The sequence below is a fragment of the Pseudogracilibacillus auburnensis genome, assembly GCF_003201975.1.
Taxonomy (GTDB): Bacteria; Bacillota; Bacilli; order Bacillales; family Amphibacillaceae; genus Pseudogracilibacillus; species Pseudogracilibacillus auburnensis.
In genome coordinates this window covers 1-41247 of sequence record NZ_QJJQ01000026.1, presented here as the reverse complement: position 1 = coordinate 41247, position 41247 = coordinate 1, and the positions used below count along the sequence as shown (strand labels likewise).

The 41247-nt window shown below is 34.3% G+C and carries 30 protein-coding genes and 1 riboswitch; of the genes, 7 read left to right on the top strand and 23 right to left on the bottom strand.

The window, feature by feature from the left end; translation table 11 throughout:
• Positions 1-1128: 1128 nt before the first annotated feature.
• The 20 genes from DFR56_RS23180 to DFR56_RS21725 all read right to left on the bottom strand — a co-directional run bounded on the left by DFR56_RS23180 (position 1129) and on the right by DFR56_RS21725 (position 27142).
• On the bottom strand, positions 1129-1305 hold the full coding sequence (locus tag DFR56_RS23180) for a hypothetical protein (protein WP_158525768.1): 177 nt from the start codon (positions 1303-1305) through the stop codon (positions 1129-1131).
• A gap of 37 nt (positions 1306-1342) precedes the next feature.
• Positions 1343-1549, bottom strand: coding sequence for a hypothetical protein (locus tag DFR56_RS21810; protein ID WP_110397576.1), 207 nt, complete (start codon positions 1547-1549; stop codon positions 1343-1345).
• A 164-nt stretch (positions 1550-1713) separates the two neighbouring features.
• Positions 1714-2034, bottom strand: coding sequence for a DUF4282 domain-containing protein (locus DFR56_RS21805; protein WP_158525767.1), 321 nt, complete (start codon positions 2032-2034; stop codon positions 1714-1716).
• A 97-nt stretch (positions 2035-2131) separates the two neighbouring features.
• Positions 2132-3106 carry a hypothetical protein gene (locus DFR56_RS21800; RefSeq protein ID WP_110397574.1) on the bottom strand — a complete coding sequence of 325 codons (975 nt, stop codon included), beginning with the start codon at positions 3104-3106 and terminating at the stop codon, positions 2132-2134.
• Positions 3107-3136: 30 nt separating this feature from the next.
• Positions 3137-3736, bottom strand: coding sequence for a hypothetical protein (locus tag DFR56_RS21795; RefSeq protein WP_110397573.1), 600 nt, complete (start codon positions 3734-3736; stop codon positions 3137-3139).
• A 162-nt stretch (positions 3737-3898) separates the two neighbouring features.
• Positions 3899-7450, bottom strand: a complete 3552-nt coding sequence (locus DFR56_RS21790; RefSeq protein WP_110397572.1) for a leucine-rich repeat protein — start codon at positions 7448-7450, stop codon at positions 3899-3901.
• 988 nt (positions 7451-8438) lie between these two features.
• Positions 8439-9455, bottom strand: coding sequence for a GDP-mannose 4,6-dehydratase (locus tag DFR56_RS21785; RefSeq protein ID WP_110397571.1), 1017 nt, complete (start codon positions 9453-9455; stop codon positions 8439-8441).
• Between the two features lie 14 nt (positions 9456-9469).
• On the bottom strand, positions 9470-9646 hold the full coding sequence (locus DFR56_RS23175) for a hypothetical protein (protein WP_158525766.1): 177 nt from the start codon (positions 9644-9646) through the stop codon (positions 9470-9472).
• 46 nt (positions 9647-9692) lie between these two features.
• Positions 9693-10889: a glycosyltransferase family 4 protein gene (locus DFR56_RS21780; RefSeq protein ID WP_110397570.1), complete on the bottom strand. Its 1197-nt coding sequence runs from the start codon at positions 10887-10889 to the stop codon at positions 9693-9695.
• A gap of 51 nt (positions 10890-10940) precedes the next feature.
• Entirely contained in the window at positions 10941-12059 is a 1119-nt protein-coding gene (locus DFR56_RS21775; protein ID WP_110397569.1) for a glycosyltransferase, read from the bottom strand.
• A 42-nt stretch (positions 12060-12101) separates the two neighbouring features.
• Entirely contained in the window at positions 12102-13181 is a 1080-nt protein-coding gene (locus DFR56_RS21770) for a glycosyltransferase (RefSeq protein WP_110397568.1), read from the bottom strand.
• Between the two features lie 51 nt (positions 13182-13232).
• Positions 13233-14189, bottom strand: coding sequence for an EpsG family protein (locus DFR56_RS21765; protein ID WP_110397567.1), 957 nt, complete (start codon positions 14187-14189; stop codon positions 13233-13235).
• 88 nt (positions 14190-14277) lie between these two features.
• Entirely contained in the window at positions 14278-15276 is a 999-nt protein-coding gene (locus tag DFR56_RS21760) for an ATP-grasp domain-containing protein (RefSeq protein WP_110397566.1), read from the bottom strand.
• Between the two features lie 146 nt (positions 15277-15422).
• A complete protein-coding gene (locus DFR56_RS21755; protein ID WP_110397565.1) occupies positions 15423-16697 on the bottom strand; it encodes a lipopolysaccharide biosynthesis protein in 1275 nt (424 codons plus the stop codon).
• Positions 16698-16821: 124 nt separating this feature from the next.
• The gene (gene galE, locus DFR56_RS21750) at positions 16822-17865 is read right to left on the bottom strand and encodes a UDP-glucose 4-epimerase GalE (RefSeq protein ID WP_110397564.1); all 1044 of its coding nucleotides are present in this window, start codon (positions 17863-17865) and stop codon (positions 16822-16824) included.
• Between the two features lie 22 nt (positions 17866-17887).
• Positions 17888-18556: a sugar transferase gene (locus DFR56_RS21745; protein WP_110397563.1), complete on the bottom strand. Its 669-nt coding sequence runs from the start codon at positions 18554-18556 to the stop codon at positions 17888-17890.
• A gap of 450 nt (positions 18557-19006) precedes the next feature.
• Positions 19007-19414: a DUF4870 domain-containing protein gene (locus tag DFR56_RS21740; protein ID WP_158525765.1), complete on the bottom strand. Its 408-nt coding sequence runs from the start codon at positions 19412-19414 to the stop codon at positions 19007-19009.
• Between the two features lie 274 nt (positions 19415-19688).
• The gene (locus DFR56_RS21735; RefSeq protein ID WP_110397562.1) at positions 19689-22967 is read right to left on the bottom strand and encodes an ATP-binding protein; all 3279 of its coding nucleotides are present in this window, start codon (positions 22965-22967) and stop codon (positions 19689-19691) included.
• Positions 22968-23148: 181 nt separating this feature from the next.
• Entirely contained in the window at positions 23149-26427 is a 3279-nt protein-coding gene (locus DFR56_RS21730) for an ATP-binding protein (protein ID WP_110397561.1), read from the bottom strand.
• A gap of 25 nt (positions 26428-26452) precedes the next feature.
• Complete coding sequence (locus tag DFR56_RS21725; RefSeq protein ID WP_110397560.1) at positions 26453-27142, bottom strand: response regulator transcription factor; 690 nt, start codon at positions 27140-27142, stop codon at positions 26453-26455.
• Positions 27143-27764: 622 nt separating this feature from the next.
• On the opposite strand from DFR56_RS21725, the gene DFR56_RS21720 reads away from it, so the two are divergent.
• Positions 27765-28517 (top strand): VCBS repeat-containing protein, encoded by a 753-nt coding sequence (locus DFR56_RS21720; RefSeq protein WP_110397559.1) that lies wholly within the window; start codon positions 27765-27767, stop codon positions 28515-28517.
• Positions 28518-29084: 567 nt separating this feature from the next.
• Here the strand turns inward: DFR56_RS21720 and leuS are convergent.
• Entirely contained in the window at positions 29085-31496 is a 2412-nt protein-coding gene (gene leuS / locus DFR56_RS21715; protein WP_110397558.1) for a leucine--tRNA ligase, read from the bottom strand.
• A 381-nt stretch (positions 31497-31877) separates the two neighbouring features.
• Between leuS and mnmM the strand changes: the two genes are divergently transcribed.
• The 3 genes from mnmM (at position 31878) to DFR56_RS21700 (ending at position 33959) form a co-directional block, all read left to right on the top strand.
• Positions 31878-32444, top strand: a complete 567-nt coding sequence (gene mnmM / locus DFR56_RS21710) for a tRNA 5-(aminomethyl)-2-thiouridylate-methyltransferase MnmM (RefSeq protein ID WP_110397557.1) — start codon at positions 31878-31880, stop codon at positions 32442-32444.
• Positions 32445-32517: 73 nt separating this feature from the next.
• Entirely contained in the window at positions 32518-33048 is a 531-nt protein-coding gene (locus DFR56_RS21705) for a gamma carbonic anhydrase (protein ID WP_110397556.1), read from the top strand.
• Positions 33049-33092: 44 nt separating this feature from the next.
• A complete protein-coding gene (locus DFR56_RS21700) occupies positions 33093-33959 on the top strand; it encodes a C39 family peptidase (RefSeq protein ID WP_244916611.1) in 867 nt (288 codons plus the stop codon).
• A 17-nt stretch (positions 33960-33976) separates the two neighbouring features.
• Here the strand turns inward: DFR56_RS21700 and metK are convergent, their stop codons facing one another.
• Positions 33977-35185, bottom strand: coding sequence for a methionine adenosyltransferase (gene metK / locus DFR56_RS21695; RefSeq protein WP_110397555.1), 1209 nt, complete (start codon positions 35183-35185; stop codon positions 33977-33979).
• A 222-nt stretch (positions 35186-35407) separates the two neighbouring features.
• A riboswitch (SAM riboswitch) is annotated at positions 35408-35513 on the bottom strand.
• Between the two features lie 311 nt (positions 35514-35824).
• Positions 35825-37183: a sodium-dependent transporter gene (locus DFR56_RS21690; protein ID WP_110397554.1), complete on the bottom strand. Its 1359-nt coding sequence runs from the start codon at positions 37181-37183 to the stop codon at positions 35825-35827.
• Between the two features lie 589 nt (positions 37184-37772).
• On the opposite strand from DFR56_RS21690, the gene DFR56_RS21685 reads away from it, so the two are divergent.
• From DFR56_RS21685 to DFR56_RS21675, 3 genes are all read left to right on the top strand, one after another.
• Positions 37773-39011, top strand: coding sequence for a CdaR family transcriptional regulator (locus DFR56_RS21685; protein WP_110397553.1), 1239 nt, complete (start codon positions 37773-37775; stop codon positions 39009-39011).
• A gap of 135 nt (positions 39012-39146) precedes the next feature.
• The gene (locus DFR56_RS21680; RefSeq protein ID WP_110397552.1) at positions 39147-40319 is read left to right on the top strand and encodes an NAD(P)/FAD-dependent oxidoreductase; all 1173 of its coding nucleotides are present in this window, start codon (positions 39147-39149) and stop codon (positions 40317-40319) included.
• Between the two features lie 808 nt (positions 40320-41127).
• On the top strand, positions 41128-41247 hold a 120-nt coding region (locus DFR56_RS21675; RefSeq protein WP_158525763.1), incomplete at its 3' end, for a helix-turn-helix domain-containing protein.

The following is a 41247-nucleotide window of genomic DNA, read 5'->3' as shown; positions in this document are numbered from 1 at the left end:
CCAGCGTTCGTCCTGAGCCAAGATCAAACTCTCCATAAAAAGTTTGGTTATCATGTTTTCACCGAAAACATGTCTTAGCTTCAAAAATTATCTTAATTTAGACGAGGTTAAAAGTATATAGAATATACATTCAACTTCTCTTGACATTTATGTTGTGTCTGTTCAGTTTTCAAGGAGCAAATATATCGTCTTCCAAAATGGCGACTTAACTAATATAACATGTCGAAAAAATTAAGTCAAGCCCTTCTTCGGAAGGAATTTTATTATATCATGGTGTGAACTTTTTGTCAACACCGAAAACTGTTATTTAAAACAGTAATAACAATAATACATTGGTAAAAAATAAAAGTCAAGCTTTTTTTTAGTTTGCCCATTTTTCTAAAACTATGGCTACATTTAAAAAGGGTTTAGAAAAATCGCAAAGAATGGTTTTTTCCATATAATCTATTGTAACAACATCCTATCGTGCTTTCTGTGTGATAAAAAAAATCGGAAGTTGATATTCACTATTAGATGCTGTTCAAAAAGGACAATAAAAACGACATATCAATTTTCTGTGTTGGCTTGAGCTTCTTGGCTCTTTTTTATCAGCCTTTTTGAACACGACTTTTATGGAAGTGCCATTCGGAAAATAAATAGGCTAGGCACATTTATTAATATCACAAACCTCTGCTCGACAACCTTTTTCATTAGGGTATCGCTTGAACAAAATAATCATCTAAGGGCATTGAGACTTTTTACAGATCATTCACAAGTGCTTCTTGCTAAATATAGTTTAAATATAAAAGGTTGAAAAGCCACCTTAATTAAACCACGTTTAACAACTAAAACGTGTTCTACTCTACCTTTTTGTTAGCAAAAAATGGGCATGTTCTTAATAAATATGCATTCTACCTTCATCAGTAGCAACCTCACTTCCAGCGTTTATTTGCGCCACAACCCAACATCTTCTCTATCACATTATCACTACACGCAAATACATTACCCATCGTGAAATAAAAAATAAACAGGTAATGCTTGTAGTAAAATCTCCCCTTTCCTATTTAAAATCAATTTCCAAAAATACTTTTCCACATGTTGTTCCATATTCATCAACAAAATAAACAATATCACCTTGTACGATTTCATTCACATCTTCGAAATGATATTTGGTGGAATGTTATTGTCACTCTCAACCGTAATAGGCTCACTCACTATATCCATTCCCATAGCCTGTAAATTACTTTCTGTCTTTGTAATCGTATCGTCTAATTGAGTTTCAAAACAGAAAACACCTTCCCAAGGGTCATTATTTATTTCCTGCACGAACACCCAATCTAATATTTGGGGAATCCGCAGTCCGTTAGGTGGGTCTATTTTTGTGTAACCCGCTTTTTGTAAACGCTCGTTGAATGTACAACATTGGGTCAGCCTCATTTTCATGGCCGTCACTCATTTCATCCGCAATATCGTCTATTTCATCGATATTTGCTTTGTTGGCATCTGAATCATTCGCAACCTTATCTGCCATACTTTCATTCTCTCCATCAACAGCATCTTCAGTTGTCATTTCTTCCGATTCAGTTTCTTCTAAATTGCTGATCCAATATTTTATTTACTTTTCCAACTATTTCTTCTATTTCATTACAACCAGATAGGATTAATATCCCAATCCTAGTGTGAATAGGGATAACCATTTTTTCTTCATTTTTAAGATTCTCCTTTCACTAAAGTCTAATCTGTACCTTTGTACGGTTCACGATTAGTTAATTGATTATTTTTATGTTCTATTAAAAAGTAGTCAAGGATTTGCACTACTGATTCTTGCATTTTAAAAATTATAATTAATATTTCACAATACACGCGAATAATGATTGGTCCTAAAAACAGACTGATTAGCCCGAAAATTATTGGTGTATAACTACTATTTTTGGAAACTATCCCAAAACCAATCATGAAAAATTCTGATAAAACAGCAACTAAAATACCTATCCAGAACAAAATCTTTATCATAATTGGTGTTATCATCTTATCAAAATTGAAAATCCTCCCCATTGTCATCTCCCCATTCAGTGATCAATGTAAAAAACAAAAGGAGAACCTGGCAAAAGTTCTCCTTCCTCTCTTTGAATTTTTTGTAAAAGTAATTTAATTAGACAGCCGAGTTTTCTTCTTGCTTACTCTTGTTTACTAAGTTTTTAAATTTCGATGAAACACCTAAGAGTTTTTGCTGTAAATCCATGGCAGGTTCTAGACTGCGAATATTTATTTGATAAGAACGAATCATCGCAATTGTTACAAGCGGATCTATCAAAGCACGTTTTAATAATGTTGTTAGTACGTATGCACCTATCAATGCTAAAGCCCCGAATAAAAAACCTGCATCAGGTGTATTAGAAGTTACCATTTTTGAAAGAAACATAAGTGGAAAGGCAAATATAAGAAATACAACAATATTAAACAGATAAATAAAAATGACAGAACCAACTGATGTTTTTAAAATACCTTTCCAACTTTGGGCATAGAGAACAACACCGTCAGAAGCAGATTTCCAAACCGTTTCATCGCGCCCTTCACTTTTTCGAACAAAAATATAACTGACAATGGCTTCATCAATATAATTTAGTGCTATTGACATAATTGCATTAATTATTCCGATCACATTTTTCGAACCTGGAATAAAGCTGAACATATCTCCTACCCGCATGATCCATCGCTGAATTTGTCTTACTGCTGCATGAACCATACTATCAAGTACAAAGGCGACATTTGCTGTTCCAAAATTTGTCGTAACTTGTTCTTTCCCATAAGCAACTTGGCCTTTTCCTTCTGGGATTTTCCCTGTTCGTAATAGTTCAACGATCACTGATACATGACCTATTTTTATCATATACAATACATATCGCTCCACAAACCGTAAAGCTCCATAAACGACCCCAAAAGCAATCAACATAACAATCAGAAACGCGCCAGAACTTTCACCAAACATCTTTACAACTAAAAATCCAATGGCAACCATTATTCCAAGAAAAATGAGAGCAGCCAGACCAAAAATTCCATAAATAAAAATTCTCGTAATAAAAAATGGCATCGTTTTTGTAAATAATTTCATAATAGACATATCCATACATATTGCCTCCTTCCACTATTATTCCTTTTAAGGAAACTGTTGAATTATTCTTATTTGTACAAATTCCTCTTTTTGCGTAAGTTCTATGACCGTGTAAATATTTGCAGTTTTATCTTGAAAAGCCTTCAAACGTGCTGTTCCAGATGCTGGGCTTTGGCTTTCTTCATCGATAGAACTCCCAAAAAACGTTTGGTAATCGGTAAAAATATCTTGCCAATCACCTTCAGCAGTAAGATAAGCTTGTAATTCTAGCTCGTTTTTCGTTACACTTTCTATAAGGGCACAGTCAGGAATAAAAAATCCTTCTTGTAAATCATTCATGATCGCAGAATAATCCTGTTCCTCACATTGTTGTGGAGTATTATCTGAATCTGTTTCCGTATTCTCTTCCTCTGTTTCATGTGTGGCGTCATTCACGGTCTCTTCGATTTCACCGTCTGGTTCTCCCACTTCTTCCTGTGCTTCTGTTACTTCTTCTTCCTCAAGTTCATTCTTCTCTTCATTAACAAATTCAACCCCATCCGTTGAAATTTTCAAGACATCGTCTCCAAACGGGATGGAAATACAACCAACCAATATAATGCTCATACTTAAAATAGTAAGTAGATGGATGAGTTTCTTCATCATACAATCTCTCCTTTTTGTAAATTGTCCTGACACTTCAAATACATACTAACTAGCTAAGGTTAAAATGAAGTTAAGAAATTCTGTTTTAAATTTTTTTTGCAATGAATGGGGCTCCATATCGTTTAACTGATAAGAGCCCCAAGTTTACATTAATTCTGTTTTTTACTCTGCCTGTTTCCTTCTTCTAATAATATAAGTTGTTCCACTTAAGACGATTAACATGAAGCCAACTAGTATAAATGTATAGTAGGCTGTCGCTGTTTTAGGGAGAGTCTTTCCATCATTCGTAGCATCAATTTTTACAGAAGTACCTTTTGATTCCCGTTTATCAACGGTTACGATCAGATCTTCAGAGTCAGCCCCACCCACAGGGTCTTTAGAATCTTTTGGACTTTCTGAACGATCCCCTCCATCATCAGGGGTTTTGCCACTTTCCTCTGGCCTACTTACTTTATCGCTGTCTATTACATTAACCCAATATTCTATTTTGTGTGATAGCGGATTTGTAATTCCATCTTTTAGTACTAGTTCACCATAAAATGTATAGGTGCCGACTAAATTCTTGTTATACGATGGTTTACTATCCTTTGACCAATTCACATAAAGTTCAGTTAAACTGCCATCCCCTAATTCTACTTCTACTTTAGATGGGAACAGTTCTTGAACTTCTGATAATTTTTTTGATCCAACCTCAATTGCCGTTCCAATGATAGGAATATTTGTAACTTCATTATCAGTTGGCTCTTTGTCTCTTGGTGTTTCTGGTTCCTCCGGTGTTTCTTTTGAATCTTTACGATAAATATAGGTAACTGTTATACTAAAATATTGAAATTCCCCTAATGCATTTGTTGGCGTTTCCGTTAAGATATAGCCATCAATTTCTTTTGGCTTTGTGATATACTCATCATGCATTTTACCTGTTAAAATTTCTTCAGGTGCTAATTCTTTCCCTGCTTCATCGACATGTTTAACGATCGCTACAGCATCTGATAATCGGAACATATATTTTGGTTGATGTTCATATGGATTAGCAATTCCGTCGATCAGTTTAAATTCCCCACTAAATAGATAATCTCCAGCAACATCTCGGTCATAGATAGGTTCACTGTCTACATGCCAATCTACTTCAAGTTCTACCTTACCCCCATCATTTAAGGTCACTTTAACTGAATCTGGCAAAGGCAACATACCTTGCTTATAATGCCCTGTTTTTAACGGTGTCCATGCATAATATGATCCAGTAATTATTTTATCCGTGTCAGGATCTTTATCTTCATTAGGTTGTTCCTCTACAATGATCTTAATTTTTGCGACAAGATTATTAGGGTTTGTTACGCTATCCTTTAATTCCAAAGTGCCTGATAGTGTATATGTTCCAGGCTCATGGCCATTATAAGATGACATATCCCATTCGACATCCAAGAACAATACTTTATTACCTTCTGAAGTAGCTGTTACCATCTTTGGTAGATGAATATCAGAAAGCTCTGTCCCATACGCTACCTCAATATCTATCAATGTTTGTATGTCAATAATCTCATATATTTTTTCTTGTACCCTCACCGTAACTTCTATGTTCAAGTTCGCAGGGTTGGAAATGTATGCCGGTAGATCAAGCTGTCCCGTAATTAAATAATCACCAGACACCTCACCATCAAATGGCAGGGGATCCTCCCAAATTACTGGGATTTGTAATGTACGACCATCTGCTAGTTCTATATCAACCCTTGTTGGTAATGGAATAGCTGTTGCGGTTGTTCCAACATCTACTTCAATATCCTCCATTTCGTTAACAGAATGTACAGTTGAAAAAGCAATAAAAGTATGATCATACTTTTCGGCATGCTCTTCGGCTTTAGAACCAGCGTGTCCATAAATAATTAGATTATCTGGATTATCTTCAAATGCCATTCCACTTACGATCGCAGTGTCTTTGCCGTAAATATACACTTCTTTTAAATTATTATTATTAAAAGATCCATCCAAAATAGTTTCAACACTTTCTGGAATGATTACTTCTTCTAATTTGTTTGAATCAAATGCCGAAGTCCCAATATATTCGAGTTTATCTGAAAAAGTAATGGATGTTAATTGATTTTCAGCAAATGCTTTCATCCCGATTGTTGTAAGTTGATCTGGCATTTTTGCGGATGATAATTTATTCTTTCTAAATGCATCATCACCGATATAAATTAATCCAGTACCAAATTCCACTCTATCTAACTTATTGCTATCGAAAGCACCAACATTTATACGTGTAACTGAATTTGGAATAACCATTTTCTCCAAAACATTACTGGCAAATGAATATGCACCAATAGTGAGGAGATGATCTGGCAAATCAATTGCTGTTAATCGGTTACTCTGGAAAGCAAAATCTCCAATTGTTGTAATTGTATCTGGGAAAATGACACTAGTTAACCCTTTGTCACTAAAAGCATGTTCTCCAATAATTGTTACTGTTTTCCCATTAATTTCACTCGGAATTTCGATATCAGTGTCTATTCCGTTGTAGCCGGTAATGGTTAATGTCCCATCATTATTTTTAGTAGTTTCATACTTTGGTAAAATTGCTTGAAATGAATATCCATGGGCAGACGCATACTCTTTTGCTGTGGATGGATCATGCCCATTTATGATTAAGTTTGCTGGATTGCTTTGATTATCAAGAAATATTTGATTACCTTCAAATATCGTAGCAGGACTTTTGACGGTAACTTCGCTTAGTTCATTCACTCTGAACGCATCATCACCAATTTTTTCGACACTTGCTGGAATCGATACATTCGTTAATTTATTAAATGCAAGTGCATAACTACCGATTTCCTTTACCGTTTCTGGTATGACAATTGTCTCTAAATTATTACTTAAAAAGGCTTGGTTATCGATTTTAGTGATATGATTTGGAAGCGTAATCTGTCTTAAATTATTACCCCTAAGAACGCCATAGCTTATCTCTGTTAACCCGCTACCAAGTGTCACATTTTCGAGCTCATTATAGGCAAACGCATACTGGTTCATCTTTTGAACGGTTTGCGGGATGGTAAGTACGGTTAATTTATTGTCCCGGAAGGCATTGCTTTCAATATTCATAACCGTATTTGGTAAAATGACACTTGTTAAACCTTTATCTCTAAAGGCACTTTGCCCAATTACCGTTACTCTTTTCCCATCAATCTCACTTGGAATCGTAATATCTGTGTCTGTCCCGCTATACGCTGTAATCTTCACTGTTCCATCACTGTTATCTATTGTTTCGAAATCAGATTGATCCGCAAGGGGTTGAATATCCCCATTTAATTGCAGCATATTTCTCGCTTCTATTTCAACATCTTTCTCCTCAGCGTCTACGATCTCTGGGGCGGCTATGCCATCGCTAGATGATTCCGTTTCATTTTCTGGTTCTTCTTTTTCCTCTCCCTCATCCTTAGTCGGAACACTTACCTCCATATCAAATTCAGCTTCTTCTCCAACCTCTGTTTTTTTTAAAAAATCCCCTTCCCCGGATTCCTTACCTGAAGATACACCTTCCACATCTTTTCCGACCTGTTCAGTAATGATCCTCTCTTCCTCTGCTTGAACATACCTGGCTGAATAATTGAATGTTGTCCCAAAAGGACTAAGCAGCAATAGAAAACAAAATACGATAAGAAAACTTCTTCTTATTTTTAAGTGCTTTCTTATGCCTTTCAAACTATTACCCCTACTACTCATTTTCACCCTCCTTATTTATTTGTAGGAATTATCAAATTCCTACATTGGTTCAATCCTAACAGTGCTAGGTTAAGGGTGCGTTAAGCAATCAAAATAAAAAACAATATAGTAGGAATCCACTCAGTAGTCAGATATTGAAGACTTTATTCAGATCCATTTCAGGATAATATTATCGACAAATAAACCATCTAAACCTGTATGCAGTTAAGTTTTATACAAAATTCATTAAATTTATTTGAATTTTTTATCTATAGGAAATCTGCTTGGATTGTTCATTGATTAGTACAACCTATGTTAAAATTACGTAAAGAGACGTTCAATAAATGAATTCCTTTGCAAGCGATATTTCATCGTCACATTTTATTACAGACAAAGCGAGGAAAACCTTTATGTTTCGATATAATCCTCTGCTGTTTTTATTTTCCGCTACAAAAACAATTTCATTTATTCAACTATTTTTCCCACCATGTTACCGACATTCGCCAATTTAGATCGTTCCCCTTGATTCGCTTTTCACACCATAAACAACCATAAAAGTGCGTGTCAAAAAGGTCGATTAAGGAAGACCTGAGAAGTTCCATTGGCTAAAAACGCCCCGTCCTGGGACTGCGAGTACTCGTCCCACCGTAAAGATTTGTGGTAACGTCTGTACTAGAACATCCTACTCCTGCGATTTACTCATCGCAATAAACATTGTTCGCCTGAGGTAGTGTGGCTCCATAAAGGAATAAGTTCAATTGCTCGCTCAGCATTCTCCACCTGTTACTCAAATAATTGGTTACGCTTTGGAGTCTACGCAATAAGTTGTATTAAACACTATATAGCGAGGATCCTTTTTAATCTACATAAAATCCGATCAACATGTTCACACTTAAATTAAAATCACGCAAAAAGGGATCCAACATATGGTTCCCTTTTTACATGTTATCGTTAAATATTTATCTCTTAACCATCTATGAAAACCCCAATTTTATACCCCATCCCTCACTCACTTCACACCATAATAATCTACATACCAATCAACGAATTTTTGTAGCCCGACTTTAATAGATGTGCCCGGCTTAAAACCGATCGTCTTTTGTAATAAATCTGTCGAGGCATACGTTACTGGTACATCCCCAGGTTTAATAGGTTCATACACTTTATTAAATTCTATCACTCTTCCAGCGGCCTTACTTAATGCATTTTCCAACGTTTCAATAAACGTCATTAATTTCTCTGGACTATTATTACCGATATTAAATATTTTATGGGATGTTGTCGCATCAGAAGGCGGGTTATTTAACAGTCGCTCAATACCCATTATAATATCATCAATATAAGTAAAGTCTCGATAGAGATCATTATTCATATCTCCGTTATTAAAAATTTTAATAGGCTCCCCTTTAAAGTATTGATCAACAAAACTAAAATATGCCATATCCGGGCGTCCAAGCGGTCCATAAACGGTAAAAAATCGCAGTCCTGTAGCTGGAATATGATAAAGATGGCTATACGTATGGGCCATCAGCTCATTTGCCTTCTTTGTTGCTGCATATAAAGAGACTGGATCATCAACAAAATCAGTCTCTACAAAGGGAATCTTTTTATTGTTCCCATAAACAGAACTAGAAGATGCATATACTAAATGATCAACAGCGTAATTTCTGCATGCCTCTAAAATATTGTAAAAGCCAATAATATTAGTTTGAACATAAACATCTGGGTTGATAATCGAATAGCGTACTCCAGCTTGTGCTGCTAAATTTACAACGATCCTCGGTTTAAACTTGGCAAAAATATCAAATAGTTGCGCTTTGTTTGCAATATCTTCTTTAATAAAAGTGAATGTCTCATACTCCTTTAATTGTTCTAAACGAGTATGTTTTAAATATACGTCATAATAATCATTTAAATTATCTACCCCGATCACTTTATAACCTTGCATTAATAGTTTTTGGGACAAAAAAAACCCAATAAATCCCGCAGCCCCAGTTATTAAAATTTCTTTGCTTTTATCCAGCATATAAGATCTCCTCTTTATTCCAACTGATCTTCAAACAATTTCTTTGTCCATCTTCCAATTTTATTTATCTTATTATCAGAAAATTCTTTCTGCCACCCAGATAAAGGATGTGCAAAAAGCTCACCAAAAATGATGTATCGAATTTCTGCGTTGGCAGTTAAGAAAAGAATAAATCCTTTCTTAACTCTCATAAAACACACACTAATAAACTATTACTGATAAACCCCATAGATTGAATTAAAGCACCTTTTTATTCATATGCTTCTTTGCAAATTTTTCAGCCATAATTTGTTGATAAAAATGATGAATACGTTTAGCGACAACTTGTTCAGTAAAATGTTCTTCAATTCGTTTTCTTCCATGATGACCGTATTGTTTTAGGGTTTCTGTATATGTTTTAGATGACCATTTATCCATTATTTCAGCTAGTTTGTAATGATCATTGAGCTCAACTAATTCCCCTGTTTTATGATGGACAACCAACTCATTTGTTCCTAACACATCTGTTGCTAAAACAGGCTTTTTACACGCCATTGCTTCCATTAAAATCCTTGGAACACCCTCTTTTTCAGACGTTAAAATGATGGCATCAGCAATTTGCATAAAGCGTAATAAATCTTTTCTATATCCTAAAAAGACAACTTTATCTGTTAGTCTTTCCCTTTCAGCAAATTGCTTTATCTCTTTTTCCAAGGAACCTTGACCAGCCAATAACACTTTTACATGATTGTTTGCTATCTGAGTTAAACTCTTTAATAGCATGTAATGATTTTTTACTGGTTCAAACCGTGCACCCATTAAAAAGATAAAATCTTCTTGATCTATCCCCAATTCTTGCTTATTGTTTTCAACCTGTTCTTTTGTGATTCGCCCAAATGCATCTAATTTAGATAGATCAATGCCATTACCTTCATATCCCGTGATCACCCTTTTAGGAACAAAGCTTTCTATCTTTTTTAAATCTTCTTTATTTTGGGAAAAATAACCGTCACTAAAATAGCTGGAAAATTTCTCGGCCAATTTATAAAAGAGGTTTTTTACCTTCGATTGACCTTCATAGAAAGGCAAACCATGACTTGTGTGAACGATGACCGGTTGCTTCGCCAATCGTGCGGCTATTCGCCCAATGACTCCTGCTTTTGCTGTATGTGTATGAACAATATCGTAAGGATGATTTTCCAAAAACCTTTTTATCTTCAACATACTTTTTATATCTTTCCATGGGCTTATCGCTTCATTAATTGGAATCAAGTGATGGGTAAACCCTGCCTGTTTAATAAGATTTATGTGTACTGATCCCCCTGCTTCCACATATTTAATATCTGACATCAGTTCAATATCATAGCCGTACTTTTTTAATTCCTTCATTTTATCAATAATCACTTCTTCAAGAGTGACATCAACTGTCGTTATATGCAAAACTTTCTCTCTCATATAACCTCTCCAAATCACGTATTTTCCTATCTAACCTACTATTTAGGATCCTTAACCTTTTAAAGGAGCTTTTTCAGTTAGTAATCGGTCATATAATCTTTCGGTTTTTTTTACCGTCTCGTTAATATCAAATTCTTTTTCTACTCTCTCACGTGCCTTTTTGCCCATTTCTTTTCTTTTCTTTTCCCTCATTTCGATTACCTTTTTTATCGCCGAATATAATTGCTGCTTATCGTAAGGGGGAATTATTATCCCCGTCTCCTCTCGTATTATTTCTGCTGTTCCACCAACATCTGTCGCAATTACTAGTTTTGAGGATGCCATTGCTTCTAATACTGCAACAGACATTCCCTCACAATTGGATGGCAACACAAATAAATCAGAATTGGCTAATAATTGGGGGATATCAAAACGCCTGCCTAATAGAAATACATGGTCCTGTAGTCCTCGCTCTTTTACTAACCGATTAAGAGTCTCTTCTTCCTCACCATCCCCTGCAATCAAACATTTCAGTGTAGGATATGTGCTAATTAAGTCCTCAACCACCTCAATTAAAAGTGAAAAGTTCTTTTCTTTATGCAATCTACCTACAGATAAAATTTGAATTTCGTCTGTAAAACCATTGATAACTTTCCGATTAGTCACCTGAAATTCATCTACATTTATTCCATTAAAAATAACTTCGGTTTTTTTTCTATTAATCACACGGGAGCTAATTAATTTTGTTGCAATCGTTTGGCATACAACCGTTATGTAATCTGTTAATCGATCAGTTAATAATAACAATAATTCCCTGTTCCTACCTCCGATATCCTCGCTATGAATCGTTCCAATCATTACCGGTACCCTGGCAACCTTTCCAACAATTCTAGAGAGAAAATCAGCGTGAAACAGATGGGCATGAATAATATGTGGGTTAAATTCTTTTATTATTTTGTAATATCGACACACTCCCATAATGATACTTCTTATTCCTTTTTCTATATGTAAGGAATAGACAGGAATACCTTCCTCTTCAATCCAGGTTGAAATCACTCCTTTTGGTGTAAGTGAAACAACGATTGGCTCATATTTTCGGCGATCGATTAATGTAACGTTTTTATATAACATCATTTCTGCACCACCGGTTGTTAATCCAGTAATGACATATAATACTTTGATTCTATTCAACCCTTAAATCACTCCCCGCTGAATTTCCCTTGGTTCATCCAATTAGCTAAAACTATCTATAATAGATTCATATTGTGCCACTATTTTTTCAACAGCAAAGTTTTCAATTATGAGCTCTTTTCCAACCGCCATATCCCTTTCAAAAAAGATCCTATCAAACTTCACTTTCTGTACATATCGATGATCTTGATGTGTCATCATCATTATTTCCTTAGTTCCACCTGGATGTTCACTGACTAAAACGGGGCATTCACAAGCAATTGCTTCTAACAACACGTTTGGTAATCCCTCATATTTCGAAGATAAAACAAACAAGTCAGCATGTTTTAACCATACATATGGATTTTGTTGAAAGCCGACAAAGTGAATAGAAGGAGAGAGTTGTAGATTTGATACTAAGCTTTTTAATTCCATTTCTAATTCACCTTCTCCTAATATCCAAAGTTTCGCATCTGGTTTTCTTTTTACGAATAACGAAAAGGATTTAATTAACGAGAAAAGTCCTTTTTGTTCTGCCAACCTTCCTATCGCAACGATATTTACACCATTTTCTGCTGTCACAAATGGAGATTGACTTTCCTTACTTCTTTTTTCTATTAACTCCACATCGACTGGATTATAAATTTGTGCCGTCTTGTCGCTTGGTATATGGAAGTTATCTATAAGATCCTGCTTCATCACATTCGATTGACAAATAATTTTATTTGCTTTTTTATAAAGGAATCGATATAAAAATTGCCACATTTTAGGGGAACCTCTATGTTTAATTTCTTCTGACACGGTATTTGATTCGCGAACGATTATTTTCGTTCTTTTCGGCATGAGCCATTTGATTGAAAGCAATAATATATTTAAATGTCCAAGTGTCGATAAAATTACATGCGGCTTAATTTTCCATACTAATTTTATGATAGGTAGCCATACACTTCGAACTCTCAAGACATCAAAATGATGAATAACAATATCGGGTGGAAGTTCCGATACATAAGTACCTTGACTGGAATTAAGACCCAAGTGAAGAACGAAATGGTCTCTATTAAAATGTTTTAATAGAGTCGATATCACACGTTCACTCCCCCCGCCCTTAAGCGAAGGAATGATAAAAAGAATTTTCACTTTCATGTAATCCACCACCTTTGTAATCACACGTGTGCAAGGTAAATTAAGCAAATATTAAAAGGAGAATCCATCCCATGAATACCAAGTAATCCCCCCGTATATTATTAAAACGAATACCAAAATAACTTTTGATTCTTTATTTGACATCAAGATAGCAGCGACAATGATTGGAATATAATTTTCAAAAAGTCTTGCACCAAAATCAATAAAAAAGTAAGTAAGGACGTATAAAATGATGGCATATCTGCCTATAATTCCCGTCTCGTTTTTTTTCACTAACAAAAAAAATAACAATCCCATCAACAACCACAATAGAAAACCATAATAACTTCCAGCTTCATAACCTGCATACAGCTTGATCCTTCTATCACCCGATAATTCCATCAGAAACGGAATAGTAAAAACAAAACTAAAAGCTGAAACGATAAAGATGACTAATCTTGCAGAAAGGGTAAAAAAATTTTTCGTCCATTTTTCAAAAACTTCGATAAATAATACAAACCAAAAGCTGGTATGAATAAAAGGGGTGATGAAACGTAACAAAATCCCCTTTTTACCTTCTCTCGTAAATCCTAATAAAAAAATTCCAACAGCGAGTCCCTGGCGTAAATGTAATATATGATTCTTAATGATTTGTACTAAGAACAAAAAGAAAAATATCGTCAAGAAAGAATAGTTCGTTATTTTACCCAAAGCATAAAGGACACTAACGGCGGAAAAGAATATAAATATTCTTATGACCGTTTCTGGTTCGAAAATAAGATTAAAACAATTATTCAAAAGTAACCATATCGGCTCGTTGACTAAAATAAATAAGGGATTATGAAGTGCTTTATCAACGGTATTGGAAAATAACAAATGACTATACGTAACATAGTTTAAATAATTCTGATCATCGGTTGCCCATGGTATTTTTCTTAACGCTAAAATTAGGCCAACAACAAAGGTAAATAAATAGTAAAACCGCTTTCGATATTTATTAGCAACCGGCACTTTATTCGTATCCTCCATTATGAATTACCTTTCTTTTATGATGGCTTTAAAGTTAGCTTTCATTTGAAAACTATTTTTGGTAATTCCTTTGATCACTTGATACAGTTCATGAACATTCCTTCCATTGTTTTATCGCATCACGCACTCGTAAATCATAGCAACCATTCGTGTTAAATATCCCTTCTTCAAAAACCCATTTCGCGTTCGCGCATTTATGAATATAGCGTCCAGGTTTCCCATCGACATACATTTGTGACGGATGATTGCTGCCAAATAGAGACTGTAATTCATTGACATAATAATTTCCTTCATCATCTTCAAAAATATCTACATTCATTGAACTGAAATTACCAATATCACAAATATGTTTCGTTAAATTTAGTAATGCTTCTGGCGGGTCTGCCCATCCCATCTTACCGCCACCACTATGGAAGCCATCTTGAATCAATTTATGATGACCAAAATAAGAACCTCCAACATTGATCATTCTCCACTCATGTTTTACGTTTAATTTTTCTTGAAAAAGGATGAAATTATATTGCTTATCATCCATCAAAGGGTACGATAATTTATACTTCGTTTTATACCAATTCGTATACCCCCGGTTAAAAAACTTCCATTTCGTAAACACTTGATTCAGAAGACGGAATGCCTCCCTTTTATTTCTTATATAACGTACACCTAAGGCGGAACTGCCAAAGCTCGTTTTAAACACGATTGGATAATCTTCATATGCGTGTAAAAACTCTTTTGCTTCATCCTTATCATAAAAAATCCATGTGTTGGGATGGACAATTTTATGTAGCTTTAACCAATAGTTCATATTTTTCTTATTTTCGTATAGCAATATTTCTTCATATGAAGGATAAATTCGCTTCTTCATCACTTTGTTCAAGAAATATAACCTTTCATCATACATCCGCTTCCAGACATCTTTTTTATAAGATGGACGGACTAAATAAATATCACATGCCGATTTTTCGATATTTTCAATCCAATCATTTGAAATAAAGTTAATTACTTCATAATCGACATCCAAGTCCTTACATGCCTGGATGTATTGTTGTTCATTTTGAAGAAATTCATTTAAAATCCCTATCTTCATTCATTAACACCCCACTGCTTTTTAGAGACATGTATTATTCTTTCATAGTTGCGAATTGCTTTACGCGTAAGTAGAACAAAATTGGTGACAAAAAAACTGAATGCATATGTTATGGCAAGATCAGCTTGTAATCGTCATTACAATTTTTATTCCATTTTTTCCTTATTCATTGTATAAATAATAACTGATAAAACGAGCATGGCATTAAAAACAGCACCTATCACACTATAGGCAGCTATACTTATAACAGATGAGTAGTTGAATGCAACGAGTATCATTGCCAAAACCCTGCAAATAAACAATGTTACTTCATACAACAATAAAATTCTTTGCTTTAAAAGTACTTGAATTACTGCAATGGACGGTTGATTGATAAAACTAAAAAACAACCAGATAACGAGTAAGCTTGAGTACTGTCCAGCCTCATACCAATTTTCTCCTAAAAAGATACAAAATAAAATTGGTGCGAAAAACAATAAAATAATTGAAGGAATGATCGCTGTCAATCCTAAATACAAAGTCATCTTGATTAGCGAATTGCTTAATCGCTTCCCTTCATTATGCAAACTGGAAACCTTCTGAAAAAACACTTGTCGAACCGATTCAGAGACAATACTCGCTGGAAGGCTAATGAGTTTTAAGGCAATCGCATAGTAACCAACTACTGTTGAACCATAAAAAAAACCTAGAATAAAAGGTGCTGCATTTTGTGAAATTGAATTAACTAAAGATTGCGAACAACTAAACAATGGAAAGTCACGGTACCTCTTCATTACATCCATCATACTTCTTCGTTCAAATGAGCGGACAATTTCCATTTTGCTTTCTTTCCATGTCATATACATCAAAAAGCATGATGATATAAACTGTCCTGCCATTTGTCCAATAATCAGCCCAGTTGCACCAAAACGTCCAATACCGCCACTGATTTGCATCGTTGTCACACTAACAGATCTAAGTACTTTAGAAGATGTAATATGACTATATGCTTTATTTCTAGTAGACCAAAACTCGAATGTATTATTTAACCCTACTAATAAGGCACTAATAGGCATAAACCATAACCACTTAATTAAGTCAGTAGCTCCAAATATTTTGGAAATATAAGAACCTGAAATCGATATAATCATTAAAATGAATAGTGCAATGATTGTGGTAATCATCATCGACAAGAGTAATAAATTTGATGCATCACGATCAGATTTTGGAAGCACAATTGCCGTTTCATACTTTAATGTCATCATTACCGTTAAAACACTTAAAATAGATGTATAGTATGCAAACACCCCAAAATCTTCAGGTACATACAACCTCGTTAACAATGGTGCCGAGAGAATGTTCAACACTTGTGCGAATACTGTTCCAGACATCATGATCGTAATATTTTTTATAAATGTATTTTCTTTTATACGACGTCGCACCTTATAATCCCCTACTCATTCATTTGTCGTTTAAGATGAACTTTTATTTAGTTAGATCCGAAGACATAGCTTTTCATATGTACCATTTGCCGTATCAATTTTTTCATAACAAATACCATGCCCTTTATTTCATAGCATTTATACTGCTAACCTTCATTAATTCCGGTAAACGATTCTGCTTTATTTCCCACCTGAGAACGTCTGTACACATATCAACCAACGTTTTTTCCGTCTTCCAATTAAGCTTTTCATTCGCCTTTGTTGGATCTGAATAAGATATTGCTATATCACCTGGCCTTCGTTCCTTAATTTGATATGGTATTTTTCGACCTAAAACTCTCTCAAATGTTTTTATCACTTCCAGAACACTATAGCCATGCCCTGTTCCAAGATTAAATGTTTCCACTTGATCTAAATCATCTATTTTTTTCAATGCTGCAATATGCCCCTTTGCTAAATCATCAACATGAATATAATCACGAATACAAGTACCGTCTTTTGTCTCATAGTCACCTCCAAATACCTTAAAATATTTCAATTCTCCTGTTAATACCTGAAAGATAGCAGCAATTAGACTGTGTTGCTTCCCATTTTGAAACTCACCAATTTTTCCACTCGGATGTGCACCGACAGGATTAAAGTAACGAAATAACAACACTTTCCACTTATGGTTAGAATTTGAGACATCTTTTAATATTTCCTCGATGAATAACTTTGTTTTGCCATATGGATTGATTGCTTTCACAGAAGATTCCTCTGTTAATGGTAATTTTGTTTGTGCACCATAAACAGTTGCTGAAGAACTAAAGACTAAATGATACACCTTAAATTCATCCATCACTTGACATAAATTTAATGTCCCAACAATATTATTAATATAGTATTTTAATGGTTGTCCAACGGATTCCCCAACGGCTTTATAACCAGCAAAGTGGATAACCGACTCTATATGATGCCTCATAAATATCTGTTTCAATGCGGCTTTCTCTAACAAGTCAATGTAGTATGTTTTTACCTGCTTCTTTGTTATTGTTTCGATTTTATTTTTTATCTCTTTTGAACTATTACTTAAATTATCTATAATGACAACGTCATAGCCAGCTTCCAGCAGTTCAATTGTCGTGTGGCTTCCAATAAAACCTAGTCCCCCTGTAACGAGAATACTCATCTTCAACCTCTCCTTGAAAAAATCATCTAGCACCATCGCCAGTTACAACTACCTTCATTGTTTTTAACATTATTTTCATATCTAATAAAGCACTCTTATTTTGAATATAATAGAAGTCCAAGTTCATTTTCTCATCCGGTGAAAGTTCATATCCTCCATTCACCTGTGCCCAGCCAGTAATTCCTGGTTTAACAATTAGCCTTTTAATAAAACCTGGATATTTTTGTTCAAACTTTGCTGTTAGTAGCGGCTGTTCTGGTCTTGGTCCAATGATACTCATCTCACCTTTTAATACATTAAATATTTGAGGTAACTCATCTATCCTCGTCTTTCTAATGAATTTACCTATTCTCGTGATTCGTGGATCATCTTTTTTTGTCCATACTGTTTCATTTGCTTCCTCGTTCATAAACATAGAACGCAATTTTATCACCTTAAAATATTCACCATTCCGTCCAACTCGTTCTTGAAGAAAAAGCACAGGACCAGGTGATTCAATTTTAATCAGAATGGAAAACAGTAATATGACAACGAGCACTTTTGGCAATAATAAAATAGAAATAAATAGATCTATAAACCTTTTGCCAACCATATAATAAGTGTTATGGTGGGCATCTTTTAATTTTGGCATTTCCACTATATATATATATTCTTCATACAAATTCTTTTCATTAGCTTTTATTTGCCGCATTAAACCCTTCCTCCAATCACTTTTCCCCCCTCGTTGATATTTACATGTAGGAATTTTGAAGCTTTGACATTTAAATAGAATCATAGATAGCGAAAGTTAATTACAGGTAAACTTCATAAAATAAATTTTCTAATTGATCAATTTTTACTAATAAAAATCATTTTAAAATCCGGTTCAACCTTATCTTTAACTGTAAATAAATAGCTATAAACCTGTATCTGGTTTAGATTTAAACGCATTCTTTAAATTCGGATAAAACATTTGCAATCGTATTTTTTCCAGTTTTTTTTATTCCATTTATAGAGAGTCAAATTGTACTTTTATCGGATGGTAAAACCTAAGGTTAAGATTACGTTAAAAAAGATTTCACCTACTTACAGCATTTATTTATCATATTTAACAAAATCCCCCTTTAAATTAAATCGTTGATATTTCTAGTGAATAGAGCGCTTATTTACTTATCTGTTTTTCTGCCATCTCACCGGTGATTGGTAATTTGAACATCTCTCCTTGGTACGCTTTCCACATCATAAATATCCATAAAAACAAAACGGCTGGAGCGAGTATTAAGGAAAAAATTAGTCCGATAATTGGAATGAATGCGAGTACAATCCCGAGAACAAATACAGCAATAGATAGAATGATAGATTGGAAAGCGTGAAAACGAATGAAGTGATTCTCTTTTTCTATGAAAAGAAAAACGATACCCGTCATTGCCCAAGCAAGATAACAAAGTGCTCCTGCAAGGTTTTCTTGTAATCCAGAGTGAGTTTTTGCTAAAGTAATTTTTTCTTTGTTATCATACTCCTCAGACACGTCTTTAAATACGGTTTGTTTTTTTGATTTCGGATCTGTCATGTCATTACCTCCTTCGAATTTCCCTTTACCTTTTACGATAACTGTTCAAAGTTAAATCAAGGTTAATATTCAAATATAATATTTTCTAAACCTTCCATTGATTAATAATTTCTAAACATAGAAAAGTTACTATTTTTTTGTGTATGAAATAATTCCAGACACAGACATAAAAAACTCATTTACTAACACGTAAAAAATCCTCTTAACAGATAAGTTTGTTAAGAGGACATTTTTATCACTGCCAATATCTACACTCATCCAAAGATACCTTTTATTAAACGGTATCTTTCTGACGATTTTTGATTGGGAGAGATATGTAAAAGGTACTTCCAACATTCTTTTCACTTTCTGCCCAAACTTTTCCGTGATGTCCTTGAATAATCTCTTTCACAATTGCTAAACCAATACCTGATCCTGTTTGCTTTTTATCAAGCGTAATGGATGGCTGCTGATAAAAACGATCAAAGATAAGTGGAAGCATTTTACGACTAATGCCAATACCATTATCACGCAAACCAATAATAAGACAGTCCTTATCACTACTTAAAGCGGTCGTCATTTTAATGATACCTTCCTCATCAGTAGTATGTTTTACTGCATTAGAAACAATGTTTGTCAAAACTTGATCGATTCGTTCTAGATCAATGGAACAATTAAATTGATTTTCTATCAAATGTACTGGATCTACTATAAATTTTCTGCCGTACGTTTGAACCTCTAAAGCAAGGTTTTGATAAACCCTTTCTAGCCATGAAAATAAGTCATACGTTTGCAAATGTAAACTAGTTCGTCCCGCTTCAAGATACGATAAATCAGTCAAATCATCGATAAGTCGATTTAACACTTTAACTTTGTCATCGACTAATTTATAATAATACTCATCTTCTCCAGTAATAAGCCCGCCATGAAGAGCCTGAATATAACTATGGAGCAGCATAACAGGGGTTCCTAAATCATGTGCTATATTTGCTAAAAGATTACGTTTCGATTCTGCCATTTCGATTAACGATTGATTTTTATCTGACAAGTCTTCATTTGCTAACTCAAGTGCTTTTGTACGTTCCTTTACTTTCGTTTCCAATTTTACATTCAATGTCGTTAATTCATCGTTCATTGATTTTAATTGTGCCAATGTTTTCACACGCGATAATAATTCCTCTTTATCACAAGGTGTGGTTACATAGTCATTTGCTCCAACCTCAAATGCCATTATTTTATCGTGTACTTGACTCTTTGCAGTCAACATTAAGATGGGTAATTCCAATAAGGAGTATGTTTGTCTTAACCGTTCACATACTTCATATCCTGTCATCTTCGGCATCATAATATCAAGAATGACTAAATCAAAGGAATGTTGATTAACTAACTGTAATGCTTCCTCTCCACATGTCGCTTTCATCACATCCATCCCTTCTAACATGAGCTGATTCATGACAACTTGTAAATTTATGAGCTCATCATCAACTACAAGAACTCTAATTGCTTTTTTGTTTAAGTATATATTAGGTTTAGTCAGGACAGGATCAAAGTGGCTAAATGGCTTAAGCGATACTGCAATTTCTTCCTCTGCTTGTCCCTGCAAATGACCTAACTGGAGAGTAAAACTAAATATTGTTCCTTTGCCAACTTCAGACTGGACCGTAATTTCTCCTCCATGAAGGGAGATCAATTTTTTTGCTATACTTAGACCGATTCCTGTCCCAGCAATGGGCTCACTTGTCGCTGAGATCCCTTGTTGAAACGGTTCAAAAATATCTTTTTGATATTCCAATGCAATTCCTTTTCCTGTATCAGAAACATATACTTTAACCAATTCATTATTAACAAGTTCCGCCGTTATGCGGACTTCACCAAAATCAGTATATTTAATTGAATTACCAACTAAGTTGTACATAATCTGTTGTAGTCGGTCAGGATCTGCTAATATAGGTGCTAAATCGGACGAAACGCGGTTGACAAGACGAACTGGTTTATCTTTTAAGAGGGGTTGGCATATCGTAAAGACTACTTGCACCAAGTCAAATAAATTCACTTGCTTAAATTCAATTGCAAGCTTATTATGTTTTAATTTAGAAAAATCAAGAATATCATTCACTAGATGTGATAAGCGTCTGCCACTCATAATGATCATATCAAGCTGTGTACTCATATCGTGGGATAATTTTCCTACCACGCCATCCCTTAATGACTCAGCTATACCAATCATGCCATATAATGGTGTGCGTAATTCATGTGATGTAATGGCTAAAAATTCATCTTTTAGTTCATCCGTCCTTCGCAAGCTCTCGATTGCTAGTTCCTGACTTTCTCGTGCTGTCCTTTCGGCTTTTTCCTTTTCTTTTCTCATTATATTAATTTTATCAGCCAGTGCCAAAGACAATAAAGCAACTTCAATCGTAAGTGCTCCTTGACCAACATATTCTGTAAACATCGAATAAGGAATAACGGCTGCCCGCTCTAAAATAGTAATAAAAGTACCAGACAAAAACACTAACCACCCAATGACAAAAAAACGCGCTTCTCTTACTCCTCTAAACAAGCAAATAAATCCGACTGTCACAACAGCTGTAAATGTGCTAAATGTACTTAAAAACATGATGTTTAGCGAAATAAAATGGTTGATAGGCAAAAATAGTAGTATCATAACGTTCAATCCGATTAAAATAATCGAGACAACTTTAAATAATGGTACGTTTCGTTTTGTATCAAGAAATTCTTTCGTAAACAAAAGAATAAACATACACGCAAGGCTCACCCAAACTGAAACAGAAATGAGATTCCAAGCAGGATAACTAGGCCATAAGTATTTAAAGCCATCACCATTCAGTGCCATATAGCCAATCAATGTGCAACTAATCGCTAGCACATAATATAAATACGATCGAATCCGCAAACTAAAATAAAGAAACAAATTATATAAAATCATAATTGTGATGATGCCATAAAAAAATCCAAATAAAATATGTTCAGTTTGTATTTTCTCAATAAAGGCATCATTTTCCCAAATATTGATCGGAGGATGTAAATCACCCCCACCATATATCAAGATGTAATAGGTCTTTGTTTCATATGGATTGATATCTAAATTAAAGATAAAATGCTTATGGTTAATTTCACGCTCTGCAAAAGGAAAGTCAGCACCAGATGTAACAACCTTGTTTATTCCAGATTCATCTTCTGTGTAAATATGTATTTGGTAAATGAGTGGGAAGGCAAATTCTAAGACCCATTCTTTTTCATTTGATTCATTTCGGAGATCAAATTTTACCCACTTGGCAATTTCAAAAAAACCAATCTTGCTATCAAACGCTTCAGTTGGCACAAACTCTGCATCATATTTACCGGAGGCAACTTCTTCAATACTGAGTTTTTTCTCATTATCTGATAAAATCAGAAACGTTTCATACAAGTCTTTATTTACCGTCTTTTCATCAAGGATAATTAATGTATTATGTTCTAAACTCGTATGTCCTTGAACCGTGTCCCGTATCCATAGGCAGAAGATGAAGATGATCAAAATAGTCATGCACAGTTTTAACGTATTTTTCATCATCTTTTTCCTCCTTCTACTAAATATAACTGCTCTAGTTGATCATTATAAGTACTTTTTTAAGATCTTTTTATTAAATAAGCTGAATTTTCAAGCCAAAAGCTTTTTTTACAGTCCAAATGGATCGTACATTATGCCCTAAAGTAAGCTTCAGATTACATATTTTCTGAAAGCAACAGCTATTTTATTTTTTTGAAAACTCATATAAAATCTCCTTACTATCCATTTCTTTTAGGTAGATAAAGGGTAATACAAGATAGAAAATTGTTCCTTTATCGATTTCACTTTCTACCCAAATTCTACCTTCGTGCGCCTCTACAATTTCTTTTGAAATCGCAAGCCCTAATCCAGTACTATCTCCAAATCTTTTATTCGTTTCTTCCGTTCCTTTGTAGAAGCGCTCGAAAATATACGGTAAATTTTCCTGCGCTATTCCGTGTCCATTGTCTTCTATTGCAAACAATACTTCGTGTTTCGACGAGATAATATGTACGTCGATTGAAATTTTACCTATTTGCACTTCTGTATGGTTAATCGCATTCCATAATATATTTGAAAAAACTTGACCCATACGTTCAATGTCAATTTCACAAACATAATCAGAAAATAGTTCTAAACTATCTGACTTCATATGATACATTCGATCCGCATTTTTTACTTCTAATTCATAAGTTTTATTCATATCGCTTATCCACTCTCTTAACTCGACAATTTGTTTATTAAATCTTAATTGTCCCGCTTCCAACTTAGATAAATCAGCTAAATCATCAATTAAACGATTTAATATTGTTACTTTATCGAAAACTAAACGCAAATAATTTTCATCATTCACTGGAATTAGTCCTTCTCGAACAGCTTGTACATATCCATGAATAACTGTGACTGGTGTACCTAATTCATGTGAAATATTAGCTAACAATTGTTGTCTAGATTGTAAGACGTCTGTTAATGTTCGATTGGATAATTCCAATTTATTTGTTCTTTCCCTCACTTTTTCTTCTAATATGCGATTAAATTGAATAAGTTGCTTATTTAAATGGTGTAATTGTAATAATGTTTTAACACGTGAAAGAAGTTCTTTCCTTTCACATGGTTTTGTTAAATAATCATTTGCTCCAACTTCAAAAGAAGTTAGCTTATCTTGTAATTGGTTTTTCGCAGTTAGCATTAAAATCGGTAATTCCATTAACGAATACTTTTCCCTTAAATGCTTACACACATCGTATCCAGACATTTTAGGCATCATGATATCTAAAATAACAAGATCAACCTCTTCTTCTTGCACTTTTTGTAAAACTTCTTCTCCATTTTGAGCATAAATCACAGAATACCCGTCTAACGTTAATTGATGAACAAGGACTTGTAAATTAACTATTTCGTCATCAGCAATCAAAATAGTAGATGTACGTTCCTCGGAAATAGTTTTATTAACGGTTGGTATTAACGACAACTCCTCGCTTGGTACAACAGGAGCAATCGAGGAGGTTACTTCCTTTTTAGAAGTTATTTCCTCTTCGCTTTTTAAAAGTGTAAAGTAAAAAGTTGTTCCTTGTTTCACCTTGGATTTTACCGTTATTTCTCCACCATGCAATTCTACCAATTGTTTCGTAATGCTTAACCCAATACCTGTTCCACCAACTGCTTGCCCATCGTTAAACTGCGCCTGTTGAAATTGGTCAAAAATATAAGGGACTTCGGCAGGAGAAATTCCTCTTCCTGTATCTGAAATAGATATTTTTACTTGATGATTCTCCTCTTTTGCCGAAATATTGATGTTTCCTTCATCTGTAAATTTAATCGCATTTCCAATGATATTAAATAAAATCTGTTGAACTCTATTTTCATCCGCATGAACGAGAGCAGTAGATGCTTCAATTCGATTATGTATTTTAATTTTTTTACCATTCATCAATGGCGTGCACATCATGATGACTACATCTGCTATTTCTTTCATATTTACTGGAGCAAGTGCGAGAGGCAATTCCTTATTTTTTAATTTGGAAAAATCTAATATATCATTGATTAAATTAAATAATCTCTTTCCACTTAAAACGATAAGAGACAATTGTGCCTGAACATCTTTAGATAATTTTCCAACAGCACCTTCTTGTAAAGTTTCAGCAATTCCGACAATTCCATTTAACGGGGTCCTCAATTCGTGCGAAGTCGTCGCCAAAAATTCATCCTTTAATGTATCAGCCCGTCTTAGACTTTCATTTGCAAGCTTTTGACTTCTATATAATTGCTGAACTGCCTCATTTTTTTCTCGTTGTAATATATTAATTCGATCTGCTAAAGCAAAGGAAAGCAAAACAACTTCAATCATCGCGGCAACTTGGCCGGAATACTTTGTAAAAGTATTCAGTGGAATAAATGCACCATCAGATAAAACAGTTAAAAATACACCACAAAGAAAAATAGCCCAAGCTAGAATAAAAAATCTTGCTTGCCTAAGTCCCCGTTTCCAACTTAAAAGAGCTGACAATAAAATGAGTACAAACATTGCTGTAATGATAACCGAAAGTAGCCTCAAAGCAATATCTACAGCGTACAAAACAAAAAATAATAAAAGAACGTTTAAAACGAATGCAGTTTGAAAGAGAACTTTAAAACGCGGTAAATGTTTCTTAATTTCTAAAAATGTATAAGCAAAAAGCACTGCAAAAACCATTCCCAAAACTAAAAAAAAGACGACCGAAAGTTCATTCCATTTTGGAAAATTTGGCCATAAATATTGATAAGCTACACCTGTGAAAGAGAGGTTTGAAAAAAATGTAGCAAGTATAACAAGAACATAATATAAATAACTCATATGTCGAAGAATGAAAAAAATAAATAAATTATATAGTGCCATCACACCGAGAATCCCATATGTAATTCCCAAAATTAAAATATCAAACTGTCTTGTTTGAATAAAACCACTTTGCTCATAAATATACAATGGCATTTGTAGAGATGTTCTTGACTCAAATCGAATATATAAAGTAATCGTCTCATTTTGTTCTAATTCAAATATTCGTAAAAAATTTGGGTGAAAAAGCTTTCTTTCATTAAATGGGTATTTTGAACCCATTAATATTTTTTCACTTAATCCTGTATCATCATAAATATATAGTTCAATATCATTTAGTGAAGGATAGCCGATTTCAAAAAGAAATTTCTCTGCCTCTGTTTGATTGTTGACGATAAAATAAACCCAATACGCGGATGAAGTATATCCAAAATTCGGAATTCCTCCTCTATTTTTTTGAAATTGACTTGCTCTTGGTTCGCTCAGAACATCATCAATTTTCCATTTTTTCTCTTTATCTTCTAAAATATATAGGTGTTCCTTTATAGGAGTACGGTTCATGTCGGGTAGTAAATAAATTGTTTCTGTGTCAGTATCAGTTGCAAAGATATTCATTGGAACCATTAGTTGAAACAAAAGTAGGATGAATAGTGCTACGATTCCTCTTTTCAACTTTTCCTCCCCCCTTAGTAAACTATTAACAAATAAACTTGTATCCAAACCCCCGAACGGTTTCGATATAATCCAATGATGGCAAATGGTTATTTAATTTTTTGCGTAAATTACTTATATGGACTTTAATTGTTTGTACATCCCCTGCTGATTCGAACCCCCAAATACGATCATATAAACTCTCCGCGCTCCATACATGATTCGGATTTTTTGCTAGAATGATAAGTATTTCCATTTCACGTGTGGATAGTTGAATCTGCTCTCCATTTATATAGCATTCAAAACTCTCTAAATGAATTTCTAATTGATTAAACCGAAGTATATTGTTTTGTTCTATTTTTTTTGTTGCTGAATATCTACGTATATTTGCATTGATCCGTGCTTCTAACTCCACAAAATCAAATGGTTTAGTGATATAATCATCCCCACCAATTTCAAATGATTTAACTTTATCCGTTACACCCCGTCGGCTACTAATAAAAATTATAGGCACATTCATTATCTTTCGAATTTTTTGACACACTTCAAACCCGTCCATTTGAGGCATTTCGATATCCAATAAAATTAAATCAGGCTTTTTATTCTGAACGATACAAAGCGCTTCCTTTCCATCTACAACGGGATACACGATAAATTTTCTATTTTCCAAATAAAGTTGAATTAAACTACGAATGGCTTCCTCATCTTCCACTATTAATATTTTATATCCAGCCATGTAATCACCCCCTTTTCTACTAGGCTTAGTTGAATCATTATCATTTATATTAAATATAATATTTCGGAATATTTTGTTAATATAATCATAGAGATCTTTGGGTATTAAAACAAATTAGTTCCAACTAGTAGTCTACACGTAATAGGTAAAGATCAGGTTAAGTTTTCAGTAAACATTCAAATATTTAACATATGCTGCTATTTTGAGAAGGGAAGCACATGAATTTTGACAGATTATAGGAAAATGAGAACATACTCTATTTCTTGCAAGAAATAGAGTATTACATCATAGATGAAATACGTATTCAAAATATCATCGTTACTCACGGAAAAATGGCATCTGTCAATGGAGAGGCCATATTAAAAATTAAATAACATTACGCTTATTGTATTGTTTCATTTTTTAAAGAGTACTTGTAAAAACTCAAAAAATAAAAGAGAAAACGTTATATATTATTAAATAATACGCTAATAAAACATTTCTTCTTTTTAACTTTTCCTTTTTGCCCATTCAACCAAGATGAACTGCGATTACTTTTTATGCATTCATCAAAGGAATAAGTGTATAGTGAAACAAAAATTGACACAAAATAGGCTTATCAAAAAAATGGAGGTATTTCCTTATGATGATACGCTTTTATTTATTATTATTTATTTCTGTCTTGCTATGCATAAGTAATCTGAATATGACAGTAGCAGCTAACGAAAATGGTGAACCTTCATTTATTAATTCATATGAAGAAGATATTACCGGTGATGGATTACGAGAATATTTTAAGTTACAAGGTACTTTATTATCGAATAAAAGTAACTACTATCGTGATGTGTGGCTAAATATTTCAAGTCCGTTCGCAAAACAATGGAAAATTTCTTTTAACGGTGGATATGACCCAAGTATACAATTAATCGACCTTAATCAGGATAATGTATTTGATTTGTTTTATCAAATTGCAAAAGACGAAAAAAAGCAACAATATGATTATCAATTATACTCATTAAAAAACGGAGACATTCATCAAATACCATTACCAGAACACCATTATATTCAAGGGGAATTTTTACGTGACTTTAAAATAAGCCTACAAATGAATCCGAAGAGTAAACCGATCATGATAGACGTCGCAAATAAAAAAAATAAATATATGAAAGAAAATATTTACGATGAAGATGGGAAATTAATAGAGAAAAAAAGAATCATTATTCATCCTATATCTCATTTGGAACCAGTTTTAATTAGTGAATCAAAAGGGTATGGATTGAAGAGTTCTCAACCCATTTCAGGATTAAATGATAATGACTTATTGGGACGTGTGGAAACACTATGGTACTTTAAAAATGATAAATGGATTATACTAACATCCGATTGGGTTGAATAGGCTTTTTTAAAGCGAATTTCTGAAAGCTGTTTTTTAGTTTACTTAAAAAAATTGCTGCCTGGTTTTTTCGATTCTCTAAAAACTTTTGATTCCGAGTGATAATAATTCGGCGCAACAGCAGGAGTACATTCAGCGCGAAACGACAACAATTCAGCGCGATCACAGGTTCATTCAGCGGAAACAGCTATTATTCGGCGCAACGACAAGTTCATTTAGCGGAAATAGGGATAATTTAGTGTGCCAACGGACTGATTCAAACGATGATGCCGAAATGTTTCCATATTCGTGTTAAGGCATTCAGAATACGATCACATCAACTAAATACACTGACGGATTTCTTTATCTCTTACATAGTGATAATAATCGAATGATCCGCAACAGTAATAAAACACAGTGCAGAGTGATCATTTTAATACTTTTGTATGTATTGCGGTTTTTAAGAAGACCTAATGTATAAAAACAAATTCATTTTCACAATAGTTGGTAGCACGCGGGGTAAAACCGTGGTAGTTTCTTTTCAATAGAAAAAACTGCCGAGGTTTCCCGGCAGCTTAATCATCTAACATGTTAATTTGCGACAATATTCACGAGCTTTCCTGGAACAACGATAACCTTTCGCACCGTCTTTCCTTCAATCCACTGCTTAATTCTTTCATCTTCTAATGCTTCTGTTTCTAAATCGTCTTTGGAAATATCTTTTGCTACTTTCATTTTTGATCTTACTTTCCCCATTACTTGGATAACTACCTCTACCTCATCTTCTACTAATTTAGCTTCATCATAAGTAGGCCAAGCTTCATATGTGATCGTATCTTCATTACCTAAACGATCCCAAAGCTCTTCCCCTATATGTGGTGCTACTGGATAAAGAAGTTTCACAAAACCTTCCATAAACTGTTTTGATATTTTTTCTGCTTTATACCCTTCATTCACAAACACCATCATTTGTGATATCGCTGTATTAAAATGTAAATCATCATAGTCTTTCGTCACTTTTTTAACTGTTTCATGGTAGACACGTTCCATTGTTCCATCATGTTCATCAACGATTTTATCAGATAACTTCCCATCCTCGTTAATGACTAGACGCCATGTACGGTCAAGAAAACGACGTGCTCCATCTAACCCAGTTGTTGACCAAGCAACATCTGCATCAAGTGGTCCCATAAACATTTCATACAAGCGTAATGTATCTGCTCCATGGCTTTGAACAATATCATCAGGATTAACGACATTTCCTTTGGATTTACTCATTTTTTCATTATTTGCTCCAAGAATCATGCCTTGGTTAAATAATTTATTAAATGGTTCTTTTGTTTTCACGACACCAATATCGTATAAAAATTTATGCCAAAAACGAGCATACAATAAATGTAATACAGCGTGTTCTGCACCACCAATATAAATATCAATAGGTAGCCATTTTTCAAGTAATGCTGGATCTGCTAACTTTTCATCATTATCCGGATCAATATATCGTAAATAATACCAACAGCTTCCTGCCCATTGTGGCATTGTATTCGTCTCACGGCGACCTTTCATACCTGTTTTAGGGTCTACCACATTGATCCACTCACTATTTGCTAGCGGTGATTCTCCTGTTCCAGAAGGTTTAATTTCCGTCATAGTTGGTAACTCAAGTGGTAACTCTTCTTCTGGTACAGTCGTCATCGTTCCGTCTTCCCAATGAATAACTGGAATCGGCTCACCCCAGTAACGCTGTCTAGAAAATAACCAATCACGTAAACGATACGTTATTTGTTTTTTTCCTTTGCCGTTTTCTTCAAGCCAGTGAATCATTTTTGTTATCGCATCTTCTTTATTTAATCCATTTAGAAATGCTGAATTAACATGCTCACCATCACCGATGTATGCTTCTTTCGAAATGTCTCCACCTGCAACGACCTCTACAATTGGTAGACCAAATTTCGTTGCAAATTCATAGTCACGCTCATCATGCGCTGGAACTGCCATAATCGCACCAGTTCCATATGTCATTAATACGTAATCAGAAATCCAAATTGGTACTTTTTGATTATTTGCCGGATTAATCGCATAAGCTCCAGTAAATACACCTGTTTTTTCCTTCGATACATCTGTACGTTCAATTTCTGATTTATTTGTGACTTCTTCTAAATAAATCTCAACATCACTACGTTGTTCATCTGTAACAATCTCTTTTACATATGGATGTTCGGGAGCCAAAACTGCATATGTTGCTCCAAATAAAGTATCTGGTCTAGTCGTAAACACTTCAAATTCTAGTTCATGGCCGGCTACCGCAAAAGTAACATCTGCACCTTCCGAGCGTCCAATCCAATTTCGTTGCATATCTTTAATACTTTCAGGCCAGTCAAGCTCTTCTAAATCCTCTAATAAACGATCCGCATATTTTGTGATTTTTAAGACCCATTGTTTCATCGGTTTTTTGACAACTGGATGACTCCCACGTTCACTTTTTCCATCAATCACTTCTTCATTTGCAAGAACTGTTCCGAGAGCAGGACACCAATTTACTTCGATCTCATCCATATAGGCGAGACCTTTTTCATATAATTTAGTAAAAATCCATTGTGTCCACTTATAATAAGATGGGTCAGTCGTATTGATTTCACGATCCCAATCATAAGAAAAGCCTAATTCTTGAATTTGCCGTTTAAATGTAGCGATATTTTTATCTGTAAATGCAGCTGGACTATTTCCTGTATCTAACGCATATTGCTCGGCCGGAAGCCCAAACGCATCCCAGCCCATCGGATGTAATACTTCATACCCTTGCATCCGCTTCACTCTAGAAATAATGTCTGTTGCAGTGTACCCTTCTGGATGCCCAACATGAAGTCCAGACCCTGACGGATATGGAAACATATCAAGTGCGTACATTTTTTTCTTTGTTGAATTCGTGTTTGTTTTAAATGTTTTGTTTTCTAACCAGTAATGTTGCCACTTACGCTCAATTTTTTCATGGTTATAACTCACAAAGAGTGCCTCCCTCTAGTAAAAATCATTTCAATGTATTATGTAGTTCATTTTTAAATCTGTTAAAGGATTTATTCTTTCTTAGCTGCCGACGCAGAAATTCGATGCGTCATTTTTTTTTACTTTTTGAACATCTTCTTAAATGTAAAAAAGCTACTCATTAAAAATAGATAGGAATGAGGAGCTAGCCTTTTAAATTTCGCGTTCTTCCATCTATAAAAAAATTTAAACTAACTACTCGAATTGTAGTGAATCAGACAGGCTTTGTCAAGATTCGTGCTACTTTTCACTGTAATTACTCATTTAATTAATTTTTGCCTTAGAACATGCTAAGCTAATTGTAAACTATTATATTCAAATAGAAAGTTGGGGTTCATCATTATGTTAAAAGGCATCATACCTTATGCACATTATTTACTAAAACAAACGATTCAGCCAGGCGATTACGTTGTTGATGCAACTTGTGGCAATGGAAATGATACGCTTCTTTTAGCTAATCTAGTTGGAGAATCAGGTCATGTTTATTCATTTGATATTCAAAACCAAGCAATAGAAACAACAAAAGCACTGCTAAAAGCAAATGATCTTCATCATGTTACTTATATTCATGATAGCCATGCTAGGGTTGACCAATACATCCCAATTGATTTACACGGTAAAATTAGCGGCGCAATTTTTAATTTAGGCTATTTACCACGCAGTGATAAACAAGTAATTACAAAAGGCGATTCCACTATCGCGGCGATCAATGCTCTATTAACTTATTTAAAAAAAGGTGCACTTATTGTCGTTGTTATTTACTTTGGTCATGAAGGTGGAATGGACGAAAAAGATGCAGTCCTTCAATATGCACAACAATTAGATCAAAAATTATATGCAGTTTTACAGTATCAATTTATTAATCAAAAAAACAACCCGCCTTTTATCGTTGCGATTGAAAAAAAGTAAGCTTCCAACCTTCCATTTCATCGCTTATATGCTATGATAATATAGAATTTAGTTTTTTAACAATCGGAGGAAAATGATGATACACCATTACAAAAATATCGAACCCAACATTCACGAATCCGTTTTTATTGCAAAAAATGCGACGGTTATCGGTGACGTGACAATAGATGAAGAGGCAAGCATTTGGTTTAAAACCGTTATTCGTGGCGATGTCGCACCAACTCGAATTGGAAAACGCGTAAATATACAAGATCTATCATGTGTGCACCAAAGTCCAGATTTACCTGTAATCGTGGAAGATGACGTGACAATTGGTCATCAAGTAACATTACATAGTTGTATCATCCGCAAAAATGCTTTAATTGGCATGGGATCAATTCTTCTAGACGGTGCTGAAATTGGAGAAAATGCGTTTATTGGTGCTGGTAGTTTAGTTTCTCCAGGAACAAAAATTCCACCAAACACATTAGCATTTGGTCGTCCAGCGAAGGTTGTTCGTGAACTTACTGAAAAAGATTTAGAAGAAATGGCTCGAGTTCGTAAGTCTTATGTGGACAAACGAGATTACTATAAAAAACATACTGATTTAGGGTTAGATTTCTAAAAGATTGCTACTCTCTTTCATAATCTAATCATGGAGTGATTTTTATGATTATTAGTTTGTTTTTTGTTTCCGTCTTATTAGCATCCTTTTTTTTACTACGAAGTGTTAAAAAGAAAAAAAGACAAGATATAACTTTGTCTATCCTCTTATCCTTGGCAAGCATTGCGTTTTTAGGTTTATATATTCACAAAAACCATACGATTATTGTACACGCAACGACATCGATTTTTACAAAAGGGGAAGAACTCAAAAAAGAAGAAATTTTACAACAGCAAACATCCAACTTTATTCTGAATGAACCAAATATTTTAAGGGATGAAATCCAATTAGAGGCACCATTGATTAAACAATTACCAGAGTTACCTCGAGGTTGTGAACTAGTATCACTCGGGATGTTATTAGCTTTTAATGATATTCATGTCGATAAACTTGAGCTTGCTGATAATGTAAAACGAAATCCTGCAGTGTTTGAAAGAAGAGATGGGAAAACTTATTTCGGCAATCCGAATAATGGTTTTGTTGGTGATATGCTTGCACTAAACACACCGGGACTTGGAGTTTACCATAAGCCTATAGCAGAACTAGCGGAGCAATATGCTGAAGATTTAACTATCTATGACTTCACAGGGGAGGACTTTTCAGAAGTGAAAGAACAATTAAGTATGGGAAGACCTGTTTGGGTGATAATAAATTCTCATTATAGCAAATTACCAGAAAGTGAATTTATCACTTGGCATACGGAAGATGGGCCGATTGACATAACGTACCGGGAACATTCGGTACTTATCACTGGTTATGATGAGGAAAATATTTATTTTAATGACCCATTAGATTATCAAGATAGTGCATCGAAAGAAAATTTTATCGAAGCATGGGTACAAATGGGAAAGCAGGCAATTACTATTTACTAGTAACTTTGCCTGCTTTTTTATGACACATAATTCTTTAATAATGTTCGTAAATGTTCTACTTTATCCGTTTTTTCCCAAGGTAAGCTTACATCACTTCTGCCAAAATGACCATAAGCGGCAATTTGACGATAAATTGGTTTTCTTAAGTCTAACATATTAATAATTCCAGCTGGGCTCAAATCAAAAATCTCCCGAATGACCTCAACGAGCCTGTCCTCCGCTACTTTTCCTGTTTCAAACGTATTGACAGCGATGGAAACCGGCTGTGCAACTCCAATCGCATAAGCTAATTGCACTTCACATTTTTCCGCTAAATGAGCAGCGACAATATTTTTGGCGACATATCGAGCAGCATAAGCGGCGGAACGATCTACTTTAGTTGCGTCTTTCCCACTAAAAGCTCCCCCACCATGTCGTGCATAGCCACCATACGTATCAACTATTATTTTTCTACCTGTTAAACCAGCATCGCCTTGTGGTCCACCAATTACAAAGCGGCCAGAGGGATTGATAAAATAATTGGTGTTGTCATCAAGTAAAAAACTTGGTACAATTGGTCGAATAACATGTTCCATCATGTCTTTTTCAATTTTTTCAAGTGTAATATCTTGATGATGCTGTGTTGAAATGACAACTGTATCGACACGAATGGGCTGATCGTTCTCATCATATTCGATCGTGACTTGTGTTTTTCCGTCTGGTCTCAAATAATCAAGTACCCCTTCTCTACGTACGTCTGCTAGTCTTTTTGCTAATCGGTGTGCTAAAAAGATCGGTAGTGGCATTAAATCCTCTGTTTCATCACAAGCATATCCGAACATTAAGCCTTGATCACCAGCACCAATTGCTTCTTCTACTTTTTGATGGTTCTTTCCATTTCTCGCTTCGAACGCTGTATCAACCCCACTTGCAATGTCAGGGGATTGTTCATCAATTGCGGTTAAAACTGCACAAGTTTCCGCATCAAATCCATATTTCGCTCGTGTATACCCAATTTCTTTAATCGTTCTTCTCACAATTGCAGGAATATCAACATAAACTGACGTAGTGATTTCTCCTGCGACTAATACGAGCCCAGTCGTTACAGTTGTCTCACATGCAACACGTGCATAAGGATCATTTTTTAAAATTTCATCTAAAATAGCATCTGAAATTTGGTCACACATTTTATCCGGATGACCTTCTGTTACTGATTCAGATGTAAATAAACGACGATTTTTACCCATTTAAATAAAGCCTCCTTAAAATAGTACACGGAGCTCTTGTTATCAGAGATATAAGGAAGACTCGGTTTAATTTAGTGACACTTTTAAACCATAGTCACGATGAATGTAAGGCATCAAAATATCCTTTTCTATCAACATTCATTCTGCATTAATTCACATATTCCTTCTAGAAAACAAAAAATCCTTTCCATTTTTTCATGAGGAAAGGATACTTGCCTTTCACTCTTATTGTTCAAGGAAAATCCTTGCATCAGGTTAGCACCTTTTCACCTAAGTGATGGTTGCTGGGCTTCCTCGGGTCTGTCCCTCCACCAACTCCGAATAAGAGAGTCCGTATTTTTTAATTATCATCACATTTCATATCATCAGGGTTTATAACCATTAAAACTACTTTCAGATATTCAAGTTAAAAGCAAAACGCGAGTCCATATACTCACTTTACGAAGTAGTTTATCCTAAATGAATGTAGATGTCAAATCTAAAAGCTTCTACTATAGATTAAATTTACATTTTTATGTTTGTGCTTTTTTGAGAAGAGAATCCGTGTATCCCTTCAAAGTCTTCCATTAATGTTCTCTGTTTGTCACTTTAAAGTTGTATCTTATTTTCTTTTTGTTCATTTATGCATAGCCGATATTTTTAAAGTATCATCGATAGTAAAATGATCATGATCGAAACAGGGATAAGAACATTAATAACAGGTTTTAAAGTTGCTGAAACTTTTAAACCTACCGCGCCTATATTAAGATCTTTTCGATAGTTTTCAAATTTCCAGACAAAAACAATATAAAGAGATAACATTAATCCACTAATAGTAAGTAAAATATTTCCAGAAATATAGTCAATGATTCCAAAGATATCCATTCCAAACATTTGGATATGAGACCATGGGCCTTGTGAAAGTATCGAAGGAATAGAAAATAAAACCATTATACTAAGTGTAAGCATAACACTCGTGGTTCTCTTTAAACCAGTTAAATCTGCTAAATTTGCCACTATTGTTTCTACAAGCCCTACACCGGTTGTTAATGCTGCAATGGTAAACAAGAAGAAAAATAATAAACCAATGAAAATGCCTCCTGGCAATAAATCGATCATATTAGGGATGGTGACAAATAATAATCCTGTTCCTGAATTTGGGGCAATATTAAAGGCAAATAGCGCGGGAAAAATAACAAGACCTGCAATAAAAGCAATTAACGTGTCAAGTATAACAACCCAAGCACCATCAGAAACTAAGTTGGACGTTTTCGGTTTTAAATAACTACCATATGTAAAGGCGGCAGCAAAGCCAATTCCAACCGAAAAAAATGCTTGACCTAATGCCTCAAGAAATGTACTGGGTGTAATCACGGAAAAATCAGGTTTTAAATACCAGACGACACCTTCCAATGCACCTGGTAAAGACAACGAATAGATTGCTAAAACAACCAGCAACAGAAATAGAACAGGCATGAAAAATCTAGAAAAACGTTCAATTCCATTCCTAACTCCTTTTGCTACAACAAAACCAATAATGATGACTGGAATTAAAGAATATCCAAATACTTGAGTAGGATTTGTGACTAAATGATCAAAAGTAGCTACAACTTGTTCTGTTGTCGCATCTTTGAATGCTCCCGATGCAACTTGAACTATATAGAAAAAAATCCATCCCATAATCATGATATAATAAGACATAATAAGCCCAGATGCTACTAATCCAAGCCATGCAATCAATACCCAAGGACTTCCCTTTTTCGTTAGTTTTCTGAATCCCATTACTGCGCTTGTTTGTACTTTTCGCCCTAATCCTGCTTCAGCATAAAACAAAGGAATACCAATTAATAGTACAATAAGCACATAGATGAGTAAAAATGCACCACCTCCATTATTACCAGCGACATAAGGAAACCTCCAAATGTTTCCAAGTCCGATAGCAAATCCAGCAGATGCTAAAATAAAACCTAGCCTACCTCTCCAGTTCTCCCTATACGAGCCTTTTTCATTATTTTTCAACGTTACCCTCCTCTCCTCGTATAGTGAATGATCCTTTACTAAAATATCCCTTAAAAAATGATTCACTTTGTCAAAAACACGATTCTTTTATTTTAAGTGATCCTTGCTTTCGAATACTCAAAAAAATTTCATTTCATTTCCATGTATGCAATTTCAACCTCTCGCACGATCGGACTCAATCCCCTTCCTCTCGAATCCTCACTTAATAGTGAATGAAGTAATTTATCGAGATTCCCAGTATCCGTTTCTTCTTATTTAATTGCTATTTGAAAAAAGGCATGAACAATACTTTTTTGGCAGATAAGAAAGTATATTTTCTTGACTCGCATAAGTGCAACGAAGGATTTCCATAAAGGCTTGATCAATAAGTGAATATTCATTTATATACATACAACAATACCTAGTCACCGCCTTGACGGCTTGCCAGTAGGTGTGTTTTTTCGTCGTTCAAGTTTTTTAATAGTCTAACATATCTTAGTTGTTCGTGAATATAGGCATTTTGCCTAGATTTTTTCACCAGTCATTTACTTTTTTAAGGTTAAAGTATATAATATTTTAAAAATTGGAATAGTGAAGGTGTGGATTGCTAATGAATGAATTAGTACATATTGCACAAAATGTGGTGAAAGCGGTTTCGAAGGGATTGCCTTTTTCGATTAGTTTAAGTGATGAATATGGTTATATAATTGGAGCAACCGACCCAGAAAGAATTGGTACGTACCATCCCGTTTCCAAAAAAGTCCTTGAACATAAAGACTATATTTCTTTTGATGAATCAGATGTAGTAGAATTTGAAAATGTCTTACCAGGAATTGCTGTACCATTAAATTTTAATCACAAAACAATTGGAGTCTTAGGAATTATCGGTCCTCCAGACAAAGTAAAACCCCATGCAGAGCTAACAAAGCGTTATGTTGAACTATTATGGCAAGATGCTTTTTATCGTCAAATTGCAGATTTAGAAAATAAGATGATTGAGACGAATCTTCAATATATTTTACAAAACGAGACGATCAATGAATCACAATTCAAACAATGTTGCAAAACACTCCGTTTAAACAAAGAAATGATGTCTTTTTGTATCGTAATTGACTTAGATAATTTTTTATTGCAAGAATTTGACGACAAAATATACCCTCTCACAGCTATTAACGTGAAAGAATTAATAATGAGAGACGTCCATCTCAACTTCAGTAATAATGACACAAGTATAATCAGTTTTCTAAATACTGAAAAAATAGTTATCATACAATCTGTTACCAATATAGAGGAATACACTTCATACATGAAGCTTTTCAAAGAAAACGGAAAAAAATTACTCCAATGTTTTCAAAGATATCAAATGAATTCTATTTATATTTCTGCTGGAAAACTAACTTCTTCCATTCGGACAATAAATCAATCCTACAAAGAAGCAAATCATTTAATTCAGCACCATAAGAATATCAATAGCGCACAACATATTTTGAGTTACTATGACTGGGAAATCGTTACAGATTTATTACCTTATACCATTGAAAGTAATTTTAAAGAAAAAATTATTTTTCGAATGGACGAATGGATGAATGATAAAAATTTTGGTGAATTAAAAGCAAGTTTTATAGCATATTGTGAAAATGGCATGAACATTAGTGAAGCTGCAAAATCACTATTTATACACCGCAACACTCTCATATATCGCTTAAAAAAACTAGAAGACACCCTTTCCATACAAACTAGAAAATTTCAACATTGTATGTTGCTTTATCTCATTTTAAAAAACGATGGTGAATCAAGCTCTTATTTGTACAAATTGAACAATTTGCCTCACAATGCTTGTGATCATTGATGGCGCATTCAATTTATTAATGATAGGCTTTTTTCCATTTATTCATTCTGTCTATTTTTGTGCATAGTAACCATAGATTATGCAATAAAATTAAGATAAGGTTAGCTGAAACAATCATTGTAAAGGGTGACATCGATGGCTAAAAAAAGTGCAGATATCATTATTGTCGGAGGCGGAGTCATTGGATCAAGTATCGCTTATCATTTACTCAATGACGAATTTGACGGCGAAATTATTGTGTTTGAGAAAGATCAAATGTATGAATATTCTTCCACTCCAAGAAGTGCTGGTGGAATTAGACAATTATTTACGACAGACGTCAATATCCAAATCGGAAAATATGGTGTTCAAAAGTATTTAGCCTTTCCAGAAGAGATGGCAGTAGATGATCAGCTCGCGGAAATAGACTTTCAACAACATGGTTATTTATTTTTGAGTAGTGATGATACAGGGTTAAAACGCCTGGAAAAGTTAGCAAAATTACAACAAAAATATGATGTTAATTCCGAAGTAGTATCAAAAAATGATTTATTACAGATTATTCCAGAACTTAATGTGCAAGATATTAGCGGAGGGTTATATTCTAATGAAGACGGATACCTGGATCCTTATTCTGTTATGCAAGGATATGCAAAGAAGGCGAAGTCTTTAGGCGCAACGTACATGTATGAAGAAGTGCAAGAAGTAGTAAAAGAAAACCAAAATGTAATCGGTATTAAATTAGTAAATGGGGATATGTATCATTCTTCTATCATCATCAATTGTGCAGGTCCATGGGCCCCTGCTCTAAGTGAAACAGTTGGATTACCAATCCCTGTCGTTCCACTGAAAAGACAAATTATCCAGTTTAATTATGCTGTACCATTAAAAAAGAGATTACCACTAACAGTTGACCCAACCGGAGTATATTTTCGGCATGAAGGAAATTCAGTCATCTCAGGATATTCGGAAGATGTTCGCCCTGGAATTGATTTTAGGTGGAGAAGATCTTTTTTTATGGAATATCTATGGCCAACTTTAGCAAATCGAATCCCTAATTTTGAAAGAGCTAAAATTCAAAGTGGTTGGGCAGGAATATATAGTCATAATACAGAAGACCAAAACGCTATTATTGGAGAACATCCAGAGTTACATGGCTATTATTTAGCAGTTGGTTTTAGTGGTCACGGTATGCAACAAGCGCCAGCAGTAGGAAAGGCCTTGTCTGAATTGATTAGAACTGGTAAATATGCAACGATCGATTTTACTCCGTTAAGGTTTGAACGATTTGCTGAGGGTAAGTTAGTAATTGAAGAAGCAATTATATGATATGAAGGTTAATTTTTCGAAATTGTTCATAGGGTTTACTGATTAAAAAGAAATCCCATCTACATCAGCAGTTTGTACCCATTTTTCTCGATATAAAGTACAAGGGTTTTGAATGTTTTACCAAAAAACTTTGCATATGTAATGAACTACTCTAGTTGTCCGGAGCGATAGTGACTGACTCCAGCGGGAAAAGCGAATAGTCTTCGATGGGACAAACATTAGCGGAGTCCCATCGAAAAGCTTTGTCGCAACACCCGCACTAGCATGTCCTGAGCATCGGAGGCTGAAGCCGTGCCTGTGGAAAGCATGTCACATTTCGCTAAAAGACAACGATAGGAAGAAACGCAATTTAGTTGTTCAGCAGACCCTAATTATATGGTAGTAGTTAGAACTGATATAATAGAACATACCACTATACTTATTTCACAACTTTAAAACAAATAAATCTATTATTCCAATTTAAGAATAATGCTTATACTAATCCTTTTAACAGCGAGTAAAAGGCCTCTTTTTGAAATGTATTTGCCAAATAAGCATACATTTAGAGAGTGCTTTTTTTCGTGAGAAGTATAAAGATGAATTATATTTTTATCATTTGTTAAATAATGACACTAGGAGTCAATTTCATAAATAGCATAAGAAGTGATTTGTCCGAACCAAACACTTACTTTATGTAAAATGTCCAGAACACCCGCGATTTCAATCGTGGGATGAATGGACGCCTGGGAGCTATAAATCTAATCTCACATCCATTTGCAAACACACGTTCCACAAAGTATAATGAAAGTATAAAAACGAGGTGGAACATATGTTGAAACTTAAAGCCTATCAATTTCGGATCTATCCCAATAAAAACCAAGAAAAACTAATTGCTAAAACAATTGGTTGTGCAAGATTTGTGTATAATCATTTCCTTCATCGATGGAAT

Coding starts and splice junctions, on each gene's coding strand:
- DFR56_RS21760 (WP_110397566.1), bottom strand. CDS start 15,276: ATGAAGATAGGGATTTTAAATGAATTTCTTCAAAATGAACAACAATAC.
- DFR56_RS21800 (WP_110397574.1), bottom strand. CDS start 3,106: ATGGATATGTCTATTATGAAATTATTTACAAAAACGATGCCATTTTTT.
- DFR56_RS21735 (WP_110397562.1), bottom strand. CDS start 22,967: ATGATGAAAAATACGTTAAAACTGTGCATGACTATTTTGATCATCTTC.
- galE (WP_110397564.1), bottom strand. CDS start 17,865: ATGAGTATTCTCGTTACAGGGGGACTAGGTTTTATTGGAAGCCACACG.
- DFR56_RS21685 (WP_110397553.1), top strand. CDS start 37,773: ATGAATGAATTAGTACATATTGCACAAAATGTGGTGAAAGCGGTTTCG.
- DFR56_RS21810 (WP_110397576.1), bottom strand. CDS start 1,549: ATGACAACTGAAGATGCTGTTGATGGAGAGAATGAAAGTATGGCAGAT.
- DFR56_RS21785 (WP_110397571.1), bottom strand. CDS start 9,455: ATGCTGGATAAAAGCAAAGAAATTTTAATAACTGGGGCTGCGGGATTT.
- DFR56_RS21805 (WP_158525767.1), bottom strand. CDS start 2,034: ATGGGGAGGATTTTCAATTTTGATAAGATGATAACACCAATTATGATA.
- DFR56_RS21680 (WP_110397552.1), top strand. CDS start 39,147: ATGGCTAAAAAAAGTGCAGATATCATTATTGTCGGAGGCGGAGTCATT.
- DFR56_RS21780 (WP_110397570.1), bottom strand. CDS start 10,889: ATGAGAGAGAAAGTTTTGCATATAACGACAGTTGATGTCACTCTTGAA.
- DFR56_RS21790 (WP_110397572.1), bottom strand. CDS start 7,450: ATGAGTAGTAGGGGTAATAGTTTGAAAGGCATAAGAAAGCACTTAAAA.
- DFR56_RS21705 (WP_110397556.1), top strand. CDS start 32,518: ATGATGATACACCATTACAAAAATATCGAACCCAACATTCACGAATCC.
- DFR56_RS21740 (WP_158525765.1), bottom strand. CDS start 19,414: ATGACAGATCCGAAATCAAAAAAACAAACCGTATTTAAAGACGTGTCT.
- DFR56_RS21700 (WP_244916611.1), top strand. CDS start 33,093: ATGATTATTAGTTTGTTTTTTGTTTCCGTCTTATTAGCATCCTTTTTT.
- DFR56_RS21795 (WP_110397573.1), bottom strand. CDS start 3,736: ATGATGAAGAAACTCATCCATCTACTTACTATTTTAAGTATGAGCATT.
- DFR56_RS23175 (WP_158525766.1), bottom strand. CDS start 9,646: ATGAGAGTTAAGAAAGGATTTATTCTTTTCTTAACTGCCAACGCAGAA.
- metK (WP_110397555.1), bottom strand. CDS start 35,185: ATGGGTAAAAATCGTCGTTTATTTACATCTGAATCAGTAACAGAAGGT.
- DFR56_RS21745 (WP_110397563.1), bottom strand. CDS start 18,556: ATGCGGCAAATAAAAGCTAATGAAAAGAATTTGTATGAAGAATATATA.
- mnmM (WP_110397557.1), top strand. CDS start 31,878: ATGTTAAAAGGCATCATACCTTATGCACATTATTTACTAAAACAAACG.
- DFR56_RS21720 (WP_110397559.1), top strand. CDS start 27,765: ATGATGATACGCTTTTATTTATTATTATTTATTTCTGTCTTGCTATGC.
- DFR56_RS21725 (WP_110397560.1), bottom strand. CDS start 27,142: ATGGCTGGATATAAAATATTAATAGTGGAAGATGAGGAAGCCATTCGT.
- DFR56_RS21765 (WP_110397567.1), bottom strand. CDS start 14,189: ATGGAGGATACGAATAAAGTGCCGGTTGCTAATAAATATCGAAAGCGG.
- DFR56_RS21770 (WP_110397568.1), bottom strand. CDS start 13,181: ATGAAAGTGAAAATTCTTTTTATCATTCCTTCGCTTAAGGGCGGGGGG.